Raw genomic sequence first — 54,942 nt, forward strand, 5'->3', positions numbered from 1 at the left:
CGGCCCGCACCGGGTGGCCGGGCAGCAGTTCCCGTCCGTCGACCAGACCCGGGCGCCGGCTGCCGTTGCGGCCGGCCAGCACCGGGGAGACGGTCCAGAACAGCTCGTCCAGCAGGCCCTCGCCGACCAGATGCCCCAGCAGGCGCGGACCGCCCTCGGTCAGCACCAGCGCATGTCCACGCGCGCCGACAGCCGCCAAGACCTCACCCATCCGCAGCCTGGGGCCCTGGCCTACGGCCAGCAGTGTGCACGCGGCGGGGAGGCGTCCGGCCAGCAGTCGCTGACCTTCCACGGTCGTGGCGACCAGCGCGCCCTCGCTCAGAGCGGGATGCGCGAGGGGCAGATCGCCGCTCGCGGTGACCACGACCAGCTCGGGCCGGGCGGCGCGCCCCAGACTGTGGCGCAGCGCGGCGAAGTCGGCGCGGGCGGCCGGGCAGACATGCTCCGGGGTCCAGTGGTGGGTGGGTGAGGCTCGCAGGGTGCCGGCCCCGATGAGGACGGCGTCGGCGCAGGCGCGCAGCAGGCCCATGACGAACCGGTCCGCGGGTTCCCGGCCGCTGATGGCGGAACCGGAGGAGCGGTACTCGTGGCCCAGGGCGACGACGCCGTCGAGCGAGGTGACGAAGTTGGCGTACAGGCACGGCTCGGCGAGGCCCAGATCACCGCCGTAGGCGGCGGCAAGCCGATGGGGCAGCTGCCAGCGGGGCAGGCCCGGCTCCTCGTACAGCACCTCAAGCGGCTCGGCCAGCACCGGGAGGCCGGCGGCGGGGGACGCGCGGGGGCGGTCGGGCACGGCCGGTCAGCTCCGGCCACGGCACAGGGTGAAGAACTCGCCGCGCAACTGCGCGTCGGAGTCGTAAGTGCCGCGCCAGTAAGTGGTCCGGGTACGCGACTCCCTCTCCCGTACACCGCGCATCTGGGTGCACAGGTGCACCGCTTCCAGATGCACGGCGATCCCGTGCGGGGCCAGGATCGACTCCAGCGAGTCGGCGAGCTGCTGGCCGATGCGCTCCTGGACGGTGAACCGGCGGGTGAACAGCCGCACCAGCCGGGTCAGCTTCGACAGGCCCAGGATGTGCTCGTGCGCGATGTAGCCGACGTAGGCGGTGCCGAAGAACGGCAGGCTGTGGTGCTCGCAGAGCGCGAAGAAGGGGATCGGTCCCTCGACGACCTGGCTGATGCGGCAGTCGGGGCCGCCGCGGCACTCGGTGGGGAACGCGGTCACGAGTTTCTCGTCCCCCTCGTAGCCGCTGGTGGCGTCGAACAGTGCCTGCAGGAACCGGCGCGGGGTGTCCGCGGTCGACGGCGTGCGCACCGGCATGCCGAACGCGGTGAAGATCTCCTCCATGTGGGACTCGAACCGCGTCCACTGCTCGGTGTCGATGCGTCGCGGCGCGACTGCGGCCCACTCCGCCTCCTCCGCCTCCAGGCCCTCACCCGCCAGACCGTCGACGGGCAGCGGAACCTCGCGCGGACTCTCGCCGCTCACCGGACCCGCCCCCCGGCACCGGTGGCCCGGCGCATCGTCCTGCCGCCGGTCACGACTCTTTCCCGGTCGTCGACGACGGTGGTCCGCCGAGCGCGTTCAGGGCGAGCGTGGGCGTAGGCGCCGTCGGCACGCATCTCCGCGGCCACCCAGATCGCCTCCATGATCTCCTCCGGAATCGCCCCCTTGGAGCGGGCGAGCCGGGTATGGCGAGTGATGCAGTACGGGCACTGCATGACGTGGGCGACGGCGATCGCGATCAGCTGCTTGGTCTTCTCCGGCAGGGCGCCGTCGTCGGCGAAGACCGCACGGCTGAATGCCTCGAACGCCTCGTGGACGCCGGGAGCGAGGTGCTTGCGCCCGGCATGGATCTGCGGTGTCGTCGGGTGGTAGAAGGCGTCGTCGGTCATGGGCCTCCTCACGAGCAGTCGTGCGTGCGGGCATCCGGCCGACCCGCCGGGGTGCGTCGTCCTCCCCGCTTCCATCGCACCACCGTCAGCACCCTGCCGCACCCCGTGGCCCTCGGGTTGCCGCTCATTGCGTCCGGGACGCAGGGGAACCCTGGAAGCGGGCGTGCTCACCGGCTCACGGGAAGGAGGCACGCATGTAAACAGGAAGATCACCCTGGACGGTCACCCGATCCACCCGATACTCATCGCCTACCCGGTCGCCTTCTACACCGGCACCCTCGTCGGCTACGCGGCGTACGCCGCCAACGGCCACCAGTTCTGGCTCAACGCCTCAAGCTCTGCCCGGACCGTTGGGAACAACCGCGTCGCCCTAGCCGACGCCCTCGATGCTCACCAAGAGCGCACCGCAGCAAGGCCGAACGCACCGGGGGCCGGCATGAGGAGGCACTCCATATTCGGGCGGTCTGATTCATGGCCAGTGAGTGCCAAGAAACTCATGAGAGCCCCAAGAGGTGGTCGTGGGGCGAAGGTCGCGGCAGCCCGCGGTCTTCCGCCCGTGACCTGGGACAGGACATGGGGCTACCGCATGCTGGACGACGCGCCGGAGGTGTGGATCGGATACGAGCGGGCGTTCTTGGAGACCGAGCATCACGCGTACTGCGTGCGCTCCTGCAGGCGTGGGAAGAGCGGGTGGGCAGCCGGCAGACTCCCGTCGACCGGTGTCACCTGCTGTGCAATCCGTGTGGCGGCGTCGGGGATGAAGGGCTGTAGTTCGTGGGCGAGCACGCGGCACGCCGTGACCAGTGCGGCAAGCACCGTGTTGAGGCGCCTGGCTGCTACGTCGTCGCCCTGCCGCTCTGCTCGAGCCAACTCCCAGGGCCGGGTGGTGTCGATGCAGCGGTTGGCTTCCTCCACGATGTCCCAGGCAGCATGGATGGCGCGGCGGAAGTCGAAGTCGGCCAGAGCGGCGTCGATCCGGCCGGGGGCCTTCTGGCACACGTCCACCAGCGCTGCCGCATCCGGCTGACCGGCATCGGGAGAGGGGACCGCCCCGGCGCGGTAGCGGTGGACCATCGTCACGATGCGGTGGACGAGGTTGCCCAGCCCTCCGGCGAAGTCCGCGTCGGCGCGCGCGGTCAGCCGGTCGGGGGTGAAGTCGGCGTCCCCGACCCGAGGAACATCGCGCAGCAGCCACCAGCGCACCGCGTCGGTGCCATAGGCCGCGGCCAGGGAGACCGGGTCGACGGTGGTCCCGCCGGACTTGCTGATCTTGCGGCCGCCGACGGTGAGGTAGTCGTGGACCAGTATGTCGGTGGGCAGCGGCAGTCCGGCCGACAGCAGCATGGCCGGCCAGTACACGGCGTGGAATCGCACCACTCCCTTGCCGACCAGGTGGATGCGGCGCTCGCTGGCTACCCACCACTGGTCGTACGCGGCGTCGCCGCTGCCGTAGCCGAGGCTGGTGACGTAGTTGCCCAGCGCGTCCCACCACACATAGACGACCTGGCTGGGGTCGCCGGGGACGGGGATGCCCCAGCCGCGGGCGCGGCTGTGGGAGCGGGAGATGGAGAAGTCGTGCAGTCCGCCGGCGATCAGGGCGAGGACCTCGTTACGGCGGGCGGCAGGCTCGATGCGCAGGCTGCCGCTCGAAATCAGCTCGTGGAGCTGGTCGGCGTAGCGGGACAGCCGGAAGAACCAGTTCTCCTCCGCGACGTGTTGAGGCTCGGTGCCGTGCTCGGGGCATCGCCCGTCGACCAGTTCGTCCGGGGTGTAGAACTGCTCGCAGCCGACGCAGTACAGGCCCTCGTACTCCTTGCGGTACAGGTCGCCCGCCGCGGCGCACTGGCGCCACAGCCGTTCCACGCCGGCGCGGTGGCGGGGGTCGCTGCTGGTGCGGATGAAGTCGTCGAGCGACAACGCAAGCGGGTCGCGCAGGGCGGCGAACGCGTTGGCGTTGCGGTCGACGAGTGACTGCACGTCGACGCCCTCGGCTTCGGCGGCCAGGACGTTCTTCAGGGAGTTGTCGTCGGTTCCGCTGAGCAGCCTGACGTGATCGCCTCGGTGGCGTCGGTGGCGGGCCAGCGTGTCCGCTTGAACGAGCTCCAGGGCGAAGCCCAGGTGCGGGCGCGCGTTGACGTACGGGATGGTCGTGGTGATGTAGTGACGTGGTGCGGCCATTGGTCCTCCAACCGGTAGCGAGGCCCGGTCCGCACAACGCGTCGAGGCCCCGTCCCGGGGCCTCGGATTCGGTACGCGTCCGTGCTCAGCAGCCCCGTTGGCGGGGCATCATCCGGTGCTGAGGCGAAAGCGTGATCATGGTGCCGATGCTAGCAACAGGGCTGGTGGCGAGCGCGCGCTTTTCTTGTCTCTCTCGCCGCAGCCGCCTGAAGATTGAAAGGCTTCCGCTGCCGTTCGGAGCCCCGTCCATTGACGCCGAACCAAACGGCAAGCAGAACCACCGCCGCACTTCATAGCGCCGCCTGGCCTTCGGGCGCCGCGCTCACCTTCACCTCCTCCCAGATGTCCTTCGAGGCCCAGGATGCGTTCTGAGGGCGCCAGTCGATCGTGGCGGTCGGTTTTTCGAGCTGGATGGTCTTCTGGATGTGCCGCACCGTGTGGCCGATCCTCACTTCCGCCCGCGGCCTGCTCGACCGCGCCGAGATGGCGCGCAAGCACAGAGCAGCGCGCAGCCCGCTTGCGGGCTCAGCTTTACGTCTCTTCGCTGACCAGCCCGGGGGTGGCGGCGTGCTTGCATGTCCGGACGAGGCAGACACGGACCAGGTGGAGGGGCGAGCTGGGGTTTCAGCCATCGTTGGCGGCCAGGGGCAAGTTCTGAGCACGGGCCGGACGGATCAAGGTTTCCGAACGCCACGGCGGCCAGGCGCCGACCCAGACGGGCCCGACCGGGCCCGGTGGCCACTCCTGACCAGGCAAGCGAAGCCGAAGACAAGGGATGCTTCCCGTCCCCACGCAGACCGATGAGGTAGTTGCAGACCACACCCCGGACGCTGGACTTGCCGACCGTCCGGGCGTCAGATATCGATCAGATCTCGCCATGATCACGCTTAACCCTTGAACTTGGTCGACCGCCTCCTCCGCCTTGACCGATGAACCGAGAGAAAGGTAAGCCTTACCTAATTTTAAGTTGTGTATCGTCTGCGAGGTTCCTGTGTCCGCTCTGCGCTCGGAGTCGTCGGCCCCCGGTGCCGCCCCGTTGCCTTCCTCCTGCCGTGCTGCCCAGCCACTCGGCTGTTACGACTCCTGGTGGACCGTCACGGCAGCCTCTCTGGCGGCATGCCTTGTTCTGGCGGCCGGCGCTTGGATCTCCCTGCACTTGCACGTGGATCACGCCCTGCACACTGTGGCCCTGTTCATCCACCTTGCCTCACTGGTGCTCGGCTTTGGCGCCGTCCTGGTGGCCGACTACTACGGACTGCTGTGGATGACGGGGCGGTCCACGCTGAGCGACACCCTCGTCGGCACCGCCCGCCTCCACGTGCCGATCTGGACCGGGCTCGCCGGACTCATCGCCAGCGGCGTGATGCTCCACCCCGATATGACCGCGTCTCTCACCCGCACGAAGCTGGCCCTTGTCCTCATCCTCACCCTCAACGGCCTGCAGGCCGGGCTCCTCCACAGACGCATGGCCGAGCAGGCATCATCCGCACCTCTCCCTCGGCGCATGCTGGTCTGGGGCGCATTCACCGCCCTGGTCTCCCAGCTGTGCTGGTGGGGCGCTGTGGTGATCGGTTTCCTCAACAGCCAGCACTAGGCAGTGACCGGGGTGCGGGGCAAGCAGCGGCAGCAACCGGCACGCAGGGCCGCCGGGAACTACTAGCTGCCGCCGACACCGAGGGCAGCCAGCAGCACCAGGACGAGCGTCGCCGCGCCGAGGAGGCCGTGGGCGGCGACGACGGGGACGGGCAGGTGCCGCTCCGCGGGAGTCGCGTCGTCTCCGGTGGCCGGGGTGGCCGTGCGGTAGACGGGGAGCCAGCGGGCGAACATGGTGAAGCCCAGGAGTGCGACGGCGACCAGGACTCCGAAGGCGGCCCACGCCAAGCCCACTCGGTCGGCGGCCAGATAGACGATCCAGACGACCAGTCCGGCCGCCGCGAGCAGGAAGTGGCCGAAGACCAGGGGCGCGGGAAAGCGGGTCGTCTTCGTCTGCTGCTGGCGCAGGCCGCCGCGGGAGATCCAGCGGGCGAGGAGGACGAATCCGCCGAGGGCGGTGACCACCCAGGCGACGAGAGCGGCGATGTCCATGTCTGGCTCCAGGAGTTCTGATTCAGATGAGCGGAGTCGAGCGGCCCCTCAGGACCGCGTACGGGTACGGAAGCCCTCGGCCTGTACGGATTCGGCGGCCACGCGCACGCCGTAGCGGTAGGCGAGCTTGCCGCCGAGGTAGCCGGACAGGCCGAGAGCGGCGAGCGAGACGGCGGAGAGCGCCAGCTGCCCGTATCCGACGCTTTGCCCCTCGGGGTATCCGCCGCCCTGCCGCCAGGCGAAACCCGCCGCGTACGCGGCGGTGACGGCGAGGTTCAGCGCCATGTGCACCAGGCCCGTACGGAAGGCGGGAGTGCCAGTGGGGATGGCGAACAGGTCCAGGAAGCCCACGCAGGCGGCGGCCAGCGCACCCAGGACGCCGATCGCGATCAGCCAGGTGGAGCCATGGGCCAGGAAGCCGGGTCGGCCCACGATCCGTGAGGCGATGTCGAAGACCAGGCTGGACACCCAGGCCCCGATCGGCACGGTGACCAGGATCGGGTGGAACGGATGTCCGTACGGCCCCGCCAGCGCACCGCTGACAGGCTGCTTCGCCTGATGCAGATCACTGTCGATGGGCATGCGGCACCTCACCTCGGAGCTGCGCCTGAGCTATTTCACCAACGATTGTTGGTCTTATTCCTGTGGAGGGTCAAGTGCAGGCGAGCGATGGGCACCCGAAGCCACGCGGTGGGGTTACGGTGAGCGCGTGACGTCCGAATCGACCGCAGCAGCCGTGGCGCCGGTGGCCGCCGACGACGCGATGGCCGCGCTCGCTGTCCTCGGCGACGAGTCGCGGCGGCGTCTGTTCGAGTTCGTGCGGCGGGCCCGGCGGCCGGTGACGCGCGAGGAGGCTTCCGCCGCCGTCGGCATCTCCCGCAAGCTCGCGGCCTTCCATCTGGACAAACTGGTCGCCTCCGGGCTGCTCCAGGCCCGGCACGGCGGCGACGGGCCGCGCCGGGTCGGCCGCGCCCCGAAGGTCTACGAACCGGCCCCGCGCACGCTCACGCTCAGCCTGCCCCCACGTCGGCATGAGCTGCTGGCCTCCCTCCTGGCCGAGGCCGTGACCGCACAGCGGCCCGGCGAGAGCGCACAGGAGGCGTCATTCCGGGTCGCGCGCGCACGGGGCGCGGCGCTGGGTGCCGGGGCCGGCCCCGGTGATGTCAGGCCGTTCCTGGAGTCCCTCGGATTCGAGCCCGCGGACGACGGCGACGGTCGCACCGTGCTGCACAACTGCCCCTTTCACCCGGTCGCCGAAGAGGCGCGGGAACTGGTGTGCGGCATGAATCACGCCTTCCTGTGCGGCTACCTGGCCGCCTCCGAGGCGCGTGAGACCATAGCCGTGCTGGCTCCTCGCGTGGGCGTGTGCTGTGTCGAACTGCGTAACGGTCCGGCGTATGAGGCAGAGCCGGAGGCCGCCGATGCCGCGTGCGCCCGCGACGCACTGGCATAGCGTGCAACCTCTGAGACAGCGTGCGCGGCCGAGGGGAATGCGACGCGCCCCGGTGGCTCGCAGCGGCAGTTCCTCGCCCACGTCGATGAGGCCGAGGAGGAGCACCACGTACGTCTCACCGTGGAGGCCTTCCGCGATGTCCAAGCCGGCCGCATGCCCGCCTGCCCTGGTGCACGCACCCTGATCGAGTCCTTCGCCCAGGTCGACGCACAGCTGAACTACACCACCCACAAGACCTCGGCGATCAAGACCTGGCTGCTGGCGCATCCCCGCTTCCACCCACCTGCGCTTCAGGCCCACCGCGCGGGGCTGCCGGGGTCCGCGCTTGCCGCTGATCGCGGCCGGGGTGGCCGGTCTGCGTCAGCTGTCTGGCCGAGAGTCAGTGCGGTCGGCGTAGTCCTGCGATGAGGAGCTCGACCAGTCGGCGTGCGTCGTAGTGGGGATCGCTGTCCGCGCCGATGCAGAGGTTCCCGACGCCGCGCATGAGCTCGTAGGCCTTCAGGTCGGAGCGGATCTCGCCGGCAGCGGCTGCGGCGTCGAGCAGTTGGGTGCATACGGGCACGAGATGGTCGAGGAAGTAGGCGTGCAGCGTCTCGAAGCCGGCGTTGTCGGACTGCAGTACGGCGGCGAGTCCGTGCTTGGTGACCAGGAAATCGACGAAGAGGTCGATCCATCGCCCCAGTGCGGCGTGCGGAGTTGGGCTGGTCGCCAGCAGGGCCGGACCGGCCTCGGCGCAGGCGTCGACCTGGTGCCGGTAGACGGCGATGATGAGATCCGCTCGCGTCGGGAAGTGGCGGTAGATCGTGCCCAGCCCGACGCCGGCCGTGGCCGCGATGTCGCGCACCGGTGCCTCCACGCCCGCCGTGACGAAGACCGCGGCGGCCGCGGCGAGCAGGGTCTCCTTGTTGCGCCGGGCGTCCTTCCGCCTGGACTGGGCCGCGCGCCCCGCGCCCTCGTCGCTGTCGTTCACCGCGCGTCTCCCTCCGCCACCCAGCTTGCAAAGCGGAACAGCGTTCCGTATCGTTCCCATCGTTCCGGAACAAGGTTCCGTTTGCTCATGATGCCAGAGCAGCAGCCCGAGCACCAAGCCATGCATCGTCACCACGCTTCACCCGCAATGGAGGAGACACGGTCATGCAGTACCGCACCTTGGGCCGCACCGGTGTGCAGGTCAGCTCCCTCGCGCTCGGCGCGATGAACTTCGGCGCGATCGGACGCACCACCCAGGACGAGGCCACCGCCATCGTCGACGCCGCTCTCGAGGGCGGTATCAACCTCATCGACACCGCCGACATGTACAGCGGCGGCGAGTCGGAAGAGATGGTCGGCAAGGCCATCGCCGGCCGCCGCGACGACATCGTGCTGGCCACGAAGGCCAGCATGCCCATGGGTGACGAGCGCAACCACCAGGGCAGTTCGCGCCGCTGGCTGGTCACCGCACTGGACAACAGCCTGCGCCGCCTCGGTGTCGATCACGTCGATCTCTACCAGATCCACCGCTGGGACCCGCACACCAGCGACGAGGAAACCCTGTCGGCCCTGACCGACCTGCAACGCGCCGGAAAGATCCGCTACTTCGGCTCCTCGACCTTCCCCGCCTACCGCATCGTGCAGGCCCAGTGGGCCGCCCGCGCGCATCACCTGAGCCGCTACGTCACCGAACAGCCCAGCTACTCGATCCTGCAGCGCGGGATCGAGACCCACGTACTGCCCGTGACCGAGCAGTACGGACTCGGCGTGCTGGTCTGGAGCCCGCTGGCCTCGGGCTGGCTGTCGGGCGCGATCCGCGCGGGCCAGGACATCACCACCAGCCGCTCGACGTTCATGCCGCAACGCTTCGACACCACCCTCCCCGCCAACCGGGCCCGGCTCGACGCCGTCGAACAGCTGGCCAAGGTCGCCGACGACGCCGGCCTGACCATGATCCAGCTCGCGCTCGGATTCGTCACCGCGCACCCCGCCGTGACCAGCGCGCTCATCGGCCCCCGCACGCCGCACCACCTGCACGCACAACTCGCCGCCGCAGACACCGTGCTCCCCGCCGACGTACTCGACGCGATCGACGCCATCGTCGCCCCCGGCACCGACCTCGCCGCACACGAAAAGCTCGACACTCCGCCCGCGCTGCTCGACCCGTCACTGCGACGCCGCTGACCACCCGAGGGACAGTCTCCACATCCCCTCCCGCAGCTCCCGCGTCCGCGGATCGCGCGGGTGCCCGGCAAGAAGCTGTTCTTCCTCCAACTCCCCGGCGCTCGCCAAAAGGGACGTCTCTGCAGCTCGTCGCAGGTGAACGCCACGTCTTCGCGGCAATCAACCAAGCGAATCAAGTCCCGCATCCTTCCGAAAGTACGTTCCGCTTGAACCTCGGTAGCGCGCCCCAGCCGGCGCGCTACCGGTGTCGAAAAGACCAACGGCTCCATGCCACACACACCCCAGCCCCGTTTCGGGATCATGACCGCCCCCATGCAGGTCGACTACCACGACGTCCTGCGGGTCTGGCGCGAGGCGGACACGATCCCGGAGATCGAGCACGCGTGGTTGTTCGATCACCTCATGCCGATCGGCGGCGACCCGGACGGACCGACCTACGAGGGCTGGACGCTGCTCTCGGCCCTTGCCGCCCACACCCGACGACTGCGGCTCGGCGTGCTGGTGACCAGTAACCGGTTCCGACCGCCCGCGATGCTGGCCAAGATCGCCACGACCGTCGACATCGTCTCCGGCGGACGGCTCGAGTTCGGCATCGGCGTCGGCTCACGCCCCAGCCATCCCCTGGCCCGGCGTGAGTACGAAGCACACGGCCTGCCCTTCCACGACTCCGCGCACGCCGTGGGGAGCCTCGCCGAAGCCTGCATGGTGATCCGACGGCTGTGGACCGAGGAAGAACCGTTCGACCACCACGGCACCTACCACCACCTCACCGGAGCGTTCGGCAACCCCAAACCCCTCCAGCGCCCCCACCCGCCGATCGTCATCGGCGGACGCTCGTCCGCGACGCTGCGCGTGGCCGCCGAGCACGCCGACCTGTGGAACATCCCGGGCGGCGACCTCGACGACGCCGTCCGCCGCAGCGCACTGCTGGACCGCTACTGCGCCGAGATCGGCCGCGACCCCGCCTCGGTCACTCGCTCGATCCACCTGCCCGTCTCCTACGACCAGCCCACCGTCACCCAGCACGCGATCGCCGACGCGATCGACGCAGGCTTCCGGCACATCGTCCTTGGACTGCCGGCGCCCTACCCTGCCGACGTCGCACGGTGGGTCGCCGACGAGCTCATCAGCAAGTCGGCCTAGTAGCTGCACGCGCCTGGGTAGAGACGTACCTGGAAAAAGTCATCGACGCCCGCTAGAACGTCGTTTCTTCGGTGGGTTGCGAACCGCTGCCCAGCGCGAGTTGAGCCAGTTCGCGCAGGCGCCGGCAGTAGCGGAGCGCCTCTGCTTCGCTGAGCAACGGCAGTACCTGGTCCAGGTCTGCGATGCAGTCGCGCAGGATTCGTTGGCGCTCTGTCTCGAGGGAACCGCCGTTGTTCTGCCAGGTGGACACGCACCCGGCGATGTCCGCGTCGAGCAGCACCATGTCGATGCCTCCGGGCTCCGCGCCACGTAGTGCAGGGGGGAAAGCCGCGCGCAGGTGTTCCTGCCACAGACGGGCCACGTTGGTTTCGTGCTCACTCGTTCTGTCCACGCGGCTCATCTTGGTACAGGGTGCCCTGCCGGGGGCCGTTCATCTGTTCCGGCGACGGAACGATGAGCCTGGGGGCCGCGCCCGGTTCGCCGCGGGACGGCGCACGGGGGAGAGCGCAAGTTCTCGGATTCCTGGACGGTTTAACCGCTGAACCCGCGCGTCGTAGCCGGTTGAAGCCAGGGACGAGGGCGGGTTCGTCGGCGCCCGTTGAGGATGAGGCCGTTGTCAAAGGCTCCGGGATCGGCGGCGTACGGCGCCGGCGGCTGTCCCCAGTGCAATGAGCGCGGCGACCACGGAGGCGGTGGCCAGGAGGCAGAAGAGTGGTCCGTAGGCGCCGAAAGGCGATCACGACCTCCTTCCCCGGCACCCTCTTCCGACCGCTACGGCCGCAAGCCCGTGCTGGTCGCCGGCCGGCTGGTGGCTCTGCCGGTGCCGGTGCTGCTGATGTGGCGGCCGGCCTGGGGCTGGATCGTCTTCGCCAACGTCCTGCCCGGCATCAATCAGGACGCCGATGTTCTTGCGCTCCATCCACTCATCTCCTTGCGCAGTACCTGAAGAGGGCGCTGTGCGTCTCACACACAGGCACGGAGGAGGACCTCGACCGAGGGCTGCGTCAGCTGAAGCGGACGTCGCAGAGGTCGATGGAAACCATGACATGGTCCATGAGCGGGCGACCGTCGGCGTCGCGGCGGTAAGCCCGGCGTTTGGTGGGCAGCACGATGCCGTCAGCTTCTGCGTAGTCGTAGACGTACTGTGCGGCGGCGAATCCGCCGGCCACGTCGACGCAGTAGTCGTGGCGCCGCAAGAGCCGGTCGGGACCGAAGTAGAAGTCCTGGTGGGTGCTGTGGCTCGCGATGTGGAGCGGGAAGGTGGCACGCAGCCCCGGCCAGAGCTCATCTCTTTCCCGCCATGGCTCGATGTCGGTGACCGTGAACCCTGGCATGGCGAGCAGGAAGGGCGTGGTGAGGTAGGTCCACAACGCATAGCCGTTGAAGTAGGCACGGTCCAGCGGGTCCCAGGGTGTGTCAAGTGTGTGTCCGGAGAAGGACGTCCGAGGGTCCTTGCGTTCGGCCACCACGTGCCCGTCGAGTCTCTCGATGCTCACTCGTCCGGGTGTGAAGTCGGTTCTCTGGTCTGGAGCGCCGAAGGGCTGTACCGAGGCATGCTCCTCGTGCAGCCTGACGGTCATCCTGCGCGGCGCGGCATCCTGCGGAAGGCCCTTGAGGGCGAACAGGTCGCCACCACTGACAAGGGTGGCTCGCGCCTGGGTCAGTTCCTGCCAGAGTTCGCTGCCGCCATGCGCCTCAATCACCTTGGTGAGTAGATCATCAATGTTGGTTTCCTACCGTGCTTTGCGTTCGCCGGTCCGGGAGGAGCCGTTGCTTCGGCCGGATGGGCCAGTGCCGGGCCACGCATCGTCGCTATGCCGTCGTCGATGGCGTGGGTCAGGTGGGGAGTGGTCCTTGGAACCAGGCGAGGGCGGCGGCGCTCGACTGATCGAATTGGGTGGTGTACGGGTCGAAGTGGCCGCCCGCAAGCAGCTGCAGCCGCTTCGGTTCGAGCGCCCGTTCGTAGGCGGCGAGTGCCAGGTCGGTGACGGTGACCGTGTCGTTGACAGCGACCACCATCAGCAGCGGTGTCGGGGAGACCCTGTGATCCAGGTTCCCGGCTCGTACGCAGACTTCTGCGCGAGTGGCTGGAAGGGTGGGAGCTGTCCGTCATGGCTGATGACGAGGAACTCCTGGTGTCGGAGGTCGTCACCAACGGCTTGGTCCACGGCAACAGCGATGTGTACGTCTACGTCTGCAAGTATCCCGAACGCATACGGGTAGAGGTCCGTGACAGTGGTCCGCATCTCGCGCAGGCCGTGACGGTTACGCGCGAGGAGGACCAGGCCAAGAGGGGCGGGGACTGGTCATCGTTTCCGCGCTGGCTTCCGGATGGGGCAACTCACCCAGCGGACGAGGGAAGACGGTGTGGTTCGAAATGCCGACGCCTGATCCCCGCGATGTTGATGCCTGACACGATGACATGGATGCCTGACGCGGCCGCATTTCGTCGCCGTCCACCGTGTGCCCACGTCTCCAGCGGCCGCGCGTCCGTTGCGGCGGGCGGCGCCGCTGAGTACGTCGGCCTTGCCGACTACATGATCTTGAGTTCGCCAGGTCGGCCACACCGGCGCGGCCGCCGGGCAGACTCGGTCAGTTCTGTGCTGCCGAGCGTTGGCGGGGGCGGCCGGGTCGTGCCGCGCGGCGGCGAGGTGTGTCGACGGGCAAGGCGGTCTCGATGGGGTCTGCCGCGCGCGACTGGACCAGGAGGAAGTCCTCGGGGAACAGTTCCCTGCCGTCCTCGGCGGTGAGCGTGATCGGTTGGGGTTGCTTGCCCGTGCGGGCGTCGATGACGCGATTGATGGGCTCGTCGTCGTCGAACAGGTGCTTCTGCCCCCACTGGCGCATTGCTGCCAGGACGGTGTGGAAGTCCCGTCCCTTCTCGGTGAGGACATACTCGTGCGAGTTTCCGAGTTCCGACTCGTGGATCTCGAAGATGCCTACTGCCACGAGTTTTTGCAGTCGTGCGGTCAGGATGTTGGTGGCGAGGCCGATGCTCTTGCTGAAGTCCGTGAAACGGGTGACGCCGTGCATGGCGTCGCGGAGGATCTGGAATGTCCAGGTGTCGCCGACCTCGTGCAAGGAGCGGTCGATCGGGCAGGGGGACCGCCCCAGTTCTCGACGCTTCATCGGTGGCTCCCCTCGCAAGTCACTTGCAATTGTGGAGCAACGTGGCACCCACCCCCGATCGGGTGGCCGGTGCCCGCCCCGGCTTCACCCGAGAATATCACTTGCTTTTTGCAAGTGGAACAGTCAAGCTGGTCGTAGCACTTGCAAAAAGCAAGTGAAAATGGGCGGAGGAGCTGAAGCCGATGTCCGAGAAGCACGAGGCGATCCGGACGGAACTGCGTAACGGGGTCCTCTGGGCCACGATCGACAACCCCCCGATCAACCTGCTCGACGAGCGGTTCGTCGCAGACCTGATCGCACTGCTCGACGCGACCGACTCCGACGACAGCACGCGGGTTGTCGTCTTCCGCAGTGCAGACGCCGACTTCTTCATCCCGCATGTGGACGTCGAGCACATCGCCGAGTACACGGCGACGGCGGCGACGTCCGGCGGGCCGGACGACGTCAGCCTCGGTGCACTGTACCGCCGACTCAGCGAGGCACGCCCCGTCACGATCGCGGTCCTCGAGGGCCGGGCGCGCGCCGCCGGCGCAGAGTTCCTCTATGCCTGCGACATGCGGTTCGCATCCCTTGAGCGTGCGGTGATCGGCCAGCCCGAGGTGGGTCTGGGCACTTACCCCGGTGCGGGGGCGGTCCAGCAGCTCGTACGGCTGGCCGGACGCGGCCAGGCCATGCAGGTGATCCTCGGTTCCGAGGACCTCGACGCCCGCGAGGCCGAACGCGTCGGCGTGGTCAACAAGGCTCTGCCCGACCAGGAGCTGGTTCCCTACGTCGAGCGTCTCGCCGAGCGCATCGCCGGATTCCCGGAGGCGGCTGTACGGCTCGCCAAGCGCCGGATCAACGCGGTCGGCCTCCCGGCGAAGGAGGACGTCCAGGTCGACGCGGGCTTCTTCCAGATCCTGGCGCGCGACGCATCGAGCACCGCCCGGATGGGCGCTCTGATGCAGCGTGGCATGCAGGAGCGTTCCCGCACCGAGCTCGACTTCGGTGCAGCGGTCGGGGAGCTGTGAACGCATGACTTCCTTGCCGCAGCCGGCGCGCTTCCCCGCTCCACGCGGTGAAGAGCACCGCTGGGAAAGCAGCGGCAGGCATGCCCACAGCCGTCGACCGGCTCTCGCGCCGGACGGCGCACCAGGAAAGACCGCACATCTGATGACGTGCTTGAAGGAGTTGTGATGCAGGTAGCCGTGGTCACCTTCGACGGGTTCAACGAACTCGACAGTTTCATCGCTTGCGCTCTGATCAACCGATGCCGTAAGGACGGCTTGGAAGCCTTCATCACGACGCCGACGCCGGTGGTCACCTCGATGAACGGCGTCGAGGTGACCGGACAGCGCCCGATGGAGTTCGTGACCGAAGCCGACGTCGTGCTGATCGGAAGTGGCGTCAAGACGCGAGACGTGGTCGCCGACGACCGGCTGATCTCCCAGCTGCCACTCGACCCTTCGCGACAGCTGATCGGCGCGCAGTGCTCCGGCGCGCTGGTGCTCGCCCGGCTCGGGCTGCTGGAGGGCATGCCCGCGTGCACGGACATGAAGAGCCGGCCCTTTGTCGAAGCCTGCGACGTCACCGTGCTGGACGCGCCGTTCCACGCCGAGGGGAACATCGCCACGGCGGGCGGCTGCCTGGCGTCCCAGTATCTCGCCACGTGGGTGATCACCCGAATGCTCGGAGAGGACGCCGCGCGCGACGTCATCGACTACGTGGCTCCAGTCGGCGAAAATCAGGAGACGGTCGAGCGCGCCATGCGAGCCGTCCACGCAGGCGAGCTCGCACTGCGCTGACGCCCCGCCATCAGCCGTCCGGGACCGCCTGCGATCACTCCTGAGCGCATGGAGGTGTGTGGCTCTGGGCCCGCGCCAAGGGGACTCCTTGGCGGCATATAGTTCACGCCCAGGGCAAGGTCCCTGGCTGGCAGGATGATTGCGGCCCAGGCGATGTCAGCCTCGGCATGCCGGAGAAGCCGTCCAACCCAGCGGACACTCCGGCGGGCCTGCGTGATCCACGACAGGGACCGCTGAACGATCCGGTGTCGGGGCTGACAAGGAAACCGCGGCGCCCGGGCGGGAGAGCGTCCGAGGGACAGCGGCGTCGGCGCATTCCGTCACCTCATTGACGGCCCGCGCGGACAGGACCGCCGCGCCGGACCTTCACCAGCAACTCCAGCTCTTTCGGGATCCAGCTCGGCGTGCTGGCCGACGGTGCCGGTGATCAGCCTTGCGAACGCGCTACCCCTACTGGATGGCCGACACCTCACCGGCCCGCATGACCCGGCTGGTGGCCTGCGGGACCAGATGATGGCCCACAACCTCCTCGCCGTCGCCGCTCAGGGCCCGGCACTCATCCACGCCCACAACTCCCATCTCCAGCGGGACAAGAGCACGATGCGGATGGGCGGGATGCCGCCGGAGTGGTGGAGCGCCGGCGCGATCGTGAGCGCCCACCTGGGCGAGCGGTACGCCTCCTGGCCACGGCCCTCGGCACGATCCGGCACCAGGGAGTGGACACCCCGCCACCGGACACCGTCGAAGGCCTCCTGTACGCGCTCCCGGAGGACCGCTGCGCCATCGACGCCCCGCGGCTGGCCACCGGCTCCCGCACCCGGCTGTGCTACCGCCTACGGAGCCACCCTGCGGGCAAGGGCAGGCGCCGCAGCATGGGCGAGCGCGACTTCATCGCTCTGATCGACGGCGCCCACCAGCTCGTCAGGGCGCCGATCGTGCTGGTGTGGGACCGGCTGAACACCCATGTCTCCCGCAGAATGCGGCAGTTTATCGCCGAGCGGGAGTGGCTGACGGTATTCCTGCTGACCGCCTACTCGCCCGACCTGAACCCGGTCGAAGGCGTGTTGGCACACGTCAAAAGCAGCCTGGCCAACCTCGCCGTCGTCGCCATCCTGGAAAACTCTCGTACGCAACCGGCTCAAACGCCTCCAGTACCAGCCCGAGATCCTCGACGGCTTCATCGCCGGAACCGGCCTCGCCCTCGACATCCCAACCTCACCCTGACGAGCCAAAGTCAGTAAAGATCTCTAAGAACGCATCAGCCGTGGGACAGGAGCCGATCCTTCGTCGGTGTGAGCGCGGCCTTGCTACAGAAGTTCGCGTATTGGCGTCAGTCCTTCGACACCGTGTCCCCTGCCCGGCCGGGCCGATGCGGGTCAGCGCAGGACAAGCAGTACGGCCAGCGCGAGGAGCAGCGAGTCGATCCGGTCCAGCAGGCCGCCGGAGCCGGGTAGCCAGCGGCCGGCGTCCTTCGTCTGTGCACCTCTTTTGATCATGGATTCGAGGAGGTCGCCAGCTGGGCCGCCGACCGCCACCGCCACCGCCATCGGCCAGCTCAGCGCGGACAGCACGGCGAGCGCGCCGAGGCCGGCCACGGCCCCGGCCAGGGTCCCGCTCCATCGCTTGGCCGGTGACAGCGGCGACAGCCGCGGCCCGCCCAGCCGTTGACCGGCAAAGTACGCCACGATGTCGGCGATCGAGACCGCTACGAACAGCGCAAGCGCGCTCGCCCCAAGCACCACCAGCGCGGCCAGCACACTCAGCCAGGCCAGCCCAAGCATCCCGGCGCCGAGCCGGCGCAGGCCATGGTCGGCGTCGCCGGCCAGGAGCGGCACCGCGGCCACCGCGAGCGCCCCGATCGCGACCACCCGGAGCACCTGTCCGGGCGCCAACCAGGCGGCCAGCACCACGCCCGCCACCGCCGCGGCCAGCACCACCCGGTCCACCCAGCCCAGCCGCATCAGCCCGCCGAACTCCATCACCGCAATCACCCCGACGGCGATGGCGATGGCCGCGGCGCCCGGGCGGCCCAACCAGAACGCACCGGTGACCAGTGGCACTCCGACCGCCCAGGCGCACCACCGGATCAACAGCTCGCGGCGCCGGGACGCCGCCACCGCAATGCCGCCCAGTGCCAGCGCCCCACCCAGGTGGGGCGCCAGGGAGGCCACGGTCATCACCGAGCGGATCCGGCGGCGGGAACGCCCTCAGGCATCTCAGGCATTGAAACGAACGAGGCCGAACGCGGCCGCAGTACGTCCAGGGCAGCCTGACAGGCAGCCACAATGCGCTCATTCTCGGCGGTGTCCCTGACCGCGATACGCACGGTGCGCCCCTGGTACTCCGGCGACAACGGCGACAGGTCGCGCAGGTATACGTCGCGGCGGCGGCACTCGCTCACCAGTTGTGCGGCACTCGGCCCGCCGGACGGCAGGGTCACGGTGAGGAAGTTCGCCACACCTTCCTCGACCACCACGGCCTCGTCCAACCCGGCCAGATCGGCGGCCAGTTGCCGGCGCAGCGCGTGGGTGCGAAGCCAGCAGTCGCTGTAGTACGCCGGGTCGCGCAGGGCTGCCACTGCGGCCAGCTGCGCCGGGAGGCTGACCGGCCAGGGTGGCGTCCATCGGCGTAGCTGCGCCGCGGTGGCCGGCTCGGCCACCAGGTAGGCGGCCCGCATGCCGGACAGCGCGTACATCTTGGACAGTGAGGTGCAGACCACCACCCGCGGGTCCGTCGCGGCGAGGCCGGCGAGCGACTCGGCCAGGTCGACATAGCCCAGGTATGCCTCGTCGATCCACCAGCGGGTTCGGGCCGGCGCGGCGGCGATCAGCGAGCGCAGCTCAGCGGCCGGCGCGTGGCGTCCGGTCGGGTTGTTCGGGTTGACCACCACCACGAGGTCGTAGCGGCCGGACCCGACGGCAGCGGACAGCCGGGCCGGATCGATCCGCCAGCCGTCTTCGCGGCGCAACCGGAACCGGTCCACCCGGCATCCGATCACCCTCTCCGTGACGTGGGCATACTCGCCGTAGCCCGGGTCTGTCAGAAGCACCCTGCTCTCGGGGGTCAGCCACTGACCGAACGCCCTGAAGATCAAGTCGGATGAACCGGCGCCGACCGCGAGCGTCTTCGCCGGCAGCGCCCGGGCCGCGGCGATTTCCGCCAGCAGGCCCTCGGCGCCGGTCGGCGGCGAGGTCCGGGCGGCCCAGGCCGGATCTTCCGCGAGCGCCGCGCGTACCCCGGGGGCCGGCGGGAACCAGGCGTCCAGCACGTCGGCCGCGACTATCTGATGGCGCCGGTGCAGGCTACGGAAGTCCCTGCCAATGGCGGCGAACGAGGCGCCGCCGTGCTCGCAACCGTCCGGCCCGGGTGCGAACGCCACGTCCAACTGCCAGTCCACTTCGGACCGCAGGCGCTCCAACGTGGTGCGGTAACGGTCCATCGTGAGCTTCGTCAGCTCGATCACGCTTCCGGTCAGCACCTCGAACGTCAACGCACCGCTGCGGACGGTACGGCCGACCGGCCGCAGGCCGGCGGCCAGGTACATGGTGAGCAGCTCGGTGCGCCCCATCGCCACCACCCGGCGACCGCCCCGGGCGGCGATCCAGCGAAGCGCCGCGTACATCAGCAGCGGTGCCGCTGCGGTGGCCCGCCAGCGCGGCTCAACGGTGAGGATGCGCACCTCGAACAGATCGCCCTCGGTCAGCAGCGGCAGCTCGTCGCGGGTCAGGTACTTGTCCAGCGCGTACCGCCCCAACCAGGGCGGAGTCAGGCTGACAAAGCCGATTCGGGCCGCGCCTCGCGCCGCGACCAGGTAGACGTTGTCGCCGTCCAGCCCGTCGCGAAGCCGCCCGGCCGGATCCGGCACATGCTGGCCCAGCTCCCGTGCGTACACCCGGTGACGTAGTTCGTAGATCCACTCAAGATCCTCCGGAGTGGCAGCGCGCAGCTGCAGGTCACGGCCCATGGGCACCTCTTCCGACGCGGGGTGGGGCCATCTCATCGTGGGGAACGCAGAGCGGCCGCGTCAGAGCCAAGCGACACAATCAACCTAAGTACGCGTACTCAGGCGCAGTCGTCCCCCGCGTGCTCCGCCCAACCACGGACGTCGGTGGCAGGCGACTTCCGAGGATGATCTTGGTTGTGCAGGCCATCGACTGGACGAACACCGCCGCCTCAATCGATCACTACCGGTCAGGTACCGACCACATCGCCACCGTTCTCGATCTTGCAACCTGAGAACGCACGGCCCCTGCTGCGGGGGAAGATCTTCGGCCCGCGCCAGCACCCACTGCTCGTTGCTCAGTATCTGGACGGCCTCGCCCCGGCGTATTTCGGCGAGGGACACCCGTCAGCGCGGTACGTCGAAGAGGTCCGCGTGGTCGCGGGCCCACTTGGCGAAGGACATCGGCTCGATGCCCCAGGTCTTGTGGACGTCAGTGGGGCTGGGCGCGCCGTAGCCGACCTGGTTGGCCCATTCCTGGCTGTGTGCGACACCCGCGAACATTCCCTCCCGGAGGGCGTCGGCGACCGTCAACGGCCGATAGGTGATGCGGGTGTTGGTGACGTCGCCGATGACGTCGGCGACGTCATCGATGCGTACCTCGTCGCCGGTGAGTTCGATGATCTGCCGGTCGAAGCGGTGCGGATCGCGCCGGGCGGCCACGGCGAACCGGGCGATGTCCACCACGCTGACCAGCTGAACCTGCTTGTCGAGGGAGTGGATGGAGTCGAGACGGCCTCGGCCAGCCAGGGGCACATGAACTGGGCCTTGCGGCAGGAAGTTCTCCATCAGGGTCACCGGCCGCAGTACGACCCACCGACGCAGCGTCGACGTGCGCAGGCGGGCCGCGGCGTACTCGTCGGAGTGATAGCCGGTGCCGTAGTCGCCCGTGACGAGGTGGCGTTCGAGGCCGGCGACCGTGGTCTGCACGAACATGTCCACGTCGGCCCGCTCGGCGCTCTCAATGAGCAGTGCGGCGTGGCCGACCATGGCAAGGTCGTTGCCGGGGGCGCCGACGGGGACGGCGAAGACGGCATTGACGCCGTTCATGGCCTGGTCGATGGCCGCCTGGTCGGCGACGTCGCCCTGTATGTAGGTGGCGCCGAGCCCGGTCACGTACTGGGCGCGGGGTGAGCGGGTGCGGCGGCGTCGAAGGCGCGGACGCTGCAGCCGGCCTCTCGCAGGTGGCAGACGTGCTATCCGCCGATGCGCAGCCAGTCGGGCGAGGCCTTGCAGCTGCAGGACGGCGCTCTGGCAGCTCACAGAGCCCCGCGGCGAGGGCATAGACCTCGGCGGATTTAGTGTGGGCGACGGGTCCGTACACGTCGTGGATGCTCCGCGCGTACGCCGTCGTGGATGCTCCGCGCGAGTTCGGGTGCCAGGAGGTGTGGGCGGCCGCCCCGGAAAAGGTGCGATGCGGAGAGCTTGTCGGAGTGCCAGGCCCACAAGCAGTCGACGCCTCCCCTGTCGGTGCCCCTTCGCCAACACCGTGTCGTCCCCGCCCACCACAGCCAGTACGGACGCCTCACGCATGGTGATCGCAACACCGTCCGAGCCCCAGCCGACCTTGATGGCGACCACGCGAGCACTGCTGACGGCGCGCCCCAACCTGCTCCACTCGGGTGCCGCCGGACGCGCCCTGCGCGACAGACTCCCGGTGATGTTGGATAGCAGCAAGCTGTCGACGCTTGCGCACCGAGAGCTCGGCAGCATCCGGTACGCATTCCGCCTCGCCGAGGCGTGAGAGGAGTCGGACATGGCAGACGACCTGTCCGCGGTGGCCCGGTTCCTGTACGAGGCGGGAACGCTGAAGCAGACCAAGCGCACCGGCTGGTGGATGGCTGGCGTACGCGATCCGGAATCGGTGGCCGAACACTCCTGGCGTACGGCACTCATCGCGACGATCATCGCGAAGCTGGAGGGCGCCGACCCCGCCAAGGCCACGTACTTGGCCGTCTGGCACGACACTCAGGAGACGCGGACCGGCGACGTCAACTATGTCGGCAAGAAGTACGCGCCCGCCGGCGACCCCGAGGCCGTGACCGCCGATCAGGTCGAAGGCATGCCGGACGTGGTGGCCTCGGCCGTACGGGAGCTCGTCGCCGAGTACGAGGCAAAGGAGACACCCGAAGCGGTATGCGCGCGGGACGCCGACAAGCTGGAGTGCATGCTCCAGGGCCTCGAGTACAAGGCGCAGGGATACGCGAACGCGCAGCGCTGGATCGACAACAGCCGCGGCCGCCTGACGACCAAAACAGCGAACCAGCTGGCCGACGAACTGTTGGAGACGGGCGCTCTGGACTGGCTGCGCATCGCCTTGGACGAAAAACAGGACTGAACGCCGCCGCCTCTCGCCCAGGCCGCGCTCTTCGCCATGACCAACGCCTTCATGACCGGCGTCAGCCTGGTGGCCGACGGAGGGCAGCCGCCCGTGTGAAGCGAACCAGCCCCATCCCTTTACGGGGACCGGGCTCTCAACAGAGCCGCAGGCTCCAGGCCAGGGCCCAGGCCCCAGGCCAGTATGCGGAGCCGCAAGGACGCAGACCGGGCCGCGGCGGCATCGCTGCAGCCGGAAGTAGGGCACCGACGCTCACGCCGGTTCAGAGGCCCCCACGGGAAGGTGGAGCCGTGGGCGAAGGTCGCGCCCCTTCGCCGTGGAGCGTGCGGTGCTGACAGAGGCGGACAGGCTCATTCCTCGCGTTCGAATTCCGCGCGGGCACGTTCGGCTTCGAGTTCTTCTTGCGCGGCGCGGTAGATGTCGCTGGCCAGCTTGCGGGCGGCCTGGGGGTCGGACCCCGAGGAGACCGTCCGGATCCGGTCAGCCCATTCCTCCATGCTGTGCCGGGTTTCGGCTTTCTTACTCACATCTCTTTTGTACCTTTTTGTGGGCTCATTTGCCTCTTATGGCGGAGTGCGGATGGAGGCCGAGGCCGCGGCCACGTCACCGCCGCCTGAGTCGTGCCAACCGGGGACGTACCGGATGCACACGAAAGCCTGACGTGGCTAACGCCGGTGAAGCACGTCCGGCACCTGAGACGTACGTGACTGCTGCTGGTGACGCCTCAGCCGTCCGGTTCCGCGTCAAAGATCGCGGCGGCGGGCCACGTGGAATCACCCACGCCCGGACCTGTGCTTCTCACCACATTTCACCCCCAATGGTCCCTGTCGTGGCAGCGGTCACGTCGCGGAGAGGGCGTTTTATATACGTTCGCAGTTCTGCACCGCTCCCCCATGAACTGCCGAGGCTCCCCACCATGCCGCACCAAACGTCCCCCTTGCCGTACCCGCAGAGCGCGGGGAGGCGCAGGCCGCACGGCAGGGGCGCCGCGGTCCGCGCCGGCGTTCTCGCGGCCTCGCTGGCGACGCTCTTCTCAGCAGGCTCCCTCGACCCAGCGGCCGCGGCCCCGGCGCCGGAGCGGCCCGACACCGCCACGACTGACTTCCTCGCACTCGTGCAGCCCCAGCGGAAGGCGCGAGTGACGGCTGCGGTGTTCGACATGGACGGCACGGGCCGGGAGCCCGCGGTGTACGGCGACGACTCCCTGTACGACACCGCGAGCATCGTCAAGGTCGACATTCTCGCAGCGGCACTGCTCCAGGCGCAGGACACCGGACACGACCTGACCACGCAGGAGCGTGCCCAGGCGGAGGCGATGATCGAGCGCAGCGACAACACGGCGGCGAACGCGCTGTGGCGGCGCATCGGCCTGGCGCCGGGCCTGGAAGCGGCGAACAAACGGCTGGGGCTGACCTCGACCAAGGGTGGCCCCGGCGCCAAGTGGGGGCTGACGCGGACGACGGCGAGCGACCAGATACGGCTGCTGCGCGCCGTGTTCGACACCGGCCCGGCCTCACACGCGGGCTCCACGGCGCTCAACGAGGCGTCCCGAACCTACATCCGCACGCTGATGACACGCATCGCCGGCGAGCAGGCGTGGGGCGTCTCCGCGGCCGCCGGCTCCGGATGGGCGTTGAAGAACGGCTGGCTGCAGCGCAATACGACCGGCCTGTGGGACGTCAACAGCGTCGGACAGGTCACGGCGAGCGGACGCCACTACCTCGTCGCCGTCCTCTCGGACGGCAACACGTCGATGAAGAATGGCATCGCGCTCGTGGAACGCGAGGCCCGGGCGGCTGTCACCTCGGCGACCGCCCGCTGACGGCGCACCCGTCGACGCGCCCTGTGTACCCCGGCCTTTGGGTCGAGCAGCGCAACGTCGTCGAACGCTGCTTCAACCGGCTCACGCAGTTCCGCGACCTGGCGACCCGATACGCCAAGACGCGCCTCCTACGACCAGGCCGAACTCACCATCGCCGCCATCATCCTCTGGCTCCGATGACTTACAGGACGCGACCTAGGTGTCTTTGACGGGCTGGTAGGTGAGGAAGGCGAGGCCGTCACCAACGGTGCGGGTGTTGATGAGGCGCATGGGTTTCTTGTTGCTGATCTCGCCGAAGAGGCGCTCGCCGACCCCGAGTACGACCGGGAACATGGTGAGCCGCAGTTCGTCGACGAGGTCGTGCTCCATCAGCGTGTGCACGAGCTGGCCGCTGGCGTAGACGACGATGTCGCCGTCCAGCTCCTGCTTCAGCTTCGAGACCTCGTCCACCACGTCGCCCTTGAGCACCCTGCCCTTGAATGCCGTCGAGTTGCTCCACTTGGGCTCTTGGAGGGTGGCGGACACGACGTACTTGGGCAGGCTGTTCAACCTGTCCGCCCAGTCGCCACTGCGGGGCAGCCACCGCGCGGCGAACCACGCGTCGCTCCGCCGACCAAGCAGCAGGGCCTCGGCGCCCAGGGCCTCGTCGAGCAAGTGCTTGGCCCACGCTTCGCGGTCCTTGTCCCCCATCTGGAGGGCCCAGCCGCCGCGCCTGAAGCCCTCCTCACCGGTCGGATCCTGGACGACACCGTCGAGCGAGACGTTCTCGCTGATGATGATCTTTCCCATCTTGGTTCTCCCTGGTTGGCGTTTTCAGCTACCACTGAGGTAGACACCGCGGCGTCGAGAAAGTGGCGCCCGCCAACCGCCCCTTTCGCCCTTCGGCCGGTGTCCATACACGAGGGAAGTGCCACCAGGTGTGGGAAGAAGGTGACGCGAGGGTGGAATCCGGCGATCTGATGTCCCGGGCGCGGGCCGGGGATGGCGAGGCATTCCGGGAGCTGACCGAGCCGTACCACCGGGAGCTGCAGGTGCACTGCTACCGGATGCTCGGATCGTTCCAGGACGCCGAGGACGCCCTGCAAGACACGCTGCTGGCCGCCTGGCAAGGCTTCGCAAGGTTCGAGGGGCGCGCCTCGCTGCGCACCTGGCTGTATCGGATCGCCACCAACCGGTGCCTCAACGCGCGCCGGTCGGCCGGCCGACGCCCGGCCAAGGAGTGGGACGTGCCCCATGTTGAACCGCCCGAGCCGACCCGGCTCGGCGAAGTCGTCTGGATCGAGCCCTACCCGGACGCCCTCCTCGAGAGCGTCATCGAAGCGCCGCTCGGCCCGGAGGCCCGCTACGAGCAGACCGAATCCATCTCTCTGGCCTTCGTGACCGCCCTGCAGGTCCTGCCGCCACGCCAGCTCGCCGTGCTCATCCTGCGCGATGTCCTCGGATTCCACGCCAGCGAGGTGGCCGACATGCTGGACTCGAGCGTCGAGTCGGTCAAAAGCGCCCTCAAACGGGCGCGCGCCGGCCTGCAGCACCGACGGCCCACGACCGCCGACCGCGAACCGCCGCCCGCCCGCGAGTCACACTCCGAGGATGCGATCGTGGCGAAATTCGTCCGCGCGTGGGAGGCCGCCGATCTCGATGCGCTGGTGGTCCTGCTGACCGACGACGTCTTCATGTCGATGCCACCGATGCCCTTCGAATACCAGGGCCGAGACATCGTGGCCCGCTTCTGCGCCAGCATCTTCCGCGCAGGTCGCAGGTTCGACCTCATCCCCACGCGAGCCAACGGTCAACCGGCGTTCGGAGCCTACCTGCGCGCCACATCCGGCATCCGCCACGGGACCGGCCTCTACGTCCTCACCCTCACCGGCGACCGGATCTGCGCCATGACCCGCTTCGACAACAGCGTGCTCCCATGGTTCGGGCTACCGCGATCACTCCCCAACCGATAACCAACCGAACAGGAAGATGATCTGCCTGTGCCGACGTTGCGCTGCTTGCTGAGGGCCATGGGTGTCCTAGGGCGTGCCGCACGTGCGGCGGTGGGCTGTCAGCTGGAGTAGTCGCAGGTGAACGTGACGGGCAGCTGTTCGGGGCCGCGCAGACCTCCCGAGCGCCATCGCAGTTCGCTGGGCGGCACGGCCAGGCTGAGGTGGGGCAGGCGGCGCAGGGCGGTTCCCATGGCGATCTGGCCCTCGAGCCGGGCCAGCGGCGCCCCCAGGCAGTAGTGGATGCCGTGCCCGAAGGCGAGGTGCGCGTTGTCCTGCCGGGAGATGTCCAGGCGGTCGGGGTCCGGGAACTGGGCCGGGTCGCGGTCGGCGATGGCGGAGGCGACCAGCACGGTCGCTCCGCGCGGGATGGTCACTCCCGCGATGGTGACGTCCTCGCGCGCGAACCGGGCGATGCCGGGGTTGACCGGTCCGTCGTAGCGCAGGAACTCCTCGATCGCACCAGGCAGCAGTTCCGGATCGTCGCGCAGCATCTGCAGCTGGTCGGGATGGGTGAGCAGTGCGGCGATGCCGCTGCCGATCAGGTTGACCGTGGTGATGTATCCGGCCACGAGCAGCAGGAAAGCCATGGCGATCAGCTCGTCCTCGTCCAGCCGGTGTTCCTCGTCCCGGGCGGCGATCAGCGCGCTGAGCAGGTCGTCCCCGGGCCGGGCTCGCTTGTCCTGAAGGAGTCTGGCCAGGTACGAGCGCATCTGCCGCCACGCTCGGTCCATCCGGACCGGGTCCGGCGGCTCGCCTCCTTGACGGATCATGTCGTCGGTCCAGCGCTGGAAGTCGTGCCGGTCGGCGACGGGCACTCCGAGGAGTTCGCCGATCACAGTGACGGGAAGCGGCAGCGCGAAGTCCTCGACGAGGTCGGCCTTGCCGGCGGGCACCATCGCGTCGAGCAACCGGTCGGTGATCTCCTGGACGCGAGGCCGCAGCTCGGCCACCCTGCGCGCGGTGAACGCCTTGGAGACCAGGCGGCGCAGGCGGGTGTGGTCGGGCGGGTCGGAGCGGAGCATGCTGCGCAGCATCGACTCGCGCTCCGTGGCGGGCAGCCGCTCGAGGAGCCGGGGGTCCGAGGCATCGCGGACATCGCTGCTCAGCCGTGAGTCGGACAGGGCTGCGAGGCCGTCTCCGTAGCGCGTGACCAACCATGCCTCGAGGCCGCCGGCGATGACGGCGCGCCGTACCGGGCCGTCCTCGCGCAGCTGCCGGTAGAGCGGGAAGGGATCCGCCATGAAGGCCGGATCGGCGTAGGGCAGAAGGACCGGCTGCTGGCTCATCAGGCCTCCGGGGGCGTCACGAACCCATACGACGAAGTACTTCGTTTTTGAGGGTATATGCCCTATTGACTCGGGTCGCGGATGTCACCGAAGGGAAGGGCTGCGATGGAGCGGACAGCGTGCTGTGTGGTGGGCGGCGGCCCCGCGGGAATGGTCCTCAGCCTGCTGCTGGCACGAGCCGGCGTGGCCGTCACGGTCCTGGAGAAGCACGGCGACTTTCTGCGCGACTTCCGCGGCGACACCGTGCATCCCTCGACCCTGGCGCTGCTGGACGATCTCGGTCTGGCGGAGCGCTTCGCCCGTCTGCAGCAACGTCGGGTGACCAGGGTCCAGCTGCCGCTCGGCAAGGACAATTCGCTGATCACCGTCTCGGACCTCAGCGCGCTACCCGGCCCGTACAACTACGTGGCGATGGTGCCGCAATGGGACCTGCTCGACCTCCTCGCCGACGAGGCCCGCAAAGAGCCGTCCTTCTCCTTGCGGATGAGCACCGAGGCGACCTCCTTCCTGGTGGAGCACGGACGGGTCACCGGGGTGCGGTACCGCACGTCCGACGGCCGTACTGGCGAACTGCGGGCCACCCTCACGGTGGCCTGCGACGGGCGGGGCTCGCTGGCCCGGTCGCGGCCCGAACTGCGGCTGCGGCAGTTCACCTGCCCCATGGACGCCTGGTGGTTCCGGCTGCCCCGGCGCGAAGGCGACCCGCACGGGCTTGTGGGAGGCGCCGGCGACCGGATCCTCACCGCGATGATCGACCGTGGGGAGTACTGGCAGTGCGCCGCGCTGATTCCCAAGGGGACCGACGCCGAGCGCCGCGCCGCCGGTCTCGAGCGGTTCATGGCCGACTTCTCGGCCGCCGTGCCCTGGCTCGCGGACCGGACGCATGCGCTGCCGTCATGGGACGAAGTGAAGCTGCTCGACGTACGGCTCGACCGCCTCCGGCGCTGGCACCGTCCGGGACTGCTGTGCATCGGCGACGCGGCGCACGCGATGTCACCGGTCTTCGGCATCGGCATCAACCTCGCCGTCGAAGACGCAGTGGCCGCCGCGCGGCATCTCGTCGAACCGCTGCGCAGGGGGGTGGTCGGCCTGCGGGACGTACGCGGCGTCCAGCGGCGCCGGTGGCCGACCACGGCGGCGACGCAGGCACTACAGCGGTTCGCTCACGCGCGGGTCATCGCGCCCGTGCTCGCCGGACGCCCGCCCTTCGGCAACGCCAGGCGGGCAGAGCGGATGAGCAACCTACTCACCACCTCACCGTGGCTCAAGCGCGTGCCCGCGTACTTCATCGGCTACGGCGCTGTGCGCGAGCGTCCGCCCGCCGAGTCGGTGCGGTGAGCTGCGGGCGCACAGCTCAAGGTTGTCCCGTGAGTAAGTCAGTACTTCCATACCTCCGGCCCGCCGCCATGCCACTCGATCAGCCCTGACTCGGCAACGTCCAGCTCGTCCCAGTCCGGCAGGCCGGCGTTCTGCAGGAACACCGTGAGGTCGTGGAGGCTGAACGCGGTGCCGAGGATCTTGTCGTCGACGCGCACGGTGCGGCCGCCCGTCTCGGTTGGCGGGTAGACGATCACGCGGCGCTCGGACATGACACCAGAGTGGGGCGGCCGGGCATGGACCGCACGCCGAGGACGGCCACCCGTACGAGGGCTTCCGCAAACACACGAGCTACGACGGTGATCTACGGGCTGTCCGACGGCAGCGCCTACGGTGGTCACGTTCCCGACGGAACGGGACTCGCCGCCACGCCCACATAGCCCAGCGCCCCACCGACTTCTCCCCGGTGGGGCGCTGCTGCGTACGGACTGCTCCCCCGGCGTCGACGCCTCGCCCCACGCACGGACCCACCGCCTCCACCACGATGCCCAGCAGCGGTCCCACCGTGGATGCGGGCTGCCGTACAGCCGGGCAACGCGCGAGGCGATTCCCGGCGCCCGCACCGGGTCACCACAAGCGCCAGGGGTGTTCTTCGGTGGCGCAAGCCGGGCTGCGGCGTCAGGGGCGCGGCGCAGTGGGGAGGTCACGCTCGGTCAGCCAGGCGGACACTTCGTCGCGCTCGTGTCGCTCTGCGCGGGCTGCGGCGGCGGCCTGCGCGGCATTGTGCCGGGCGTGGCCCGCGCCGATATGCGGGTCGATAGCGAGCAGGCTGCGAGTGGCCTGCTCACCGATGGCGCTTAGCAGGCTCTCCAGCGATCCAAAGGGCAGCACGCACGTTCCTTCCGTGGCACGTCGTCTCCGCGGCCCGGCGCTGTTGCCGCCAAGCAGCAGGGGCAATCGGAATATTCGGGTGCAAACCTACCGAATAGGTCGTTTGGCTACCCGTCGAGAGGGCCGTAACGGCCGCAGGTGTCGCGAGCTCCAGTCGGATGATCGTGAGTGCGCGTGCCCGGGCGTTGGGGCGTTGTCGCGCGGATCCAGGGCTTGGTCGGCGGGTGACGACGCGATGCGTTCGGCTGCCGGCAGTCATGGCCGGCTGTCCGTCCGCCTTGTGGCCACGGGGCTGCTCACATGACGTGGCCGGTTGCGTACCGACTCCATCCATGTGCTCGGGCAGGCCGGGTGATGGCAGTAGGACTGGCCTGCGCCGTGCGAGGCCGGCGGGTCCCTTCGCTGGATTGTGGCGGTCGAAGGGACTCGCCGGCGGTGTGCGGGCCGCGTCACCCTTCGCCGATGCGATGCCGACCCGGATCCGCAGGCACTTGATAGCAGCCGCACACCGAGCACCGCCGTGCCGCCGCACGCCTGGGCGGCCAGTCGGAGGTCAGGTTTCACTCTGCGGGACGTGACTCCACCCACGCGTAAACGCGGGGGCTTCCTGCGGCGCTGGCTAGGCAGCGTCGCAGAGGGCCAGCCCGGCCCTGTTGAGGATGTTCAATGCAGCGACGTGGTCGGCGTTTGCGGTCATGCCGCACGCGGTGCACTGGAACTTCGGCTGGGTGATGCGGTTCTCCTTCGCGACGTGCCCGCAGTCCGGGCAGGTGCGGGAGGTGTTGCGGGGGTTCACTCCGATGACGGTCCGACCGGCGCTTTCAGCCTTGTTGGCGAGGATCGCGAGGAACACCCCCCAACCCGCGTCGAGGATCGATCGGTTCAGCCCGGCCTTCGCGGCCCGCTGGTTCGGGAGGAACACCCCGGGCTGTTCGGGATCGGGCTGTGGTCTGGGGGTGCGGGTCATGCCCGCCGTGTTCAGCCGCTCGTGCGCGATCGCGTCGTGGTCGCGCACCAGGGTCAGCGCGGTCTTGTGCGCGTGGTCCAGGCGCCGGCGCCGGATCTTTGCGTGGATCTTGGCGACCTTGCGGGCGGCGGCGCGGTGCGCCTTGGTGCGCCGTTTGGTGCGCTGGGGGAACGTCGCCAGGTGCCGCTGCGCTGCGGCGAGTTCCTCCGCCGCCGCGTTGAGGAAACGGGGGTTGGCGAGGTGCTCGCCGTTCGAGGTGGTCAGGAAGTGCGTGACGCCCAGGTCGATGCCGACGACCGCACCGGTGGCCGGCAGCGGCTCGGCGGGCACGTTGTCGCACGACAGGACGACGTAGCGGTGGCCCTCCCGCTTCACGCTGATCGTCTTCACCCGGCCCCTCACCGGCCGGTGCTGGTGCACCCGGACGTGGCCGACACCCTGCAGCCGGACACGGGTCTGCGCATCGTGCGGGGTGGAGTCCCAGCGGCAGCCGTCCCCGTCCCTGGGGAACGTCACGGTGTCGAAGCGGCCCGCGCCCTTGAACCTGGGGTAGCCGGGCTTCTCACCGTTCCTGACCCGGCGGAAGAACGCCTGGAACGCCTTGTCCAGCCGCCGAAGGGTGGCCTGCTGGCTGGAGAAGGACCAGCGGCCCTGACGCTCCGGGTCGAACGTCCGGATCTCCTTGAGCTGCGCGGACTGGCCGCCGTACCTGATGCTCGTCTTCGAGCGGTGCCGCCAGGCGTCCCGCCGCTCCTGCAGCGCGCCGTTGTAGAGGCAGCAGTGATCGACGAGCATCTCCCGCAGGGCCTGCGCCTGACGGACCGTGGGGCGCAGGAGGAACTTGTACGCACGGATCACGCCCGCTCCCCCGTGCCCCTCCTCCACGGGCGCACCCACTGCGTCTCGACGTACCGCTGCACCGTCCCGGCACTGACCGCGCCGACAGAAGCGGCGAAGTACGACGACGACCACAGCGTGGGGAGCCTCGACTTCAGGTACGGGAACTCCGCCCGCAGCACGCGCGAGATGACGCCCTCGAACTGGTTGGCCACGTACGACGCCGACGCCTTCGGGCCGTGCCTGACGACCAGGTGCACATGGTCGGGAATGACCTCAAGCGCCACGATCTCCCACCCCCGTTCGTCAGCCTTCTGCTCGATCAACTCGCACAGCCGAACTGCGACTGGGCCGCCGAGGACTGGACGGCGGCACTTCGGGCACCACACCACGTGCAGCCGAGGCCGTACACGCCGCCGGAGAACCGGCGAACCTTCCTGTCACAACCACACACCTACTCTACGCGCGGTGCGTGACTAATAGAGCACGGACTGTGATTGATGTTCAAAACAAGCCGCTGCGCCGCTCCGCGCGCCACATCCATCCTGAAGCGCCTCGGCTCTGGGGGGCCTGCCCATTCGGGTCATGGACGGCGACCGGATCGGCGGAATCATCACCGCGCACGACATCGACCGGTTCCGTCGGCGCTCCCGATGTCCCTCGGCTCCCCCGCGGTCCTCCACGCCGCCGCTGCAGGCGTAGCCGCCACGGAACTATCCTGGCCTGCGTGAGTCCCTGCACCGACCGGACACGGGCGCAGGGGAGCAGCGAGCGTGAACTACAGAGAACTGCTGCGGTGGTATGGGAATCGGGCCGGAGCACGCAGCGTTCCCTATACGGGAAAAGTGGGGGCGTATGTAGGGAAGGTGAACGGCTACGGGTATTCCCATCAAGCCACAGCTCTCGGTGCCGGGGCTGTCACCTGTGCGCGGCGTCGGTGTCGAGGCAGGCAGGGCTGCCGTGCGCTTGGTCCAGCTCCCGCTCGAGATGGCTGCGGAGAGTGTCGGGCAGCTGACCGAGCGATTGGGTCGTGCCCTGCCCTGGCGGCCGACGGGCCGGGACGAGCTACCGCCGGCGGATGCGGGGATCGCGGTGCTGTTGGTGCACGGGCTGGCCGACGGGACATCGGTCTTCACGCCACTGCAGCGCGGGCTGCTGGCCTGCGGCGTGGGCCCCTTCAGCCAGTTCAGCTACAACGCGCTCAGCCCGGACGTCCGCACGGAGGCCCGGGCGCTGGGCGACCAGGTGGAGCAGGCGTACTCCCGCAGCGAGGGTCGGCCCGTGGTCGTGATCGGGTACAGCCTGGGCGGGCTGATGGCCCGCTACTACGCGCAGCGGCTCGGTGGGGACGCGTACGTGCCGCTGCTGATCACGCTGGGGACGCCGCACAGCGGGACCGCAACGGCCCTGCTGGCCCAGCCCCATCCGCTGATGCGCCAGCTACGGCCGGGAAGCGAGTTGCTCACCGAACTCGCCGAGCCGGCGGCGGGATGCCGCACCCGGTTCGTGGCCTTCTACAGCGACCTGGACGAGGCCGTCGTCCCAGCCTCCAGGGCCCGTATCGACCATTCCGACCTCAAGGCCCGCAACATACTCGTGCCTGGCGTTGGCCACCTGACGCTCCCCCTTCACCAGCCGGTCATCGACCAGGTGCGCGCGCTGCTGACCGCGGCCCAGCAGGCCACTTCTGTCGTATCCCGCCCGCACGGCGACTCCCCGCCGCGTGTGGTGGGCCGGTCACCTGACGAGAATCTCTGACATTGGCTCGCACCCAGTCCCGTGAAGCGGGGGATTTGGCCGGCACGGACGTTATGCCAGGGCTTGACGGCTATGCATGGCGCATGACCTCATAGATCGTCTCGGACGCCGGCGCCGGGTGGGGCTCATCGTGCCAGCCGATCTCCTCCGCCCTCTTCACGATGGCTTGGCGCGCAGCCGCGGCAGCCGCTTCGTCCTCGAAGAACGCGATGGACAGTCTGTTGCCCGTGGCCGGGTCCACGAGGTGATACGCGCCGTGCACTCCAGGAACGCCGGCGGCCGCTTCCAGCACCCAGTCCCGGTCGTCATCGGGCATCGGCTCCCATACGGCTACTCACGCGATCATCGCTTCCTCCCGTGGTGTGTGGTGATCCTCCCGTGGTGTGTGGTGACCCGGCATGCGGCAGACGTCCGACTTCGCGGCGCAAGACTGCTGTTCCTGCCGCCAGGCCGTGTCGGTCGACTGTGGCAGAGGAAGTGACGGTACGAGGCCGGTTCAGGGAACCGGAACCGCGGCCAGAGCCATTTTTGAGGAGCACCGACATCCCCATGGAACAGCCGGGGTTCCCCGTGACATCAGGGTCGAAACGGAGGACTCTGATAGGTAGCCGGTAAGAACCTCAGCTTGTGTGCGGATGGACAGGATGGCCCTTTCGCCCAGCCCCGAGAGCGGGTCGACGCTACGCCCGTATCGCCCCGAGGACGAATCTGGGGTGCGAGAACTGATCGATGCCGACCGGCTGCCGGGACAGCCGCACTGCGCCCCGGGGAAGCTGGCCGCGGCGTGGCGCGGTGATGTCCCCCTGGCCGACTGGACAATGCCGGTCCGGCCGCGGATCGGCATCCTGGCCGATGCCGAGGACTGCCCGCGAGGCATCATCACGTACCTGTCCTGGACAGGTGTGCACACCGGTCTGATCTGCTGGGTTCACGCCCACGAGGACCCCGCTGCCCTGCGTGCCCTGCTCCGTCACGCCCTCGCCGACCTCGCCCACTGCCCGCAGACCGAGGCATTCGTGTGCGCTCCTCCAGGTCCCCTGGGGCCGGGCGGCCTTCCCCGCGCCCACCGCGGCGCCACCCACGACGCCCTGCTGCAGACCGGCTTCACCGGCCGCCGCGAGGGCTCCTACCTGTACTGCGCGCTACCCGCCGAGCCCTTGCCGGCCAAGCTGGTCGCCGACGTCTTCCCCTGCGACGTCCCCCCGGGCCACCGACTGATCATCCGCGACGCCGCCGAGCCGGTTGCCGAGGCCGTGGTCAGCGTCGGACCCGAGCGCACCGGGACCGTGTACTGGATCGAGACCCGGCCCACCCACCGCCGCCGCGGCTTGGGCCGCAAGCTGCTCAGGCAGGCCCTGGCCCTGCTGGCCGAGCAAGGCGCCACCGAGGTCGCCCTCGTCGTCGACGACGCCCCGCAGCCCGGCCCGGACAGCCAGGCCGCTCCCCGGCTGTTCGAGTCCTTGGGCTTCAGCCTCGTCGACCGGCTGTGGACCTACCAGCACCGACACCCCCGAGTCCCGCGGCCTGCCGCGTGATCCCAGGGGTGTGACGCCGGCCCTGCAATGGGTCGTGGCCGAGGCGGCCCCGAACGAACCCGGGCCGTCAGGCGTGGACTCGTTCGGCCGCCGTGAGGACGGTGGAGCGTGCCTGATGACGACGCTCGTAATCCAGCACCCGCCCGATGAGGCCCTCCTCGGCGTCACCGAGGCGCTTGCGAATCTCCTCCGCAGTCATGGTGTCGTAACCGGGAAAGGGCACGGGCCCGAGCAGGTCCGCGATCCTGCTCAGGATGGCAGGCCGACCGGCGCGGGAACGCTCATAGGCGCCGATCGTGGCCAGATCCGCCTGGGACAGGTGGGGGAGCCGGTCGAGGATCATCCTGGTGCTGAGCCTGCGGTAGTCGGAAATCGGCAGCTCGTCCTCCGTGATGAGGGCTCCTTCAGGCGCGCCTTGGAGCAGGTCCACGCCAGGCATGCGCTCGGCCGTCTCCCGAAGCCAGTTGCTCCAGTCACGGACCGCCTGGGCGGCCCCGGCCGTTCCCAGGCCCTCGGTGGTCTCGGCGGCCGCCACCGCTGCCTCGGCGTGCTCGTCGAGGCTGCTGCCGAGTTCTTCCAGCGCCTCCTCGTCGTCGCGGCGGATGGAGCCGAGCAGTTCCGAGCTGGCGGTGTCCTCGGCCTCCTGGGCGATGCGCTCGGCGGCCCGGCAGAGGGCCACGGCGAACGCGGCGACCGCGTACTCGTCCTCGGCGTTCTTCAGCAGCTGCTGCTCCGTCGCCTTCTCCTGCCCCCGCAACACGGCGCTCGGGACGGCCATGGCCGCGTCGAAGGGCAGCCGGGCAGCCTGCCAGGTGAGATGCAGGGCATTCCCGAACACGGTGTGCATCAGCCCGCGGGGCTGCAGCGTACCCAGACGTTCGTCGATGCGGTAAACGTGGCCTCGGGCGTCGCCGACGCGGCGCTCCAAGAATTCCCGGTACTCCCCGGCGGGCGTGACCGCGAGGTGAGCTTTGCAACGGTCGGCAAGCGCAGCCTGCGCGTCACGGACCTCGCGCAGCGCGGGCACGAGCATGTCTGTTGCTACGGCCATCACGTTTCCTTCGGCTAGTGCGATGCTCGGCAAGAATCAGCCGATGAACGGCCCCACCCCTCTTCCACCGTGCCCCCAAATGGCTGCTCGCGCATCTTCCCGCCGGGCACGCCCGGGGAGGGGGGTGCCCGGCTCGCGCGGGGCCGTGATGAGGGGAACGGCCGGAGTGCTGGTCATAGTGGCTGAGTAGGAGCCCGATCAGCAGCGCGCCGCAACCATGGTTGAGGTCGACTGCCCACAGCACGTCTTCGGACAACGCGCGGACGTCGCCGATCAGTTGCAGCAGCTCTGTCTCGTCGTTCAGAACCCGGCGTGACAGGAGGCGTTCCCCAGCCCGTCGATCACGACGCAAGGGTGATGCTCTTTGCCGATGTCCAACCCGCGCTCCTTGATGCGGATCTCGGCCAACTGCAGGCGATAGCAGGTGGATTCGTCGGCGGCGGGTGTACCGAGTTTGGTGGCCTTCAGGCGCAGGTAGCGGCCGGTGGCGCCGGTGAGGGTGTAGGTCTGGGCGGCTCCGTTGGGGTTGGCCTTCCGGTGACGGTGCGACGGTGGTGTAGGCCGTGGAGCCGTTGGCCCGGGTCTGCAGAGTGAAGTCGACGGGGAAGCCCGCCGTGCCCCCGCCGGCCGCAGCGTCGGTGCGGGGGTGAAGGGTGACCGACCCCATGGCACGGTTGGTGCCGAGGTCGACCTCGCCCCAGACGGGCGTGGAGCTGATGTCCGCGGAGGAGAAGTCGATGCTGGTGTAGCCCTTGGCACCGGTCACGCTGGTGGTGGTGCCGTCGAGGATCCGGGACTCCCCCAGTCGCCATTCTCCCGCGTGTAGTTGCTGGTGACGGTGGTCTCGCCTGTGGGGATGGTGAACTCGGCAAGCTGGAGGCGGTACTTGGTGGTCTCGTCGGAAGCGGGGGTGTCGAGCCTGGTGGCCTGCGGGTGCAGGTAGCGGGCGGTGGTCGTCTTGAAGTCGTACGTCTGCACGCGTCCGTTGGGGTTGGGCTCGGAGGTCACAGGACGGACGGCGGTGCAGGCCGTCGAGCCGTTGGCTCGGGTCTGCAGAGTGAAGTCGACAGGGAAGCCCGCCGTGCCGGCGGCCGGGGGTGTCGGTGCGCGGGAAGAGGCGTACGGCATCGAGGTCGGTGTCGGCGCCGAGGTCGACCTCCGCCCAGACGGGGTCGGCGCTGACGTCAGCGAAGGGGAAGTCGTTGCTGGTGTAGCCCTTGGGCGCCGGTCACGCTGGTGAGGGCGCCGTCGGTGAGCCCGTTCTTGCCCCAGTTGCTGTTCTCCAGGCTGTGGTTGCTGGTGACAGCCCTGCCGCCCTGTGGTTGTCGGTGCCGTCGGCCTTCGTCCACAGTTCCCACGGCCGCGGCCGGCATGTGGCAGACGGACCGCTGTGGTCCTTGCCCGAGCTGCAGGACCTGTTGGACGAGTGGATCGTCACCGTCTGGCAGAACCGGCCGCACGACGCGCTGCGCGATCCGGACGCGCCGAAGCGGGCGTTCTCGCCGAACGAGAAGTACGCGATGCTGCTGGAGTCATCCGGCTACGTTCCGACTCCGTTGAGCGGTGATGACTACGTCGAGCTGCTGCCGGAACGGTGGCATGCGATCAACGCCTACGGCATCCGGATCAAGCGCCGCACCTACGACAGCCCGGAGTTGAACCCACTGCGCCGTCAGCACTCCGGGATCGCAGAGAAGAAGGGCCTATGGGAGGTCCACTACGACCCCTACGACATCTCCCGGATCTGGGTACGCGACCGCCGCGGCAAGAGAGACCGGTGGATCACCGTCTTCTGGCGGCACCTGCACCGTGTCGGCGTCCCATTCGGCGAGATGGCCTGGGATCACGCCCGCCAGCAGCTCCCGAACGGCAGCGAAACCCAGATCGCGGAAGCCGCAGCCGCGCTGCTCAAACGCGCCCACGACGGCCCTGCAGGCGAGAAGAGCCCGCCGGCCAAGCGATCCCGGAAAGACCGCCGCGTCGCGGCCCGCGCCCGGGCGACCGCCCCGAGCCGGGAGATCCCCGATCCGCCGGCAGCGAGCGAGCCCATGGACGAGGACACAGCGGACTCTGCTCTGGCCGAGGTCATCCCGCTGGGCCTGTTTGACCCGCTGGCCGATCCTTGGAGGCGCACGTGACCAACCTCAAACCGGCGCCCCGGCGCACCGGGCCGCAGGAGACCGACGCAGAGGCCGGCCGACAGCTGAACACGTTGACCGGATGGCGTCGGTTCATCGACGGCCCTCCCGCACCCCCGGTCTTGGCGTCACGCAGCACTTGGCAGCACATGCCGGCGGCCGAGCGGAATCTCTATGACGAGGCCCGTCTTGACCATCACGCTCGGATGCTCACCGTCGCCACCTCGTTCGTCGAGCGGACGGCGATCTGCGGCCGTCGTCTGGTGCTGCTGAACCGGCACGCGATCAGCGCCCGCCGCGGGCTGATCGTTTCCGGCCCGGCGGGAACCGGAAAGACGATCGCCATCACGCAGTTGGGGCGCTCCCACGAACTCCTGGACCGGGCCCGGCGCCCCCATGCCGCGGACCGGATCCCGGTCGTCTATGTCACCGTCCCGCCCGCAGCGACCGCCCGCATGATCGCGACCGAGTTCGCCCGCTTCCTGGGCTTGCCGGTGCGGGCCCGCTCGAACATGACCGACATCATCGAGGCTGTCGTCGGTGTCTGCACCGACACCCGCACCGCGCTGGTGCTGGTCGACGAGCTCCACAACATCTCGCTCACCAGCCGCCAGGGCGCCGAAGTCGCCGACACCCTCAAGTACTTCTCCGAGCGCCTACCCGCCACCTTCGTCTATGCCGGCATCGACATCGACGATTCCGGCCTGCTGTCCGGAACACGCGGCGCCCAGATCGCCGGCCGCTTCACCCTGATCCCCTCCCGCCCCTTCCCCTACAACAACGAATGGAAGGGCCTGGTCGCCACCATGGAAGACACCCTGCGGCTGCACGACCACCGCCCTGGCACCCTCACCGACCTAGGGCGCGTATCGAGTCGTGATCAATTTGCGGGATGTGCCTTCGTGGCACGGTCCGGTCTGATAGACGGTCTTACGTGACGCGAGTGCAACTGACCGATCCGGATTGGGAGTTCATCGAGCCGTACCTGCCGATCGGCGAGCACGGCCCGTACCCCGAGCGACTGCGGCAGCAGTTCGAGGGCGTGATCCGGCGGTTCAAGACGGGCGGGCAGTGGCGGGAGATGCCGACGGAGTTCGGCGCCTGGTCGACCGTCCACAACCGCTTCCGGCAGTGGCGTGACGCCGGCGTCTTCGAGGCCCTGCTGGAGGGCCTGATCACGGAAGCCGCGAAGCGGGGTGAGGTGGACCTGTCCCTGGTCAGCATCGACTCCACCACCGCCCGAGCCCACCACGACGCGGCCGGGATGCACCTCGACGAGGACGTCGTCACCGCCCTGGAGAAAGCCGCGGCCGAGGAGGAGAAGGCCAGGTCAAAGGGGGCGGCCTCGAAGAGCAAAACGGGCAAGAGACCGAAAGTGATCCCGCGCTGGAAGAACGACGACGCATCCGGCGTCGGCGGAAACTCCGGCTGAAGGCCGCCCTCCTCGGACGTTCCAGAGGCGGGCAGACCAGCAAGGTCCACCTCGCCGCCGACCGCAAGTGCCGCCCGCCGGCGTTCATCCTGACCACAGGCCAGGCAGCGGACAGCCCGCAGTTCATCCCCGTCCTGAAGAAGGTACGGGTACGCGGGCCCGTCGGCCGACCCCGCATCCGGCCGGACGCGGTCGCCGGGGATAAGGCGTACTCGTCCCGCGGAAACCGCGCCCACCTGTGCAAACGCCGTATCAAGGCGGTCATCCCCAAGAAGAAGGACCAGGCCGCCAACCGGAAGAAGAAGGGCTCCAGAGGTGGCCGACCCGTCAGCCACGACGCCGATCTCTACAAGGAGCGGAACACCGTCGAACGCCTGATCAACAAGCTCAAGGCATGGCGAGGCATCGCCACCCGATACGACAGGACTCCCGACAGCTACCTCGCAGGTCTCCACTTGCGCGTCTCGATGATCTGGATCAAGGACCTCACCAGGACCACCCGATGATCACGACTCGATATGCCCCTAGGTGACGCGCTGAGGTGCCGGACGCCAAGGGCGGGCAGGAGTTGAGTCAACGGTCAACCAGCCGTGGACGCGGGGCCTCACCCGTGGATTCCGCGTCGGTGTCGTCGGTGCCGACCGGGCCGCGGGGAAGCACCCGGTCCAGCCACTTCGGCAGCCACCAGTTGGTCCGGCCGAGGAGTGTCATGGTCGCCGGTACCAGCACCATGCGTACGACCGTGGCGTCGATGAAGATCGCGGTGGCCAGGCCGAGCCCGAACATTTTGGTGGAGGGGTCATCGGCGACGGCGAAGGACAGGAAGACCGCCACCATGATGAGGGCGGCCGAGGTGATGATCCGGGCGGTGCGCGAGACGCCCTCAACGATCGCCGTGCCGTTGTCGCCGGTGCGCAGGTACTCCTCGCGTACGCGGGAGAGGAGGAACACCTCGTAGTCCATCGACAGGCCGAACAGGATGGCGAAGAGGAACATCGGGATGAACGACACGATCGGAACCGTCGCTTCCAGCCCGATGAGTGCGCTTCCCCAGCCCCACTGGAAGACCGCGACCATGATGCCGTAGGCCGCGCCGATGCTCAGCAGATTCAGCAGTACCGCCTTGAGCGGTACGAGTACCGAGCGGAAGACCAGCATCAGCAGCAGGAACGACATCGCCAGCACGGCGGCGACGAACACCGGCAGGCGTTGGCTGGTGCGTTGGCCCACATCGGACAGGCTCGCGGCGGCGCCGCCGACGTGGACCCTGGCCGGGCCGTGCCCGATCGCCGTGGGCAGCACGTCGGTGCGCAGCCGGGCGATGGTGTCGGCCGTGGCCTTGTCCTGAGGGCTGGTGGTCGGGAACACCACGAGGGTCGCGATGCCGGTGGCCCGATCGATGTGCGTCGGCGCGACGGATGCGATGCCCGGATCCGCCGCGACCGCCCCGACGAGTCGGTCCAGCACTCCCGGATCACCGGTGGGGTCCGCGGCGATGACGAGGGGACCGTTGGTGCCCGGGCCGAACCCCTCGGCGACGAGGTCGTAGGCCCGGCGCTCGGTACGGCTGTGGGGCAGTGAGCCGTCGTCGGGCAGGCCGACGCGCAGGCCGAACACGGGCAGCGTCGCGGTCAGCAGCAGCCCCGCCGCGCCGACCGCGTACGGCACCGGGTGCCGGCTGACGTGCCCGATCCAGCGACGCCACCCGGCGGCGTGGGCGGCGCCTGCCGCCGGGTCCCGCCGCCGTGCGAGTCGGCCCAGCTTCCTGGTCTGCAGAGCCCGGCCGATCCGGCCGGCCCGGGCCAGGCGTGGGCCGGCGGCGCCGAGGAAGGCCGGCAGCAGCGTCACCGACGCGACCACCATGGTCAGGACGACGATCGAGACGGCGAGCCCGCCCACCGTCATGAACGGTACGTTCGCGACCGCCAGGCCGAGGATCGATACGACGACGGTGCCGCCGGCGAAGACCACGGGCCTCCCCGCCGTGGCCACCGCTCGCCCCGCCGCCTCGCGGGGATCGAGCCCGCGCGCGAGGTACTCCCGGTGCCTGGCGAGCACGAACAGCGCGTAGTCGATGCCCACTCCGAGCCCGACCATGCTGCCCAGGACAGGGGCGAAGGTCGGGACGTCCGTCACCCCCGCCAGTACCGTCATCGTGGCGACCCCGACGGTCAGCCCGAAGACCGCCATGCCGATCGGCAGCGCGGCGGCGACGAGCGAACCGAACGCCAGGAACAGGATCGCGGCCGCGGCGAGGAGGCCGATCAACTCGCTTACGCCGCCGTCGGGGTCGGAGAAGGCGTAGAAGAGGTTCCCGCCCATCTCGATGCGCAGGGGCAGTTCGGCGCGCAGCCGGTCGCCGAGATCGACGAGGGCGTCGAGGTCTTCGGCCGACAGCCGGCTCTGGTCGGGGTACTGCACCCGGACGACCGCGATCCGCCCGTCGGCCGAGACGAGGCCGCCGCGCACGGCGGTGTCCCCGCCCGCGTCGAGTGCCCCCGCCGGGTCGCTCGTGCCGAGCACGTGCGGCAGCCGCTGCACCTCGGTCTGCAGCCGCGTGAGAGCGGTGCGCGCGCCGTCGTCGTCGAAGAACGTCGCACCGTCGTCGAGGGGGGTGACGACCACTTGGGCGGTCATCCCCTCCTGGCCGGTGCCGGCCCGCTCGATCAGTTGCGCGGCCTGTTGGGAGTCCAGTCCCGGAGCGGTCATCGAGTCCGCAGTGCGCCCGCCGAAGGCGATCGCGGCGAGGACGGCAAGCGTGGCGGCGATCAGCCATGCCGCGATCACCCGCCAGGGATGGCGGGCGGCGCTTGCGCCCAGGCGCAACAGGGCTTTCGAGAGCATCGGGTCCTCCAACCACCTCGTCGGCCGTCCTTGTACGGCCGCCGATGCCGAGGCTCGTCGCCACGGCGCTCCGCGGCATCGGCCCGCGGGCCGCGGATCCGTCGGCCCCGGGGCGGAGTGACGAACCGTCCTTTCGGCCGATGCGCGGCACGCCGCGGTCCCTAGGCTGAGAACCGTGCTGCGAGAAGACCTGCGAACCCTGTGGACCGAACCCCGTCCGCCCGACGCGCCCGCCCGGGTGTGGCGGGACTGGGTGCTGCTCGCCGCGGGCCTGGGCGGTGTGGTGCTGGAGGCCACCCTGCGCGAGAACGTCGTGTGGCAGCCGGTGGCGGTGGTGTTCGCCGTATGGCTGTGCCTGCTGCCCCTGTGGCGCCGGACCCGCCCGCTGGCGATGGTGACGCTGGCGTTCGGCTCGGTGATCCTGCTTCAGGTGGCCTCGCTGGTCGCCGCTCCGCGCGATCCCGTCGGCCTGTACACCGGCGCGGTCGTGCTCGTGCTGGTGTACGCGCTGCCCCGGTGGGGATCGGGAAGCGAGATCGTGCTGGGCGGCGCGGTGATCCTCACGGCCGGCGCGCTGTGTTCCGTCACGGACGAGACGCCGGTCGTCGAGAACGTCGTGGGCTTCGTCTTCCTGCTGCTGCCCGGCGTGTTCGGGGCTGCCGTGCGGTTCTGGGTGACCGCTCGCCAGCGGCAGCTGGAGCAGGTGCGCTCCCGCGAGCGCGAGCAGCTCGCCCGGGAACTGCACGACACCGTGGCCCACCACGTGTCGGCCATGGTGATCATCGCCCAGGCGGGCGGGGTGCTCGCGGGCGCCGACCCGTCCGCCGCCGTCAAGGCGCTGGAGGGGGTCGAGGAGGAAGGGGCGCGCACGCTGGAGGAAATGCGCGCCATGGTCGCCGCGCTGCGCGACCGCGGGGTCGGCGGCGAGCTGGCGCCCCCTGCCGGAGTCGCGGATCTGGAGCGCCTGGTGCGCACCCCGGGTGGTCGCCTCAGGGTCGACCTGGGGCTCGACGGCGAACTGGACGCGCTGCCCCCGGCCGTGGACGCGGCCGTCTACCGGATCGTGCAGGAGTCGGTGACCAACGCGCTGCGCCATGCGGTCGACGCGACCGAGCTCGTCGTTCGGGTCGCCGCGGAACGGCACACGGTACGGGTGAGCGTGCGCGACAACGGCCGGCGCACCGGCCGGGGTCGCGACGGATACGGACTTACCGGACTGCGCGAGCGCGCGACTCTGCTCGGCGGCACACTACGAGCCGGCCCGGGTATCGACCGGGGCTGGCATGTCGAAGCCGAACTGCCGAGAGCGAGGAGCGAGAGCGGTGTCCATTCGCGTCCTCGTCGCTGATGACCAGACCATCATCCGCACCGGGTTGCGGATCATGCTGAACGCCCAGCCCGGCATCGAGGTGGTCGGCGAGGCCGCCGACGGACAGGAAGCGGTACGTCTGGCCCGCGAACTGCGCCCCGACGTCTGCCTGTTCGACATCCGCATGCCCGTACTCGACGGGCTCGAGGCCACCCGGCTGGTCGCCGGCCCGGGCGTCGCCGACCCGCTGGCCGTGGTCGTCATCACCACGTTCGACCTCGACGAGTACGTCTACGGCTCACTGCGTGCCGGCGCCCGCGGATTCCTCCTCAAGGACACGGGACCAGACCTTCTGGCGCAGGCCGTACGGTCGGCGTCCGACGGTGAGGCGCTCATTGCGCCCAGCGTCACCGTCCGTCTGCTCCAGACATTCGCGGACCTGCCCGCCGGCCGGCCCGTGGCCCAGCCGGTCTCCCCCGTCACCGCCCGCGAGGAGCAGGTGCTCCTCGCCGTCGCTCGCGGGCTGACCAACACCGAGATCGCCGATGCACTGCACATCAGCCTCAGCACGGTGAAGACGCATCTGGCCAGCCTGATGGCCAAACTCGGCGCCCGCAACCGGGTCGAGATCGCGATGTGGGCCTACGAAACGCGCCGTATCCTCCCCGGAACCTGAGCCGGGTGCCGGGCCATGTCCCATGAGTCCCCGCCCGGACATCAGTGCACCGGTCGGCTCACGTCGGCTCCACGTGCCTCACCCGCCCCAGAGCGTGACGTACCAGGAGGCCGGAACTGGGACGGTGAGACACCCGATACGACAAGACTCCCGACAGCTACCTCGCCAGTCTCCACCTGCACGCCTCGATGATCTGGATCAAAGACCTCACCAGGACCACCCGATGATCACGACTCGATACGCGCCCTAGACCGCTTCCTGCACAACCACACCGGCGGCATGATCGGATCCCTCTCCCACGCCATCCGCGGAGCCGCCCTCGACGCCATCCTCACCGGCACCGAGAAGATCACCAAGAAGAGTCTCCAGGCCATCCCGCTCGACCACACCGCCCACACCACAGCGTCCATGGCCACGAAGACCGCCGCCTACCGATGAACAGCGACCTGCCACCGCGTTTCGACCCGCTGCCGATCCGGCTCCGGCCCTGTCTCGGCGAATCCATCACCTCGTACATCCGGCGCCTGGCACACGCCAACCACCTCAAGCCCAGCTTCCTGCACTGCTACCTCTGCGGCCCACCCCAGTGGTTCGGAAAACCCCGTCTCGACATCCTCGCCATCGCCACGGGCCACACGCCCGAAGCGCTCCAACGAGCCCTGGCTGACGCCAACTCCCTCCGCGGCAGCGGCACCGACAGGCCACTCGGACGCTACCCCGGCAAGAACCCCTTCACCCAGCGCGGGCGTATGGCCCACCGCATCGCGCAGGACGCCCAACGCGGCGCACGGATACGCACCCTCGCCCAGCGCCACACCTCTTCGCCCCTGGGAAATCCGCGTGGCCCTGGAGATCCCCCGGCTGACCGTCCAGGGAAACGCTCAGCTGTCCGACCACATCACCGGCGAACTCGCTGACCTGGTCGAGAGCATGATCGGCAGAGGGCACAACAGGAGGCAGATCTGGCAAGAACTCCTCGACCAGCACGACTACTTGGTCACCTACGACAGCATCCACTACTACTACCGGCGGACACGCCGCCCCACGGCCGACCACGCTGATCACCGAAGCGGTGCCACGCGACCGCGTTGACAGCGAAGCCAGTCAACGCAGGTCAACGCCTTGCCTTCCACTGAACCAAACTCGCTGTCAACGGACACGAACGCCCGTCGCCGACGTGGCACCTTCCCACGCTCCGGATATGACAGTCGTTATAGGAGGCTGTAGCGTGAAGCTGTCTATAACGACTGTCATAGGAGGATGTCGTGACGATCATTACCGTGAACAGCCTCAAGGGCCGCCTGAGCCTGGAGCAGCGCCGCAAGCTGGCCGAGACGCTGACGGATGCGGTGCTCGTGCCGGAGGTGGGGCAGTTCGCTCCGCCCGCGCGGGTCGGGTTCCAGGTGCACTTCGTCGAGCGCGAGCCGGACATGATGGCGATCGGCGGACGGCTCCTCGCGGACATCGGCCCGGACGCCGACGTGATGGTGATCGACGTGGCGGTGATGGACGGAGACTGGCGGCAGGAGGTCAGGACCGCCGTCATCGAGCGCATCCTGGCCGCGCTGGCCGGCGCCTGCGGCCTGCCGCAGCCGGCGCCGACCTGGTGGGTCAACTTCCGCGTCATCGACGAGGGCAGCTGGGGCTCCAGCGGCAGCGTGCTGTCCATCCTCTCCCTCCTCGACACCGGTGTGTTCACCGAGGAGAAGGCCAAGGCCATCCGCGCCGCGCTCGGTGCGTGACGGCCCCGGTGTCCTAGCTCAGACACCAGCCGCAAAGTAGGTCGTGTGTAGGACCGGCGCGGCCTGACCGCGCTGTTCTGGTCGAACGTCAACCCGTACGGCACCTTCCGCCTGGACATGGACAAGCGCCTCGACCTGGGGCTCACGGTGCCCCGCCCCCGCACCCCTGCGGACACCGGCGGGGGCGGGCTCGAGGTATCAGCCGGCCGTGAGCGGTGGCGCGGAGGGGGCGGTCTCCTGGGCCGCGGCCCAGGAGGCGAGCAGGCGCAGGGCTTCTTCGGAGGACGGCGAAGTCCCCGGACCCCGCCTCGCTATCCCCGACCGAGCGTCACTCTGATGACAGAGAGCTACTTGTCACTTCGCCGTAGCTTCGGGGAGAACAGGGCCATGACTGAGCACTTCAGTGGGCCGCCCTGAGCATCGCAGGGGCTGGAGATCCCTACACGGGGGTGTGGCGCTTGGCCTCGGCAGTGATGATCTTCAGTGCCTCGGCGATGCGGTCGTGGTGGGTGCGGTGGGAGACCACGCAGACGCGCAGGGTGTAGCGGCTGTCGACCACCGTGCTGGAGAGCACGATGCGCCGGTGGCCGTTGATGCGCTCCAGCAGTCGGCGGCTCGCCGCATCGGCCCGCTCGGCGGCGGCCCGGCTGCCCTCGGCGGGGCGGAGGCGGAAGATCACGGTGGACAGGTCCGGGCGCTGCGGGACCTCCAGCTCCGCGACGCCGGACAGCGTGTCGTGGACGTGTTCGGCCAGGTCGAGCTTCTCGTCCAGCGCCTCGCGGAAGGCGTCCACCCCGTGCAGGTGCAGGGGAAGCCAGGCCCGCAGACCACGGATCTCGTGGGTCAGCTCGGGCCCGAGCTGACCAGAGTCCGGGACGCTCCCCGCCGCCTCCATGTCCTGGAGGTAGCTGCCGGTGCCATCGTGCGCGGCGTGCAGGGCGGCACGGTCGCGGACGACCAGGGCGCCGGTGCCGAACGGCATGAACAGGGTCTTGTGCGGGTCCAGGGTGATCGAGTCGGCCTCCTCGAAACCGGCGAGGCGTTCCTCGCCGCGTGCGGTGAGCCGGAAGAAGCCTCCGTAGGCCGCGTCGATGTGGAACCACACGTCCTCGCGGCGAGCCAGGTCGGCCAGCTGAGGCAGCGGGTCGATGGTGCCGGTGTCGGTGGTGCCGGCGGTGGCCACCAGCAGGAACGGCCGCAGCCCGGCGTCCCGGTCGGCGCGGATCATCGCGGCGGCGGCCTGGGGGTCCATCCGCAGGTCCGGGGTGTGCGGCACGGTACGTATGTGAGCCGCGCGGATCCCGGCGAGGCGGGCGGCCTTGGCGACGGAGTGGTGGGCGAAGGCGGTGGTGTAGACGGTGCCGCCGGCGAGATCCTCGCCGAGCCTGTTGTGGCGGGCGGCGACCGTCGCGGAGAACGTGGCCATCGAGCCACCGCTCGTCAGCAGTCCGCCGCTGCCCTCCGGCAGGCCGCACACCTCGCGGGCCATCCAGCGGATCACACTCTCCTCCAGCGCGGCGAGGGCCGGAGCCACCGAGGCCAGGCCGCCGTAGCGGTTGACGGCACGGTTGTAGAACTCGGCGAGCGCGGCCGAATACAGGCCGCTGCCCGGGATGTAGGCCAGGTGCCCCGGCCCGGCCGTCTCCAGCGCGCAGTCGGCGGCCTCGTCCAGGCGCGCGAGCAGGGCCTTCAGGTCGCTGCCCCGGGCGGGCGGCGGTGCCAGGAAGGACTCCACCAGCTCGGCCTCGGCCCGCGGCGACAGGGGGCTGCTCGCTGGGCGGGCCGCGAGCTGGTCGGTGCGGTCGACGACCCTGTCCAGGACGAGACGGCCCATCTCGGTCATCGCGGCGCGGTCGGGTTCCAGGGGGAAGGGGTGCATGAGGCAGTCCGATGTGCGTGAGAGGGGTACGAAGGCGCGGTCCGGCGTACCGGCCGGAGCGTGACCAGGATGCGCCGCCGAGCGCGGCATCCGATGGCGCAAACCGCGCCCGGATGGCCCTACGACGCAGGATTGTGCGCTGATACAGCCACTACGCTGCATTTCATGCCACGACCCCTGTACGACCGTATCGACCGGGCGATCCTGGACCACCTCCAGCGCCACGGACGCACCCCCAACGTCGACCTCGCCGAGGCCGTACGCCTGTCACCCTCGTCCTGCCTGCGCCGCACCAAGGCGCTGGAGGAGGACGGGGTCCTAGCCGGCTACCGGGCCGATCTGGACCGCGAGCGCCTCGGCCTCGGGCTGACGGTGTTCCTCTCCCTCAAGGTCGAGCACTCCCGCACCACCTCCCAGGTGGTCGAAGAGGCACTGAAGGCGATCGACCACGTGGTCGCCTGTCACGTGGTCTCCGGCGACGCCGACTTCTTCGTCGAACTCGCCGTGCCGGACCTGCGCACCTTCGAAAAGGTGCTCACCGACCAGATCCTGGCCATCGGTCCCGTTCGCGACGCCCGCAGCACCTTCTGCATCCGCACCGTCATCGACCGCGGCCCGCTACCCCTCACCTCCTGGCCCGCCCCGCGGGCATGACCGGACAACCCGGCTTCATCCGCTTGAGGCACACCACGATTCCCCGGCCCGAAGATGAATCAGTAAGCCGAGCGCCGCAGCGGCCAACTGAAGTACGTAATGGCACCGTCCTGCACATAGCCAAGCCGTCCGACCAGCAGACCGTGTTTCATAGGTGGTCGCTCATGAAACACCGGACCGCCTGGCGGTCCCTCGCCCGCGACAGTCATGCGGATGCTGCCCGAGCATGACGAGAAGGCCGCCACGGCGGTGAGCACGTGATCACCCGGCTACTTTGCGGCTGGTGTCTGAGCTAGGACTCCAAGGCCGTGACCTGGGAGCCCGTACATCCACCCTTGTCGAGCAGGGTGGATGCGCGGGCTGGAGCATGCCGCGCGGGCGGCTCAGCCATCGCAGCCCCGTCCGACGGGGCGGCCGAGGCATGGGACCCAAGAAGGGTTGAGCGTAACGAGGCGCCGACCGCCGGCCCGTTCAGTCCTTGATCGCGGCGGTGATGAGCGCCTGCAGCTGGGCGGCGGTGCGGTCGAGCGGCTCCGTGCTGCGCTTGGCCCGGCACATGGCCACCGTGCCCTCGACGGCCGCGACGATGAGCGTCGCGAGCTGCGTGGCCTGCTCGGCCCCGGCGCCGTGCTCCCGAAGCGAGGCGACCAGCAGGTCCTCCCACTGCTCGAAGACCTCGGCCGCGGCCGCCAGGGCGGGCGGGATCTCATCGGCCGGAGGCTCCTCGATGGCCACCGCCAGGACCGGGCAGCCCGCGTGGAAGTCACTCTCGACGACGATCTTCCGCCACAGCGCGAGGAACGCCCGCAGTCCTGCGGCCGGGCCCGCTTCCAGCTCCTTGCGCAGGCTACGGGCCACCCACTCTCCGGTGAACCGGACGGCCTCCGTGGCCAGTTGCTGCTTGCCCTCGGGGAAGTAGTGGTACGTCGAGCCGAGCGGTGCCTTGGCGTGCTTGGCCATCTCCCGGATGCTCGTGGCGCTCAGCCCGCGCCGGCTGATCATGTCGGCTGCACCCGCCACGATCCGCTCGCGCGACGGCGCACTGCTCTTGACCATCTCTGAGCACTCCCCTCTGGCTATAACAATCGTCATAGTCTACCGTGATCGAGGTCTATAACGAGCGTCATAGGAGCTGCCATGCCCATGATCCGGTTGACCGTGCCCACCGGTGCCCTCACCGAAGAGGGCCGCGCCACCGTCCAGCGCGACCTCGCCACCGTGCTGCTGTGCTGGGAGGGGGCGCCCGATACCGCCTTCTTCCGCGCCCAGGCGTGGAGCTACCTCGTCGAACTGCCCGAAGGCGCCCAGCGGACCGCCGAGGACGACGCTCCCCGCTTCCTGGTGGAGGTGACGGTGCCGCAGGGAGCGCTGTCCGAGCGGCGCAAGGCCGGGCTGGTCGAGGAGGCGACGAAGACGGTGCTGTCTGCCGCCGGCCTCGGCCCGGACGACGCGCTGCGGGTGTGGGTGCATGTGCACGAGCAGCCGGACGGCACCTGGGGCGCGGGCGGCTCCGTCATCCGCCACGCCGACCTGGTCGCCCTGGCTCAGCAGGACAGGGAGCGGGCCGATGCGTGAACTGACCTACGTCGCCCGGAACTCGGTCGAATGGCGCGAGGCCCCCGATCCCCGACTCCACTCCGACCGGGAGGCGATCGTCGCCCCGGTGGCCGCGACCTCCTGCGACGTGGACACCGCGATCCTGGCCGGACACGGCTTCATCGACCCGCCGTTCGCTCTCGGCCACGAGTGCGTGGCCCGGGTCGTCGAGACCGGCGACGCCGTCACGGCCGTTGCGCCCGGCGACCTGGTGGTTGTGCCCTGGTCCATCAACTGCGGCACCTGCGACCACTGCCGCACCGGGCTCACCGCCCACTGCACCTCCGTGCCGCACATGGCGATGTACGGCGCGCCGATCGGCGGGAGTTGGGGCGGCCTCTTCTCCGACCTGGTCCACGTCCCGTACGCGGACGCCATGCTGGTCCCGCTGCCCGCCGGCCTCGATCCGGTCGCGATGGCCTCGGCCAGCGACAACTGGTCCCTGTCCTGGCGCCTGGTCGCACCCCACCTCAAAGCCCGCCCCGGCGCCCGGGTGCTGGTCGTCGCCCGGGGAAGTATCGGCCTGTACGTCTGCGACATCGCCCGCGCCGTCGGCGCCTCCGACGTCCTCTACGTCGACCCCAACCCCGAACATCGCAAGCTCGCCGCGGGCTTCGGCGCCCGCACCGCCGAAGCGATCGAACCGGTCCGCCACGGCTTCGACCTCGCCGTCGAGGCCACCGGTCGCGTCGATCAGCTCGCTCTCGCCGTCAAGTCCCTTGCCCCGGAAGGCATCTGCGAATCGGCCGGCAACCACTTCCGCCCCGGCGAACTGCCGCTCCTCGACATGTACCTCACCGGCGTCACCCTGCGTATCGCCCGCGACAACGTCCGCGCCCACCTCCCCGACGCCCTCGACCTGGCCGCCTCCGGCACCGTCGCCCCCGAACGCGTCGTCTCCCACGTCCTCGACTGGGAACAACTCCCCGAGGCCCTACCCGAGAAGCACCTCAAGCCCGTCTTCGTCCGCGATCTCATCCCGCCCCCGACTGCACACTGACCACCACATCGCGATCCGCGACCACGCACAGAGACACCTGATGACCTCGCCCCTCACCACCCCGAACACCATCCCGCACGATCCGGCAGCCAAGGACCTCGCACGCCAACGGGACGCGATCGCCGCACTCGGCCACGAACTGCGACTGCTCGTCGACGCCACCGTTCGCACCGCAGCCTCCCCGGAAACCCTGCACCGCCTGACAGACGGCGTCCGCGCCCTCACCGGACAACTCACCGGCCACCGCCGCAAGCCTGCGGACATCCCCGAGGTCGACGAATTCCCAGGCGGGGTACGGATGTACAGCCCTGTCACCGGCACCGGCGGCCCGCTCGCGCCACCCATGCTGGTAACCCCAGCCGAAGACGGCCTCACCGGACAGTGCCTTCTCGGCATCGCCCACGAAGGGCCACCCGGCTACGGCCACGGAGGCATCAGCGCCATGCTCCTCGACGAACTGTTGGGCCGGGCATGCGCCGCCGCTGGAAGGCCGAGCATGACCATCTCACTGCACATGCGCTACCAGGGCCCGGTTCCCCTGGAGACCCCTTTGAGGGTGAGCGCCCGCGTCACCGGAACCGACGGCCGCAAGACCTGCGTGAACGGGGCGATCGCCACAGAAGGAGATCCCTCCACCATTCTGGTGGAAGCGGACGGCGTTTTCGTCACCCCCGACCCAGCGGCCGCCCGTGCGCTCTTTCCGGCTCTCGACAACACCACGTGGGCCACTGCCCGGTGAGGAAGAGACCCAGTCCAGAAGCCGAGGAACCTCAACACCAGCCGAGGTCGACTAAGAGCCGCTGGTCAGGAGCGCGTCGCGTGACGCGCCATTGAGGACCTACAGCAGCGAACCCAATCCGCAGCCGACTTTGCCTTCCAATCCAGTCATCGCAGGCCATGGGGAGCGAAGCAAGGCCAGTGCCACGAGTCCGTGTTGACAGCGAAGTTAGTCTGCGCAGGTCAGCGCCTCGCACCCGACTATCTTCGCTGTTAACGGACAGGTTACCAAGCCGTCACCGTCCAGGCTCCACAAGTTCAGATACTTCTGCACCGCCGGGTAGGCGCCGGTGACGGCGCTCGCGTCGCCGGTGTAGAGGTAGTGCGTCCACGAGGCCCTCAAGGTCCTTGTCCCTCCCTGACAGCAGGCGCCTCAAGAGTCCGTGCCCTGCTCTGTCAGCGGGTAGGGCAAGGCAAGGACCCCCAGGTCTCCACGGCGGTCACAGAATGGGGGAGGGACCGTCCGGGACCGTCAGCAGCGCCAGATGGGCGAGGTCTCCGGGTGGCGGTGTGGTCACCGACCAGAGCGGCGCGGGGGTTCCGTCGGCGACCGCGGCCGGGGCATCGGTCAGGTTCATGCGTTCACGCAGGCGGCCGTAGAAGTCCATCGGCCCCAGCCGTACGGCCCGCAGCCGGCGCGGGGCGGCGTACACGCCGATCCAGTCTCCCGGGTCCAGAACACCCCTCAATTGCCCGTCGATACTGACCGCGGCCGGACCCGACCGTTCGAGGACGCGCAGGCCGATGGGTTCGTCGGGGGCCGTGACGACCGAGCGGTTGAATACCATGTGTGGGGCGACCGGCGTGAAGATGAGGGCTTCGGCCCGCGGCGAGACGACGGGTCCGCCGGCGGCGAAGCTGTAGGCGGTCGAGCCCGTCGGGGTGGCCACCAGCAGCGCGTCGGCGGAGTAGGACGCCAGGAGCCGTCCGGAGACGTACACGCCGACCGACACCTGACGGTCCCTGGCCAGCTTCTCCAGGACGACGTCGTTGAGCGCGGTGACGTTCAGGGGGATGCCCCACTCGTCGTCGACCTCGCAGTCGGGCCGCACCTGGGGCGGCGGCAGGAGCGGCCCACGGCCGTACCGCACCCATTCCTCCATGCCCGCCGGCACCTTCAGTCGGCAGGAGGCCCGCAGGGCGAGCAGCATGCGGGTGTCGATCTTGAGCCGGTCCTCGCGCACCGCGTCGAGGGCCACACGCACCTGGGCGGCCGACACCTCTGTCAGGAAACCCACCCGCCCCAGATCGACGCCCAGGACCAGGGCGTCGTTCTCCGCGGCCAGCCGGGCACCGCGCAGGAAGGTGCCGTCCCCGCCCAGGGTGACGACGAGATCGGGATCGCCCGCCGCCTCCAGCTCCTCCCCGGCACTGCGCCGTCCGCCGTCGTGCCACACATCGATGTCCGTGCAACGCACGGCGTGCTCTTCGCACCACGCACGGACCACACGGGCCGCCTCCACGGCCTCCGCGCGTCCGCCGTGCACGACCAGGCCGAGCCGGTTCACCGTCATCTCCGCCTCCAAGGCATCTCGATCACCAGGGCGTGGCGGCGGGGCGGACCGTGCCCCACGTGTCGCCTTTGCGCGCGTAGTCCGTGGGCAGTCCCAGCAGCCAGTTCGCGCGGGTGCCGTACACCGTCGCATCCGTGACGGTCCGGATGGCGAGGTGGGCCGTGTCGCTCTCGATGTCGAGGGTCGTGTTCTTCTCGTCGATCGAGTGGTAGACGAACCGGCTCTCTCGCATCTGCGCCGGCCACTCGGCCTTCGGCTGCACGTAGCCGGTCATGTGGGTGAGGGTGAAGCCGTCGTCGAGCATGTCGTCGAGCGCCTCGGTGTCGCCCTCGTCCATCGCGTGCGGATAGGCACGGCGAGCTTCGAGGATCTCCTCGCGGGCGCTCTTCTGGCCGGTTGATGGCTGCACGGTGGCTCCTGTCGTTGCTGTGGTCCTGTCCGGGGCCGCGAACGTGGATGGTGATGACGTGGATCTGGACGACGTGGTGCACGAGACCGCCGGCACAGTCAGGGCCAGCCCGGCCGCCAGCCCCCACTCGTAGGATCGCCTCATCGACTCGGCTCCGCATTCTCCAGCGGGAACCTGCGGCCGTCGGTGACCAGGCGGTCGGCTTCGGTGGGGCCCCAGGTACCGGGCTGGTAGACGGCGGCCCCCCATCGGGGGGAGCAAGTTCCCTGCCGACGACAACAGCGCGGACGCGGGTCCCCGGACCGCGTGCCCTTCGGCGCCCTCTGTTTCGCGTCACGGATGTGTTCCGAACTCTTGACGGCCTTCTTATGACTGCGTAGACATGACTGCGTAGTCAGTCAGGAGGAGTCTGGCATCATCGGGCTCAACCGCGCGGCGATCTGGAGACACCATGACGCGAGAGACAGGACCGGGCCGGACCTCGGCCACGCCGCGCAGCGTGGACGTGGCCCGCTTGGCCGGGGTCTCGCAGAAGACGGTGTCAAGAGTCTTCAACGACGAGCCGTATGTCTCCGCCGACGTGCGCCGACGCGTCCTCGAAGCCGCGGAACAGCTCGGCTACCGGCTCAACAACGCCGCCCGGGCGCTGGCATCCGGGCGGACTCGCTCGATCGGCGTCGTCACGCTCGGCACAGCCCTGTACGGACCCGCCTCGCTGCTCATGGGCGTGGAGCGGGTCGTCCGGGACACGGGATACGCGCTGCGCGTGGTCAACACGATGGAAGGCGATCCGGCGGGCATCGCCGGTGCCGTGGACTCGCTCCTCGACCAGGGCGTGGACGGCATCGTCATCTCCGAACCGATCGACGAGGAGGGAGGCGACGGACAGGTTGCCCTCCGCGCCGACGTGCCGGTCCTCGTCCTCGGTGCGCCCTCGCCTGTCACCGCACCCACGGTGCTGACCGCGGGGGGCGGTGCCGACCTGATGGCCCGCACGGCCACCGAACACCTGCTGGGCCTAGGCCATGTGACGGTCCATCACCTGGCTGGCCCGCAGCGATGGTACGCCGCCCGGGACCGTCTGGAGGGTTGGCGAACGACGCTGACCGCGCAGGGCAGGGACGTACCTCCGGTAGTCGAGGGCGACTGGTCGGCCGCGTCCGGGTACCGGGCGGGACGCGAACTGGCCGAGGACCGTGACGTCACCGCGGTCTTCGCCGCCAACGACGACATGGCAATCGGCCTGATCCGAGCGCTGACGGAGGCCGGACGGCGTGTACCGGAGGACGTCAGCGTCGTCGGCTTCGACGACATTCCGGTCGCCGCCTACGTGACGCCTCCTCTGACCACGGTGCGG

Annotated in this window: 56 protein-coding genes and 5 pseudogenes (2 of these 61 cut by a window edge); 30 read left to right on the top strand and 31 right to left on the bottom strand. The window is 69.5% G+C overall.

All coding sequences use genetic code 11. The features are described 5' to 3' along the window. The 3 genes in view from ACFY0T_RS35810 to ACFY0T_RS35820 are tightly spaced (at most 6 nt apart) and all read right to left on the bottom strand, a layout consistent with a single transcriptional unit that may run on beyond the window. A protein-coding gene (locus ACFY0T_RS35810; protein WP_388880367.1) for a dihydrofolate reductase family protein crosses the window boundary here: on the bottom strand, positions 1-793 show its 5' portion. It extends 83 nt beyond the left edge of the window; only the first 793 of its 876 coding nucleotides appear in the window; its start codon is at positions 791-793; its stop codon lies beyond the left edge, outside the window. 6 nt (positions 794-799) lie between these two features. Further along, positions 800-1,489, bottom strand: a complete 690-nt coding sequence (gene folE, locus ACFY0T_RS35815; RefSeq protein ID WP_388880370.1) for a GTP cyclohydrolase I — start codon at positions 1,487-1,489, stop codon at positions 800-802. After that, positions 1,486-1,896, bottom strand: coding sequence for a carboxymuconolactone decarboxylase family protein (locus tag ACFY0T_RS35820; protein WP_388880373.1), 411 nt, complete (start codon positions 1,894-1,896; stop codon positions 1,486-1,488). Before ACFY0T_RS35820 ends, folE begins: the two co-directional genes overlap by 4 nt. Between ACFY0T_RS35820 and ACFY0T_RS35825 the strand changes: the two are divergent. Next, positions 1,895-2,248: pseudogene (locus ACFY0T_RS35825) on the top strand (DUF2231 domain-containing protein); the annotation flags it as partial. The gene ACFY0T_RS35820 and the pseudogene ACFY0T_RS35825 overlap by 2 nt on opposite strands. 296 nt (positions 2,249-2,544) lie before the next feature. Here the strand turns inward: ACFY0T_RS35825 and metG are convergent. After that, entirely contained in the window at positions 2,545-4,074 is a 1,530-nt protein-coding gene (metG, locus tag ACFY0T_RS35830; RefSeq protein ID WP_388880376.1) for a methionine--tRNA ligase, read from the bottom strand. A 290-nt stretch (positions 4,075-4,364) separates the two neighbouring features. Further along, entirely contained in the window at positions 4,365-4,508 is a 144-nt protein-coding gene (locus ACFY0T_RS35835; RefSeq protein WP_388880379.1) for a hypothetical protein, read from the bottom strand. Between the two features lie 749 nt (positions 4,509-5,257). Between ACFY0T_RS35835 and ACFY0T_RS35840 the strand changes: the two genes are divergently transcribed. Continuing rightward, positions 5,258-5,668, top strand: a complete 411-nt coding sequence (locus tag ACFY0T_RS35840; protein WP_388880382.1) for a hypothetical protein — start codon at positions 5,258-5,260, stop codon at positions 5,666-5,668. Between the two features lie 62 nt (positions 5,669-5,730). Here the strand turns inward: ACFY0T_RS35840 and ACFY0T_RS35845 are convergent, their stop codons facing one another. Continuing rightward, positions 5,731-6,159 carry a hypothetical protein gene (locus tag ACFY0T_RS35845; protein ID WP_388880385.1) on the bottom strand — a complete coding sequence of 143 codons (429 nt, stop codon included), beginning with the start codon at positions 6,157-6,159 and terminating at the stop codon, positions 5,731-5,733. Between the two features lie 48 nt (positions 6,160-6,207). Continuing rightward, positions 6,208-6,741 (bottom strand): DUF2231 domain-containing protein, encoded by a 534-nt coding sequence (locus tag ACFY0T_RS35850; protein WP_388880388.1) that lies wholly within the window; start codon positions 6,739-6,741, stop codon positions 6,208-6,210. 127 nt (positions 6,742-6,868) lie between these two features. Here ACFY0T_RS35850 and ACFY0T_RS35855 point away from each other — a divergent pair, with 127 nt between their 5' ends. Next, positions 6,869-7,612 carry a helix-turn-helix transcriptional regulator gene (locus tag ACFY0T_RS35855; RefSeq protein WP_388880391.1) on the top strand — a complete coding sequence of 248 codons (744 nt, stop codon included), beginning with the start codon at positions 6,869-6,871 and terminating at the stop codon, positions 7,610-7,612. A gap of 379 nt (positions 7,613-7,991) precedes the next feature. On the opposite strand, the gene ACFY0T_RS35860 is transcribed toward ACFY0T_RS35855, so the two are convergent. Further along, on the bottom strand, positions 7,992-8,582 hold the full coding sequence (locus ACFY0T_RS35860; RefSeq protein ID WP_388880394.1) for a TetR/AcrR family transcriptional regulator: 591 nt from the start codon (positions 8,580-8,582) through the stop codon (positions 7,992-7,994). A gap of 164 nt (positions 8,583-8,746) precedes the next feature. Between ACFY0T_RS35860 and ACFY0T_RS35865 the strand changes: the two genes are divergently transcribed. Together ACFY0T_RS35865 and ACFY0T_RS35870 are read left to right on the top strand one after the other, a co-directional pair. Further along, positions 8,747-9,766 (top strand): aldo/keto reductase, encoded by a 1,020-nt coding sequence (locus tag ACFY0T_RS35865; protein WP_388880397.1) that lies wholly within the window; start codon positions 8,747-8,749, stop codon positions 9,764-9,766. Positions 9,767-10,033: 267 nt separating this feature from the next. Next, positions 10,034-10,909, top strand: coding sequence for an LLM class flavin-dependent oxidoreductase (locus ACFY0T_RS35870; RefSeq protein ID WP_388880400.1), 876 nt, complete (start codon positions 10,034-10,036; stop codon positions 10,907-10,909). A gap of 52 nt (positions 10,910-10,961) precedes the next feature. On the opposite strand, the gene ACFY0T_RS35875 is transcribed toward ACFY0T_RS35870, so the two are convergent. Continuing rightward, the gene (locus ACFY0T_RS35875; RefSeq protein ID WP_388880403.1) at positions 10,962-11,309 is read right to left on the bottom strand and encodes a hypothetical protein; all 348 of its coding nucleotides are present in this window, start codon (positions 11,307-11,309) and stop codon (positions 10,962-10,964) included. Positions 11,310-11,696: 387 nt separating this feature from the next. Here ACFY0T_RS35875 and ACFY0T_RS35880 point away from each other — a divergent pair, with 387 nt between their 5' ends. Beyond that, positions 11,697-11,855, top strand: a complete 159-nt coding sequence (locus ACFY0T_RS35880; protein WP_388880406.1) for a hypothetical protein — start codon at positions 11,697-11,699, stop codon at positions 11,853-11,855. A 58-nt stretch (positions 11,856-11,913) separates the two neighbouring features. On the opposite strand, the gene ACFY0T_RS35885 is transcribed toward ACFY0T_RS35880, so the two are convergent. The 3 genes from ACFY0T_RS35885 to ACFY0T_RS35895 all read right to left on the bottom strand — a co-directional run bounded on the left by ACFY0T_RS35885 (position 11,914) and on the right by ACFY0T_RS35895 (position 14,038). Further along, positions 11,914-12,612 carry a hypothetical protein gene (locus ACFY0T_RS35885; protein WP_388880409.1) on the bottom strand — a complete coding sequence of 233 codons (699 nt, stop codon included), beginning with the start codon at positions 12,610-12,612 and terminating at the stop codon, positions 11,914-11,916. 133 nt (positions 12,613-12,745) lie between these two features. Further along, positions 12,746-12,928 carry a hypothetical protein gene (locus ACFY0T_RS35890; protein ID WP_388880412.1) on the bottom strand — a complete coding sequence of 61 codons (183 nt, stop codon included), beginning with the start codon at positions 12,926-12,928 and terminating at the stop codon, positions 12,746-12,748. A gap of 573 nt (positions 12,929-13,501) precedes the next feature. Then, complete coding sequence (locus ACFY0T_RS35895) at positions 13,502-14,038, bottom strand: winged helix-turn-helix transcriptional regulator (protein WP_388880415.1); 537 nt, start codon at positions 14,036-14,038, stop codon at positions 13,502-13,504. A gap of 182 nt (positions 14,039-14,220) precedes the next feature. Here ACFY0T_RS35895 and ACFY0T_RS35900 point away from each other — a divergent pair, with 182 nt between their 5' ends. From ACFY0T_RS35900 to ACFY0T_RS35915, 4 genes and pseudogenes are all read left to right on the top strand, one after another. Next, positions 14,221-15,048, top strand: coding sequence for an enoyl-CoA hydratase/isomerase family protein (locus ACFY0T_RS35900; protein ID WP_388880418.1), 828 nt, complete (start codon positions 14,221-14,223; stop codon positions 15,046-15,048). Positions 15,049-15,213: 165 nt separating this feature from the next. Beyond that, the gene (locus ACFY0T_RS35905) at positions 15,214-15,822 is read left to right on the top strand and encodes a DJ-1/PfpI family protein (protein ID WP_388880421.1); all 609 of its coding nucleotides are present in this window, start codon (positions 15,214-15,216) and stop codon (positions 15,820-15,822) included. A 442-nt stretch (positions 15,823-16,264) separates the two neighbouring features. After that, a pseudogene (locus tag ACFY0T_RS35910) lies at positions 16,265-16,628 on the top strand (erythromycin esterase family protein); the annotation flags it as partial. Between the two features lie 66 nt (positions 16,629-16,694). Then, positions 16,695-17,063 carry a transposase gene (locus ACFY0T_RS35915; RefSeq protein WP_388880650.1) on the top strand — a complete coding sequence of 123 codons (369 nt, stop codon included), beginning with the start codon at positions 16,695-16,697 and terminating at the stop codon, positions 17,061-17,063. A gap of 135 nt (positions 17,064-17,198) precedes the next feature. Here the strand turns inward: ACFY0T_RS35915 and ACFY0T_RS35920 are convergent, their stop codons facing one another. From ACFY0T_RS35920 to ACFY0T_RS35930, 3 genes are all read right to left on the bottom strand, one after another. After that, a complete protein-coding gene (locus ACFY0T_RS35920) occupies positions 17,199-17,999 on the bottom strand; it encodes a phosphatidate cytidylyltransferase (protein WP_388880424.1) in 801 nt (266 codons plus the stop codon). Beyond that, complete coding sequence (locus tag ACFY0T_RS35925) at positions 17,999-19,786, bottom strand: aminotransferase class I/II-fold pyridoxal phosphate-dependent enzyme (protein WP_388880426.1); 1,788 nt, start codon at positions 19,784-19,786, stop codon at positions 17,999-18,001. Before ACFY0T_RS35925 ends, ACFY0T_RS35920 begins: the two co-directional genes overlap by 1 nt. A gap of 384 nt (positions 19,787-20,170) precedes the next feature. Next, positions 20,171-21,355, bottom strand: a complete 1,185-nt coding sequence (locus ACFY0T_RS35930) for an NAD(P)H-binding protein (RefSeq protein ID WP_388880653.1) — start codon at positions 21,353-21,355, stop codon at positions 20,171-20,173. On the opposite strand from ACFY0T_RS35930, the gene ACFY0T_RS35935 reads away from it, so the two are divergent. Further along, positions 21,354-21,566, top strand: a complete 213-nt coding sequence (locus ACFY0T_RS35935; protein ID WP_388880668.1) for a hypothetical protein — start codon at positions 21,354-21,356, stop codon at positions 21,564-21,566. The genes ACFY0T_RS35930 and ACFY0T_RS35935 overlap by 2 nt on opposite strands. 12 nt (positions 21,567-21,578) lie before the next feature. Then, positions 21,579-22,160 carry an HD family hydrolase gene (locus ACFY0T_RS35940; protein WP_388880428.1) on the top strand — a complete coding sequence of 194 codons (582 nt, stop codon included), beginning with the start codon at positions 21,579-21,581 and terminating at the stop codon, positions 22,158-22,160. 350 nt (positions 22,161-22,510) lie between these two features. Here ACFY0T_RS35940 and ACFY0T_RS35945 read toward each other — a convergent pair whose 3' ends face one another. After that, on the bottom strand, positions 22,511-22,687 hold the full coding sequence (locus ACFY0T_RS35945) for a hypothetical protein (protein ID WP_388880431.1): 177 nt from the start codon (positions 22,685-22,687) through the stop codon (positions 22,511-22,513). Between the two features lie 389 nt (positions 22,688-23,076). Here ACFY0T_RS35945 and ACFY0T_RS35950 point away from each other — a divergent pair, with 389 nt between their 5' ends. Next, positions 23,077-23,982 (top strand): serine hydrolase, encoded by a 906-nt coding sequence (locus tag ACFY0T_RS35950; protein WP_388880434.1) that lies wholly within the window; start codon positions 23,077-23,079, stop codon positions 23,980-23,982. Positions 23,983-24,177: 195 nt separating this feature from the next. Here ACFY0T_RS35950 and ACFY0T_RS35955 read toward each other — a convergent pair whose 3' ends face one another. After that, on the bottom strand, positions 24,178-24,771 hold the full coding sequence (locus tag ACFY0T_RS35955) for a dihydrofolate reductase family protein (RefSeq protein ID WP_388880437.1): 594 nt from the start codon (positions 24,769-24,771) through the stop codon (positions 24,178-24,180). Between the two features lie 62 nt (positions 24,772-24,833). On the opposite strand from ACFY0T_RS35955, the gene ACFY0T_RS35960 reads away from it, so the two are divergent. Beyond that, positions 24,834-25,934 (top strand): sigma-70 family RNA polymerase sigma factor, encoded by a 1,101-nt coding sequence (locus ACFY0T_RS35960; RefSeq protein WP_388880440.1) that lies wholly within the window; start codon positions 24,834-24,836, stop codon positions 25,932-25,934. 98 nt (positions 25,935-26,032) lie between these two features. On the opposite strand, the gene ACFY0T_RS35965 is transcribed toward ACFY0T_RS35960, so the two are convergent. Further along, complete coding sequence (locus ACFY0T_RS35965) at positions 26,033-27,259, bottom strand: cytochrome P450 (RefSeq protein WP_388880443.1); 1,227 nt, start codon at positions 27,257-27,259, stop codon at positions 26,033-26,035. Between the two features lie 105 nt (positions 27,260-27,364). On the opposite strand from ACFY0T_RS35965, the gene ACFY0T_RS35970 reads away from it, so the two are divergent. Beyond that, the gene (locus ACFY0T_RS35970) at positions 27,365-28,597 is read left to right on the top strand and encodes an FAD-dependent oxidoreductase (RefSeq protein WP_388880446.1); all 1,233 of its coding nucleotides are present in this window, start codon (positions 27,365-27,367) and stop codon (positions 28,595-28,597) included. A 38-nt stretch (positions 28,598-28,635) separates the two neighbouring features. Here the strand turns inward: ACFY0T_RS35970 and ACFY0T_RS35975 are convergent, their stop codons facing one another. The 4 genes from ACFY0T_RS35975 to tnpA form a co-directional block, all read right to left on the bottom strand. After that, positions 28,636-28,848, bottom strand: coding sequence for a hypothetical protein (locus ACFY0T_RS35975; protein WP_388880449.1), 213 nt, complete (start codon positions 28,846-28,848; stop codon positions 28,636-28,638). Between the two features lie 406 nt (positions 28,849-29,254). After that, positions 29,255-29,467 (bottom strand): hypothetical protein, encoded by a 213-nt coding sequence (locus ACFY0T_RS35980; protein WP_388880452.1) that lies wholly within the window; start codon positions 29,465-29,467, stop codon positions 29,255-29,257. A gap of 619 nt (positions 29,468-30,086) precedes the next feature. After that, on the bottom strand, positions 30,087-31,292 hold the full coding sequence (locus ACFY0T_RS35985; RefSeq protein ID WP_388880455.1) for an RNA-guided endonuclease InsQ/TnpB family protein: 1,206 nt from the start codon (positions 31,290-31,292) through the stop codon (positions 30,087-30,089). After that, complete coding sequence (tnpA, locus tag ACFY0T_RS35990; protein ID WP_388880656.1) at positions 31,289-31,669, bottom strand: IS200/IS605 family transposase; 381 nt, start codon at positions 31,667-31,669, stop codon at positions 31,289-31,291. Before tnpA ends, ACFY0T_RS35985 begins: the two co-directional genes overlap by 4 nt. Before the next feature lie 589 nt (positions 31,670-32,258). Here tnpA and ACFY0T_RS35995 point away from each other — a divergent pair. After that, a complete protein-coding gene (locus tag ACFY0T_RS35995) occupies positions 32,259-33,029 on the top strand; it encodes an esterase/lipase family protein (RefSeq protein ID WP_388880458.1) in 771 nt (256 codons plus the stop codon). A gap of 70 nt (positions 33,030-33,099) precedes the next feature. On the opposite strand, the gene ACFY0T_RS36000 is transcribed toward ACFY0T_RS35995, so the two are convergent. Beyond that, positions 33,100-33,345 (bottom strand): hypothetical protein, encoded by a 246-nt coding sequence (locus ACFY0T_RS36000; RefSeq protein ID WP_388880461.1) that lies wholly within the window; start codon positions 33,343-33,345, stop codon positions 33,100-33,102. 397 nt (positions 33,346-33,742) lie between these two features. On the opposite strand from ACFY0T_RS36000, the gene ACFY0T_RS36005 reads away from it, so the two are divergent. Then, complete coding sequence (locus tag ACFY0T_RS36005) at positions 33,743-34,564, top strand: GNAT family N-acetyltransferase (RefSeq protein WP_388880464.1); 822 nt, start codon at positions 33,743-33,745, stop codon at positions 34,562-34,564. A gap of 67 nt (positions 34,565-34,631) precedes the next feature. Here ACFY0T_RS36005 and ACFY0T_RS36010 read toward each other — a convergent pair whose 3' ends face one another. The 3 genes and pseudogenes from ACFY0T_RS36010 to ACFY0T_RS36020 form a co-directional block, all read right to left on the bottom strand. Then, on the bottom strand, positions 34,632-35,615 hold the full coding sequence (locus ACFY0T_RS36010) for a hypothetical protein (RefSeq protein ID WP_388880467.1): 984 nt from the start codon (positions 35,613-35,615) through the stop codon (positions 34,632-34,634). Between the two features lie 178 nt (positions 35,616-35,793). Continuing rightward, positions 35,794-36,014: pseudogene (locus ACFY0T_RS36015) on the bottom strand (transposase); the annotation flags it as partial. 363 nt (positions 36,015-36,377) lie between these two features. Beyond that, entirely contained in the window at positions 36,378-36,743 is a 366-nt protein-coding gene (locus ACFY0T_RS36020; protein ID WP_388880470.1) for a glycoside hydrolase family 78, read from the bottom strand. Between the two features lie 269 nt (positions 36,744-37,012). Between ACFY0T_RS36020 and ACFY0T_RS36025 the strand changes: the two genes are divergently transcribed. The 3 genes and pseudogenes from ACFY0T_RS36025 to ACFY0T_RS36035 all read left to right on the top strand — a co-directional run bounded on the left by ACFY0T_RS36025 (position 37,013) and on the right by ACFY0T_RS36035 (position 39,691). After that, on the top strand, positions 37,013-37,753 hold the full coding sequence (locus tag ACFY0T_RS36025; protein WP_388880473.1) for a Mu transposase C-terminal domain-containing protein: 741 nt from the start codon (positions 37,013-37,015) through the stop codon (positions 37,751-37,753). Then, complete coding sequence (locus ACFY0T_RS36030) at positions 37,750-38,691, top strand: TniB family NTP-binding protein (RefSeq protein ID WP_388880477.1); 942 nt, start codon at positions 37,750-37,752, stop codon at positions 38,689-38,691. Before ACFY0T_RS36025 ends, ACFY0T_RS36030 begins: the two co-directional genes overlap by 4 nt. Then, positions 38,688-39,691: pseudogene (locus tag ACFY0T_RS36035) on the top strand (IS5 family transposase). Before ACFY0T_RS36030 ends, ACFY0T_RS36035 begins: the two are co-directional and overlap by 4 nt. Before the next feature lie 67 nt (positions 39,692-39,758). On the opposite strand, the gene ACFY0T_RS36040 reads toward ACFY0T_RS36035, so the two are convergent. Beyond that, complete coding sequence (locus ACFY0T_RS36040; protein WP_388880480.1) at positions 39,759-42,029, bottom strand: MMPL family transporter; 2,271 nt, start codon at positions 42,027-42,029, stop codon at positions 39,759-39,761. 175 nt (positions 42,030-42,204) lie between these two features. On the opposite strand from ACFY0T_RS36040, the gene ACFY0T_RS36045 reads away from it, so the two are divergent. The 5 genes and pseudogenes from ACFY0T_RS36045 to ACFY0T_RS36065 all read left to right on the top strand — a co-directional run bounded on the left by ACFY0T_RS36045 (position 42,205) and on the right by ACFY0T_RS36065 (position 45,756). Next, positions 42,205-43,377: a sensor histidine kinase gene (locus ACFY0T_RS36045; RefSeq protein WP_388880483.1), complete on the top strand. Its 1,173-nt coding sequence runs from the start codon at positions 42,205-42,207 to the stop codon at positions 43,375-43,377. Continuing rightward, the gene (locus ACFY0T_RS36050; protein ID WP_328868753.1) at positions 43,352-44,014 is read left to right on the top strand and encodes a response regulator transcription factor; all 663 of its coding nucleotides are present in this window, start codon (positions 43,352-43,354) and stop codon (positions 44,012-44,014) included. The genes ACFY0T_RS36045 and ACFY0T_RS36050 overlap by 26 nt, the downstream gene beginning before the upstream one ends. 234 nt (positions 44,015-44,248) lie before the next feature. Beyond that, positions 44,249-44,452, top strand: a pseudogene (locus ACFY0T_RS36055) (hypothetical protein); the annotation flags it as partial. A gap of 402 nt (positions 44,453-44,854) precedes the next feature. After that, entirely contained in the window at positions 44,855-45,106 is a 252-nt protein-coding gene (locus tag ACFY0T_RS36060; protein ID WP_388880486.1) for a hypothetical protein, read from the top strand. Between the two features lie 173 nt (positions 45,107-45,279). Then, positions 45,280-45,756 (top strand): 4-oxalocrotonate tautomerase family protein, encoded by a 477-nt coding sequence (locus ACFY0T_RS36065; protein WP_388880489.1) that lies wholly within the window; start codon positions 45,280-45,282, stop codon positions 45,754-45,756. A gap of 439 nt (positions 45,757-46,195) precedes the next feature. Here the strand turns inward: ACFY0T_RS36065 and ACFY0T_RS36070 are convergent, their stop codons facing one another. Continuing rightward, positions 46,196-47,635 (bottom strand): pyridoxal phosphate-dependent decarboxylase family protein, encoded by a 1,440-nt coding sequence (locus ACFY0T_RS36070; RefSeq protein WP_388880491.1) that lies wholly within the window; start codon positions 47,633-47,635, stop codon positions 46,196-46,198. 165 nt (positions 47,636-47,800) lie between these two features. Between ACFY0T_RS36070 and ACFY0T_RS36075 the strand changes: the two genes are divergently transcribed. Continuing rightward, on the top strand, positions 47,801-48,289 hold the full coding sequence (locus ACFY0T_RS36075) for an Lrp/AsnC family transcriptional regulator (RefSeq protein ID WP_388880494.1): 489 nt from the start codon (positions 47,801-47,803) through the stop codon (positions 48,287-48,289). A 471-nt stretch (positions 48,290-48,760) separates the two neighbouring features. On the opposite strand, the gene ACFY0T_RS36080 is transcribed toward ACFY0T_RS36075, so the two are convergent. Continuing rightward, on the bottom strand, positions 48,761-49,345 hold the full coding sequence (locus ACFY0T_RS36080; protein ID WP_388880497.1) for a TetR/AcrR family transcriptional regulator: 585 nt from the start codon (positions 49,343-49,345) through the stop codon (positions 48,761-48,763). An 81-nt stretch (positions 49,346-49,426) separates the two neighbouring features. On the opposite strand from ACFY0T_RS36080, the gene ACFY0T_RS36085 reads away from it, so the two are divergent. Genes ACFY0T_RS36085 through ACFY0T_RS36095 form a run of 3 tightly spaced genes read left to right on the top strand, consistent with a single transcriptional unit; the run spans position 49,427 to position 51,624 of the window. After that, on the top strand, positions 49,427-49,864 hold the full coding sequence (locus ACFY0T_RS36085; RefSeq protein WP_388880500.1) for a 4-oxalocrotonate tautomerase family protein: 438 nt from the start codon (positions 49,427-49,429) through the stop codon (positions 49,862-49,864). Beyond that, complete coding sequence (locus tag ACFY0T_RS36090; RefSeq protein WP_388880502.1) at positions 49,857-50,885, top strand: zinc-binding dehydrogenase; 1,029 nt, start codon at positions 49,857-49,859, stop codon at positions 50,883-50,885. Before ACFY0T_RS36085 ends, ACFY0T_RS36090 begins: the two co-directional genes overlap by 8 nt. 40 nt (positions 50,886-50,925) lie before the next feature. Continuing rightward, entirely contained in the window at positions 50,926-51,624 is a 699-nt protein-coding gene (locus tag ACFY0T_RS36095) for a PaaI family thioesterase (RefSeq protein ID WP_388880504.1), read from the top strand. 478 nt (positions 51,625-52,102) lie between these two features. Here ACFY0T_RS36095 and ACFY0T_RS36100 read toward each other — a convergent pair whose 3' ends face one another. Both ACFY0T_RS36100 and ACFY0T_RS36105 read right to left on the bottom strand, forming a co-directional pair. Continuing rightward, complete coding sequence (locus ACFY0T_RS36100) at positions 52,103-53,176, bottom strand: NAD(+)/NADH kinase (protein WP_388880507.1); 1,074 nt, start codon at positions 53,174-53,176, stop codon at positions 52,103-52,105. Between the two features lie 22 nt (positions 53,177-53,198). Continuing rightward, entirely contained in the window at positions 53,199-53,585 is a 387-nt protein-coding gene (locus ACFY0T_RS36105; protein ID WP_388880510.1) for a nuclear transport factor 2 family protein, read from the bottom strand. A 451-nt stretch (positions 53,586-54,036) separates the two neighbouring features. Between ACFY0T_RS36105 and ACFY0T_RS36110 the strand changes: the two genes are divergently transcribed. Continuing rightward, on the top strand, positions 54,037-54,942 hold the 5' portion of the coding sequence (locus tag ACFY0T_RS36110; RefSeq protein ID WP_388880513.1) for a LacI family DNA-binding transcriptional regulator. It continues 234 nt past the right edge of the window; the window shows 906 of its 1,140 coding nt (coding positions 1-906); the start codon lies at positions 54,037-54,039; the stop codon falls past the right edge of the window.

Source organism: Streptomyces sp. NPDC001530 (genome assembly GCF_042894545.1).
GTDB lineage: Bacteria > Actinomycetota > Actinomycetes > Streptomycetales > Streptomycetaceae > Streptomyces.

Coding starts and splice junctions, on each gene's coding strand:
- ACFY0T_RS35820 (WP_388880373.1), bottom strand. CDS start 1,896: ATGACCGACGACGCCTTCTACCACCCGACGACACCGCAGATCCATGCC.
- metG (WP_388880376.1), bottom strand. CDS start 4,074: ATGGCCGCACCACGTCACTACATCACCACGACCATCCCGTACGTCAAC.
- ACFY0T_RS35845 (WP_388880385.1), bottom strand. CDS start 6,159: ATGGACATCGCCGCTCTCGTCGCCTGGGTGGTCACCGCCCTCGGCGGA.
- ACFY0T_RS35850 (WP_388880388.1), bottom strand. CDS start 6,741: ATGCCCATCGACAGTGATCTGCATCAGGCGAAGCAGCCTGTCAGCGGT.
- ACFY0T_RS35865 (WP_388880397.1), top strand. CDS start 8,747: ATGCAGTACCGCACCTTGGGCCGCACCGGTGTGCAGGTCAGCTCCCTC.
- ACFY0T_RS35870 (WP_388880400.1), top strand. CDS start 10,034: ATGCCACACACACCCCAGCCCCGTTTCGGGATCATGACCGCCCCCATG.
- ACFY0T_RS35875 (WP_388880403.1), bottom strand. CDS start 11,309: ATGAGCCGCGTGGACAGAACGAGTGAGCACGAAACCAACGTGGCCCGT.
- ACFY0T_RS35890 (WP_388880412.1), bottom strand. CDS start 12,928: ATGGTGGTCGCTGTCAACGACACGGTCACCGTCACCGACCTGGCACTC.
- ACFY0T_RS35895 (WP_388880415.1), bottom strand. CDS start 14,038: ATGAAGCGTCGAGAACTGGGGCGGTCCCCCTGCCCGATCGACCGCTCC.
- ACFY0T_RS35900 (WP_388880418.1), top strand. CDS start 14,221: ATGTCCGAGAAGCACGAGGCGATCCGGACGGAACTGCGTAACGGGGTC.
- ACFY0T_RS35905 (WP_388880421.1), top strand. CDS start 15,214: ATGCAGGTAGCCGTGGTCACCTTCGACGGGTTCAACGAACTCGACAGT.
- ACFY0T_RS35915 (WP_388880650.1), top strand. CDS start 16,695: ATGGGCGAGCGCGACTTCATCGCTCTGATCGACGGCGCCCACCAGCTC.
- ACFY0T_RS35920 (WP_388880424.1), bottom strand. CDS start 17,999: ATGACCGTGGCCTCCCTGGCGCCCCACCTGGGTGGGGCGCTGGCACTG.
- ACFY0T_RS35925 (WP_388880426.1), bottom strand. CDS start 19,786: ATGGGCCGTGACCTGCAGCTGCGCGCTGCCACTCCGGAGGATCTTGAG.
- ACFY0T_RS35935 (WP_388880668.1), top strand. CDS start 21,354: ATGGTGATCGCAACACCGTCCGAGCCCCAGCCGACCTTGATGGCGACC.
- ACFY0T_RS35930 (WP_388880653.1), bottom strand. CDS start 21,355: ATGCGTGAGGCGTCCGTACTGGCTGTGGTGGGCGGGGACGACACGGTG.
- ACFY0T_RS35940 (WP_388880428.1), top strand. CDS start 21,579: ATGGCAGACGACCTGTCCGCGGTGGCCCGGTTCCTGTACGAGGCGGGA.
- ACFY0T_RS35950 (WP_388880434.1), top strand. CDS start 23,077: ATGCCGCACCAAACGTCCCCCTTGCCGTACCCGCAGAGCGCGGGGAGG.
- ACFY0T_RS35955 (WP_388880437.1), bottom strand. CDS start 24,771: ATGGGAAAGATCATCATCAGCGAGAACGTCTCGCTCGACGGTGTCGTC.
- ACFY0T_RS35965 (WP_388880443.1), bottom strand. CDS start 27,259: ATGAGCCAGCAGCCGGTCCTTCTGCCCTACGCCGATCCGGCCTTCATG.
- ACFY0T_RS35970 (WP_388880446.1), top strand. CDS start 27,365: ATGGAGCGGACAGCGTGCTGTGTGGTGGGCGGCGGCCCCGCGGGAATG.
- ACFY0T_RS35975 (WP_388880449.1), bottom strand. CDS start 28,848: ATGTCCGAGCGCCGCGTGATCGTCTACCCGCCAACCGAGACGGGCGGC.
- ACFY0T_RS35995 (WP_388880458.1), top strand. CDS start 32,259: ATGGCTGCGGAGAGTGTCGGGCAGCTGACCGAGCGATTGGGTCGTGCC.
- ACFY0T_RS36000 (WP_388880461.1), bottom strand. CDS start 33,345: ATGCCCGATGACGACCGGGACTGGGTGCTGGAAGCGGCCGCCGGCGTT.
- ACFY0T_RS36010 (WP_388880467.1), bottom strand. CDS start 35,615: ATGGCCGTAGCAACAGACATGCTCGTGCCCGCGCTGCGCGAGGTCCGT.
- ACFY0T_RS36020 (WP_388880470.1), bottom strand. CDS start 36,743: ATGCCGTACGCCTCTTCCCGCGCACCGACACCCCCGGCCGCCGGCACG.
- ACFY0T_RS36040 (WP_388880480.1), bottom strand. CDS start 42,029: ATGCTCTCGAAAGCCCTGTTGCGCCTGGGCGCAAGCGCCGCCCGCCAT.
- ACFY0T_RS36070 (WP_388880491.1), bottom strand. CDS start 47,635: ATGCACCCCTTCCCCCTGGAACCCGACCGCGCCGCGATGACCGAGATG.
- ACFY0T_RS36075 (WP_388880494.1), top strand. CDS start 47,801: ATGCCACGACCCCTGTACGACCGTATCGACCGGGCGATCCTGGACCAC.
- ACFY0T_RS36080 (WP_388880497.1), bottom strand. CDS start 49,345: ATGGTCAAGAGCAGTGCGCCGTCGCGCGAGCGGATCGTGGCGGGTGCA.
- ACFY0T_RS36085 (WP_388880500.1), top strand. CDS start 49,427: ATGCCCATGATCCGGTTGACCGTGCCCACCGGTGCCCTCACCGAAGAG.
- ACFY0T_RS36090 (WP_388880502.1), top strand. CDS start 49,857: ATGCGTGAACTGACCTACGTCGCCCGGAACTCGGTCGAATGGCGCGAG.
- ACFY0T_RS36095 (WP_388880504.1), top strand. CDS start 50,926: ATGACCTCGCCCCTCACCACCCCGAACACCATCCCGCACGATCCGGCA.
- ACFY0T_RS36100 (WP_388880507.1), bottom strand. CDS start 53,176: ATGACGGTGAACCGGCTCGGCCTGGTCGTGCACGGCGGACGCGCGGAG.